General features: G+C 72.9%; 50 protein-coding genes (1 of these 50 running past the window's edge). 23 read left to right on the top strand and 27 right to left on the bottom strand.

Annotated elements, in window-relative coordinates:
• Both POF43_RS26770 and POF43_RS26765 read left to right on the top strand, forming a co-directional pair.
• Positions 1–880, top strand: partial view of a cytochrome P450 gene (locus POF43_RS26770; protein ID WP_271314352.1) — the 3' portion only. 362 nt of this gene lie to the left of the window's left edge; 880 of the gene's 1,242 nt are visible here — the last part of the coding sequence; the start codon falls outside the window, past its left edge; its stop codon occupies positions 878–880.
• Between the two features lie 50 nt (positions 881–930).
• Positions 931–1,125 carry a ferredoxin gene (locus tag POF43_RS26765; RefSeq protein WP_271314353.1) on the top strand — a complete coding sequence of 65 codons (195 nt, stop codon included), beginning with the start codon at positions 931–933 and terminating at the stop codon, positions 1,123–1,125.
• 246 nt (positions 1,126–1,371) lie between these two features.
• Here the strand turns inward: POF43_RS26765 and POF43_RS26760 are convergent, their stop codons facing one another.
• On the bottom strand, positions 1,372–1,833 hold the full coding sequence (locus tag POF43_RS26760) for a MaoC family dehydratase (RefSeq protein WP_271314354.1): 462 nt from the start codon (positions 1,831–1,833) through the stop codon (positions 1,372–1,374).
• A gap of 82 nt (positions 1,834–1,915) precedes the next feature.
• Entirely contained in the window at positions 1,916–2,524 is a 609-nt protein-coding gene (locus POF43_RS26755) for a hypothetical protein (protein WP_271314355.1), read from the bottom strand.
• Positions 2,525–2,865: 341 nt separating this feature from the next.
• Between POF43_RS26755 and POF43_RS26750 the strand changes: the two genes are divergently transcribed.
• The 5 genes from POF43_RS26750 (at position 2,866) to POF43_RS26730 (ending at position 10,048) form a co-directional block, all read left to right on the top strand.
• Entirely contained in the window at positions 2,866–5,706 is a 2,841-nt protein-coding gene (locus POF43_RS26750) for a penicillin acylase family protein (protein ID WP_282704793.1), read from the top strand.
• A gap of 181 nt (positions 5,707–5,887) precedes the next feature.
• Positions 5,888–6,667, top strand: a complete 780-nt coding sequence (locus POF43_RS26745) for an SDR family oxidoreductase (protein ID WP_271314357.1) — start codon at positions 5,888–5,890, stop codon at positions 6,665–6,667.
• The gene (locus tag POF43_RS26740; protein ID WP_271324164.1) at positions 6,664–8,373 is read left to right on the top strand and encodes an AMP-binding protein; all 1,710 of its coding nucleotides are present in this window, start codon (positions 6,664–6,666) and stop codon (positions 8,371–8,373) included. Before POF43_RS26745 ends, POF43_RS26740 begins: the two co-directional genes overlap by 4 nt.
• 57 nt (positions 8,374–8,430) lie before the next feature.
• Positions 8,431–9,033, top strand: coding sequence for a TetR/AcrR family transcriptional regulator (locus POF43_RS26735; protein ID WP_271314359.1), 603 nt, complete (start codon positions 8,431–8,433; stop codon positions 9,031–9,033).
• Positions 9,034–9,061: 28 nt separating this feature from the next.
• Complete coding sequence (locus POF43_RS26730; protein WP_271314360.1) at positions 9,062–10,048, top strand: NADPH:quinone oxidoreductase family protein; 987 nt, start codon at positions 9,062–9,064, stop codon at positions 10,046–10,048.
• A gap of 232 nt (positions 10,049–10,280) precedes the next feature.
• On the opposite strand, the gene POF43_RS26725 is transcribed toward POF43_RS26730, so the two are convergent.
• Together POF43_RS26725 and POF43_RS26720 are read right to left on the bottom strand one after the other, a co-directional pair.
• On the bottom strand, positions 10,281–11,492 hold the full coding sequence (locus POF43_RS26725) for an acyl-CoA dehydrogenase family protein (RefSeq protein WP_271314361.1): 1,212 nt from the start codon (positions 11,490–11,492) through the stop codon (positions 10,281–10,283).
• 12 nt (positions 11,493–11,504) lie between these two features.
• Positions 11,505–12,554, bottom strand: coding sequence for a phosphotransferase family protein (locus POF43_RS26720; RefSeq protein WP_271314362.1), 1,050 nt, complete (start codon positions 12,552–12,554; stop codon positions 11,505–11,507).
• Between the two features lie 372 nt (positions 12,555–12,926).
• Between POF43_RS26720 and POF43_RS26715 the strand changes: the two genes are divergently transcribed.
• Positions 12,927–14,405 carry a multicopper oxidase family protein gene (locus POF43_RS26715; RefSeq protein ID WP_271325067.1) on the top strand — a complete coding sequence of 493 codons (1,479 nt, stop codon included), beginning with the start codon at positions 12,927–12,929 and terminating at the stop codon, positions 14,403–14,405.
• Between the two features lie 212 nt (positions 14,406–14,617).
• Here POF43_RS26715 and POF43_RS26710 read toward each other — a convergent pair whose 3' ends face one another.
• The 3 genes from POF43_RS26710 to POF43_RS26700 all read right to left on the bottom strand — a co-directional run bounded on the left by POF43_RS26710 (position 14,618) and on the right by POF43_RS26700 (position 16,309).
• Entirely contained in the window at positions 14,618–15,109 is a 492-nt protein-coding gene (locus POF43_RS26710; protein WP_271325068.1) for a gluconokinase, read from the bottom strand.
• Between the two features lie 14 nt (positions 15,110–15,123).
• Positions 15,124–15,654: an NUDIX hydrolase gene (locus tag POF43_RS26705; protein WP_271325066.1), complete on the bottom strand. Its 531-nt coding sequence runs from the start codon at positions 15,652–15,654 to the stop codon at positions 15,124–15,126.
• Between the two features lie 217 nt (positions 15,655–15,871).
• Entirely contained in the window at positions 15,872–16,309 is a 438-nt protein-coding gene (locus POF43_RS26700; RefSeq protein WP_271325065.1) for a ribonuclease domain-containing protein, read from the bottom strand.
• A gap of 609 nt (positions 16,310–16,918) precedes the next feature.
• Between POF43_RS26700 and POF43_RS26695 the strand changes: the two genes are divergently transcribed.
• Positions 16,919–18,298 (top strand): FAD-dependent oxidoreductase, encoded by a 1,380-nt coding sequence (locus tag POF43_RS26695; RefSeq protein ID WP_282704792.1) that lies wholly within the window; start codon positions 16,919–16,921, stop codon positions 18,296–18,298.
• 288 nt (positions 18,299–18,586) lie between these two features.
• Here POF43_RS26695 and POF43_RS26690 read toward each other — a convergent pair whose 3' ends face one another.
• The 3 genes from POF43_RS26690 to POF43_RS26680 form a co-directional block, all read right to left on the bottom strand.
• Complete coding sequence (locus POF43_RS26690) at positions 18,587–19,513, bottom strand: hypothetical protein (protein ID WP_271324571.1); 927 nt, start codon at positions 19,511–19,513, stop codon at positions 18,587–18,589.
• Positions 19,514–19,699: 186 nt separating this feature from the next.
• Positions 19,700–20,299, bottom strand: coding sequence for a class I SAM-dependent methyltransferase (locus POF43_RS26685; protein WP_271324573.1), 600 nt, complete (start codon positions 20,297–20,299; stop codon positions 19,700–19,702).
• A 441-nt stretch (positions 20,300–20,740) separates the two neighbouring features.
• Complete coding sequence (locus POF43_RS26680; RefSeq protein WP_271316681.1) at positions 20,741–21,169, bottom strand: PPOX class F420-dependent oxidoreductase; 429 nt, start codon at positions 21,167–21,169, stop codon at positions 20,741–20,743.
• A 316-nt stretch (positions 21,170–21,485) separates the two neighbouring features.
• Here POF43_RS26680 and POF43_RS26675 point away from each other — a divergent pair, with 316 nt between their 5' ends.
• The 5 genes from POF43_RS26675 (at position 21,486) to POF43_RS26655 (ending at position 27,608) form a co-directional block, all read left to right on the top strand.
• Positions 21,486–24,086 (top strand): sensor histidine kinase, encoded by a 2,601-nt coding sequence (locus POF43_RS26675; RefSeq protein ID WP_271324570.1) that lies wholly within the window; start codon positions 21,486–21,488, stop codon positions 24,084–24,086.
• 50 nt (positions 24,087–24,136) lie between these two features.
• Entirely contained in the window at positions 24,137–24,556 is a 420-nt protein-coding gene (locus POF43_RS26670; RefSeq protein WP_282704791.1) for a roadblock/LC7 domain-containing protein, read from the top strand.
• Positions 24,557–24,577: 21 nt separating this feature from the next.
• On the top strand, positions 24,578–25,372 hold the full coding sequence (locus POF43_RS35225; RefSeq protein ID WP_372516131.1) for a DUF742 domain-containing protein: 795 nt from the start codon (positions 24,578–24,580) through the stop codon (positions 25,370–25,372).
• Positions 25,373–25,797: 425 nt separating this feature from the next.
• Positions 25,798–27,180, top strand: coding sequence for a DUF6397 family protein (locus POF43_RS26660; protein WP_282704790.1), 1,383 nt, complete (start codon positions 25,798–25,800; stop codon positions 27,178–27,180).
• Complete coding sequence (locus POF43_RS26655; RefSeq protein WP_271316842.1) at positions 27,177–27,608, top strand: hypothetical protein; 432 nt, start codon at positions 27,177–27,179, stop codon at positions 27,606–27,608. Before POF43_RS26660 ends, POF43_RS26655 begins: the two co-directional genes overlap by 4 nt.
• Before the next feature lie 247 nt (positions 27,609–27,855).
• Here POF43_RS26655 and POF43_RS26650 read toward each other — a convergent pair whose 3' ends face one another.
• From POF43_RS26650 to POF43_RS26640, 3 genes are read right to left on the bottom strand one after another with little or no spacing between them, the layout of a single operon-like run.
• A complete protein-coding gene (locus POF43_RS26650) occupies positions 27,856–28,281 on the bottom strand; it encodes an HIT family protein (protein ID WP_271324841.1) in 426 nt (141 codons plus the stop codon).
• Between the two features lie 37 nt (positions 28,282–28,318).
• The gene (locus tag POF43_RS26645) at positions 28,319–29,206 is read right to left on the bottom strand and encodes an acyl-CoA thioesterase (RefSeq protein ID WP_271324842.1); all 888 of its coding nucleotides are present in this window, start codon (positions 29,204–29,206) and stop codon (positions 28,319–28,321) included.
• Positions 29,207–29,254: 48 nt separating this feature from the next.
• Positions 29,255–31,768, bottom strand: a complete 2,514-nt coding sequence (locus tag POF43_RS26640; RefSeq protein WP_271316839.1) for a DEAD/DEAH box helicase — start codon at positions 31,766–31,768, stop codon at positions 29,255–29,257.
• Positions 31,769–31,903: 135 nt separating this feature from the next.
• Here POF43_RS26640 and POF43_RS26635 point away from each other — a divergent pair, with 135 nt between their 5' ends.
• Entirely contained in the window at positions 31,904–32,698 is a 795-nt protein-coding gene (locus POF43_RS26635) for a metal-dependent hydrolase (protein ID WP_271316838.1), read from the top strand.
• Between the two features lie 544 nt (positions 32,699–33,242).
• Here POF43_RS26635 and POF43_RS26630 read toward each other — a convergent pair.
• On the bottom strand, positions 33,243–33,707 hold the full coding sequence (locus POF43_RS26630) for a MarR family winged helix-turn-helix transcriptional regulator (RefSeq protein WP_271323618.1): 465 nt from the start codon (positions 33,705–33,707) through the stop codon (positions 33,243–33,245).
• A gap of 434 nt (positions 33,708–34,141) precedes the next feature.
• Between POF43_RS26630 and POF43_RS26625 the strand changes: the two genes are divergently transcribed.
• The 3 genes from POF43_RS26625 (at position 34,142) to POF43_RS26615 (ending at position 38,774) form a co-directional block, all read left to right on the top strand.
• Complete coding sequence (locus tag POF43_RS26625; protein ID WP_271314865.1) at positions 34,142–35,971, top strand: ABC transporter ATP-binding protein; 1,830 nt, start codon at positions 34,142–34,144, stop codon at positions 35,969–35,971.
• A 788-nt stretch (positions 35,972–36,759) separates the two neighbouring features.
• Positions 36,760–37,671, top strand: coding sequence for an SAM-dependent methyltransferase (locus POF43_RS26620; RefSeq protein ID WP_271314864.1), 912 nt, complete (start codon positions 36,760–36,762; stop codon positions 37,669–37,671).
• 2 nt (positions 37,672–37,673) lie between these two features.
• Complete coding sequence (locus tag POF43_RS26615) at positions 37,674–38,774, top strand: terpene synthase family protein (protein WP_271314863.1); 1,101 nt, start codon at positions 37,674–37,676, stop codon at positions 38,772–38,774.
• 70 nt (positions 38,775–38,844) lie between these two features.
• Here POF43_RS26615 and POF43_RS26610 read toward each other — a convergent pair whose 3' ends face one another.
• From POF43_RS26610 to POF43_RS26585, 6 genes are all read right to left on the bottom strand, one after another.
• On the bottom strand, positions 38,845–40,278 hold the full coding sequence (locus POF43_RS26610) for a cytochrome P450 (RefSeq protein ID WP_271314862.1): 1,434 nt from the start codon (positions 40,276–40,278) through the stop codon (positions 38,845–38,847).
• Positions 40,275–40,955 carry a GTP-binding protein gene (locus POF43_RS26605; RefSeq protein WP_372516130.1) on the bottom strand — a complete coding sequence of 227 codons (681 nt, stop codon included), beginning with the start codon at positions 40,953–40,955 and terminating at the stop codon, positions 40,275–40,277. Before POF43_RS26605 ends, POF43_RS26610 begins: the two co-directional genes overlap by 4 nt.
• Positions 40,936–41,295: a DUF742 domain-containing protein gene (locus tag POF43_RS26600; RefSeq protein WP_271314860.1), complete on the bottom strand. Its 360-nt coding sequence runs from the start codon at positions 41,293–41,295 to the stop codon at positions 40,936–40,938. The genes POF43_RS26605 and POF43_RS26600 overlap by 20 nt, the downstream gene beginning before the upstream one ends.
• Positions 41,292–41,696 (bottom strand): roadblock/LC7 domain-containing protein, encoded by a 405-nt coding sequence (locus tag POF43_RS26595; RefSeq protein ID WP_303658406.1) that lies wholly within the window; start codon positions 41,694–41,696, stop codon positions 41,292–41,294. Before POF43_RS26595 ends, POF43_RS26600 begins: the two co-directional genes overlap by 4 nt.
• A complete protein-coding gene (locus POF43_RS26590; protein WP_271314868.1) occupies positions 41,696–43,276 on the bottom strand; it encodes an ATP-binding protein in 1,581 nt (526 codons plus the stop codon). Before POF43_RS26590 ends, POF43_RS26595 begins: the two co-directional genes overlap by 1 nt.
• A 363-nt stretch (positions 43,277–43,639) precedes the next feature.
• Positions 43,640–44,422, bottom strand: a complete 783-nt coding sequence (locus tag POF43_RS26585; RefSeq protein WP_271314858.1) for a G1 family glutamic endopeptidase — start codon at positions 44,420–44,422, stop codon at positions 43,640–43,642.
• A gap of 494 nt (positions 44,423–44,916) precedes the next feature.
• Between POF43_RS26585 and POF43_RS26580 the strand changes: the two genes are divergently transcribed.
• Positions 44,917–45,951 (top strand): hypothetical protein, encoded by a 1,035-nt coding sequence (locus tag POF43_RS26580; RefSeq protein WP_282698867.1) that lies wholly within the window; start codon positions 44,917–44,919, stop codon positions 45,949–45,951.
• A gap of 9 nt (positions 45,952–45,960) precedes the next feature.
• On the opposite strand, the gene POF43_RS26575 is transcribed toward POF43_RS26580, so the two are convergent.
• On the bottom strand, positions 45,961–46,875 hold the full coding sequence (locus POF43_RS26575) for a phytoene/squalene synthase family protein (protein ID WP_271314824.1): 915 nt from the start codon (positions 46,873–46,875) through the stop codon (positions 45,961–45,963).
• Positions 46,876–46,944: 69 nt separating this feature from the next.
• Here POF43_RS26575 and POF43_RS26570 point away from each other — a divergent pair, with 69 nt between their 5' ends.
• Complete coding sequence (locus tag POF43_RS26570) at positions 46,945–48,303, top strand: FAD-dependent monooxygenase family protein (RefSeq protein WP_271323589.1); 1,359 nt, start codon at positions 46,945–46,947, stop codon at positions 48,301–48,303.
• 16 nt (positions 48,304–48,319) lie between these two features.
• Here POF43_RS26570 and POF43_RS26565 read toward each other — a convergent pair whose 3' ends face one another.
• The 3 genes from POF43_RS26565 to POF43_RS26555 all read right to left on the bottom strand — a co-directional run bounded on the left by POF43_RS26565 (position 48,320) and on the right by POF43_RS26555 (position 51,050).
• A complete protein-coding gene (locus POF43_RS26565; protein WP_271314822.1) occupies positions 48,320–49,522 on the bottom strand; it encodes an MAB_1171c family putative transporter in 1,203 nt (400 codons plus the stop codon).
• Complete coding sequence (locus POF43_RS26560) at positions 49,515–50,042, bottom strand: hypothetical protein (RefSeq protein ID WP_271314821.1); 528 nt, start codon at positions 50,040–50,042, stop codon at positions 49,515–49,517. The genes POF43_RS26565 and POF43_RS26560 overlap by 8 nt, the downstream gene beginning before the upstream one ends.
• A 213-nt stretch (positions 50,043–50,255) precedes the next feature.
• Positions 50,256–51,050: a helix-turn-helix transcriptional regulator gene (locus POF43_RS26555; RefSeq protein WP_271323588.1), complete on the bottom strand. Its 795-nt coding sequence runs from the start codon at positions 51,048–51,050 to the stop codon at positions 50,256–50,258.
• A gap of 484 nt (positions 51,051–51,534) precedes the next feature.
• Here POF43_RS26555 and POF43_RS26550 point away from each other — a divergent pair, with 484 nt between their 5' ends.
• The 3 genes from POF43_RS26550 (at position 51,535) to POF43_RS26540 (ending at position 54,431) form a co-directional block, all read left to right on the top strand.
• A complete protein-coding gene (locus POF43_RS26550; RefSeq protein WP_271314819.1) occupies positions 51,535–52,485 on the top strand; it encodes a hypothetical protein in 951 nt (316 codons plus the stop codon).
• 49 nt (positions 52,486–52,534) lie between these two features.
• A complete protein-coding gene (locus POF43_RS26545) occupies positions 52,535–54,046 on the top strand; it encodes an APC family permease (protein WP_271314818.1) in 1,512 nt (503 codons plus the stop codon).
• Positions 54,047–54,209: 163 nt separating this feature from the next.
• Positions 54,210–54,431: a dodecin gene (locus POF43_RS26540; protein WP_271314817.1), complete on the top strand. Its 222-nt coding sequence runs from the start codon at positions 54,210–54,212 to the stop codon at positions 54,429–54,431.
• Between the two features lie 13 nt (positions 54,432–54,444).
• Here the strand turns inward: POF43_RS26540 and POF43_RS26535 are convergent, their stop codons facing one another.
• From POF43_RS26535 to POF43_RS26525, 3 genes are all read right to left on the bottom strand, one after another.
• Positions 54,445–55,767: a hypothetical protein gene (locus tag POF43_RS26535; protein ID WP_271323587.1), complete on the bottom strand. Its 1,323-nt coding sequence runs from the start codon at positions 55,765–55,767 to the stop codon at positions 54,445–54,447.
• A 249-nt stretch (positions 55,768–56,016) separates the two neighbouring features.
• On the bottom strand, positions 56,017–56,247 hold the full coding sequence (locus tag POF43_RS26530) for a DUF6296 family protein (RefSeq protein WP_271314815.1): 231 nt from the start codon (positions 56,245–56,247) through the stop codon (positions 56,017–56,019).
• A gap of 186 nt (positions 56,248–56,433) precedes the next feature.
• Complete coding sequence (locus POF43_RS26525; RefSeq protein ID WP_271314814.1) at positions 56,434–57,240, bottom strand: peptidoglycan recognition protein family protein; 807 nt, start codon at positions 57,238–57,240, stop codon at positions 56,434–56,436.
• Positions 57,241–57,671 lie beyond the last annotated feature (431 nt).

Genomic DNA, 57,671 nt, shown 5'->3' with positions numbered 1-57,671 from the left:
GCGGGTCGAGACGATGCGGCCGGCGATCCAGCGGATCGTCGACGACCTGATCGACGGCATGCTGGCCGGCCCCAAGCCGGCCGACCTGGTGCAGGCGTTCGCGCTGCCGGTGCCGTCGATGGTGATCTGCGAACTGCTCGGCGTGCCCTACGAGGACCACGACTTCTTCCAGACCCGCAGCCGGGTGCTGATCAGCCGCAAGAGCGCCACCGACGTGGTGCTCACCGCGCAGCGCGAGGTCATCGACTACCTCGACGAACTGGTGGGCCGCAAGCTGGCCGAGCCGGCCGACGACCTGCTGTCGAAGCTGGCCGCCGAGCAGGTCGCCACCGGTGAGCTGACCCGGCGCGAACTGGCCAACATGGGCTTCCTGCTGCTGGTCGCCGGCCACGAGACCACCGCCAACATGATCGCGCTGGGCACCCTGGCGCTGCTGGAGAACCCCGACCAGCTGGCCATCCTGCGCGAGAGCCGGGACCCGAAGCTGATCGCCGGCGCGGTCGAGGAGCTGCTGCGCTACCTGCACATCGTGCACTCCGCACGCCGCCGGGTCGCGCTGGAGGACATCGAGGTCGGCGGACAGACCATCCGGGCCGGCGAGGCGATCATGCTGCCCGGCGAGATCGCCAACCGTGATGCGGAGGTCTTCACCGACCCCGACCGGCTCGACGTGACCCGGGACGCCCGCCGGCACGTCGCGTTCGGGTTCGGCCCGCACCAGTGCCTGGGCCAGCCGCTGGCCCGGGTCGAACTCCAGGTGGTCTACAGCACGCTGTACCGCCGCATCCCCACCCTGAAGCTCGCCACCGACGTCGACCGGGTGCCGTTCAAGCACGACGGCCTGGTCTACGGGGTCTACGAGCTGCCGGTCAGCTGGTAATACTGGCGCCGGTCAACGGATTTACCGCACCCCACCCCGAGGAGAACACCATGCGAGTCACGGTCGACCAGGACAAGTGCGTCGGATCGGGCCAGTGCGTCCTGGCCGCCGAGCGGGTCTTCGACCAGCGCGACGAGGACGGCATCGTCGTCCTGCTGGACGCCGAGCCCTCCGCCGACCAGCACGACGACGTCCGCCAGGCGGCCCTGGTCTGTCCGGCGCTGGCCATCGAGCTGGCCGAGTGACCGCCTGACCGTCCGGTCACGGGCGCGCGGGGAACGGCCCTGTCGGCCGGGGCCCGCGCGCCCTGCCACGCCGTCGCACCACCGGTCATCGGCGGAACGCGCCGTCGCGGCACTGTCACCGGCGGAACGCGCCGTCGCGGCACCGTCATCGTCGGACGTCGCACCACCGGCACAGGCAGAAATCGCGGCACCGTCATCGAGGAAACGCGCCGTCGCGGCACCGGCGCAGGGGGAGCCGCGGCACCGTCACAGGTAGAAGCGGACCACCGTCTCCGCGACGCAGACCGGCTTCTCGCCGCCCTCGCGTTCCACGGTGATGACCGCCACCAGCTGTACGCCGTCCTTCACGTCGCTGACGTCGGCGAGCCGCGCCGAGGCCCGCAGTCGCGAGCCCACCGGCACGGGTGAGGGGAAACGGACCTTGTTGACGCCGTAGTTGACGCCCATGCTGATGCCCTCGACGCGGAACAGCTGCGGCGTGAAGAAGGGAATGAGCGACAGGGTCAGGTACCCGTGGGCGATGGTGGTGCCGAACGGCCCGGCCGCCGCCTTCTCCGGATCGACATGGATCCACTGGTGGTCGCCGGTCGCCTCGGCGAACTGGTCGATCCTCTTCTGGTCGATCTCGAACCACTCGGTGGGGCCGATCTCCTGGCCCACCGCGTCCCGTAGTTCTCCGACCGACGTGAAGACCCTGGCCTGCGTCATCCTTCAGCCTCCCGCGTGTCCCGCTCCGGCGCCCAGCAGATGTCCAAGCGCTTGCTCAGCATGCTGGGGCGGGCCGGGGGTGTCAACGCGAGGCGAGTTCCCAGTGCGCCGCGGCCTTGGCGGCGACCAGCGCCCGGTCGGAGAGCACCGGCGGCGGAACGAGGATGCCGCAGGCGGTGCAGACCGGCCCGGAGTCGGGGGCGTGGTGAAGGTTGTCGTGCCAGACCAGCCGGGTGCCGGCGCACACCGGGCAGACCTCGCCGGGCGGGGAGTCCAGTGCGGTGATCAGCCGCCGCAGCACGTCGGCCAGCCGGCCGGCCGGTACCGTGCCCGGGTCGTCGCACCAGGCGATACCGCGCCCGCCCCAGGTGCGGCTGTGCCATTCGTCCAGCGGCGAGGGCTGCCGCACGCCGTCGTACTTCTCCCGCTTGCGCCGGGCGGCGAACTGCGTCTCGTAGGCCAGCCAGACCGCGCGCGCCTCCTCCAGTTCCGCCAGCGCCGCCACCAGGCGGTCCTGCTCGGGGTGCCGGTCGTCGGGGGTCATGCCGTAGCGCGCGCACAAGTGGTGCCAGGTCGCCCGGTGCCCGTAGGGCGCGAACCGCTCCAGACACTTGCGCAGCGAGGTGCGCTGCTGGGCGTCGGCCAGTCGCGGATCGCGCACTTGTCTGGCGAGACTGCGGAATCCTGCCATCTCATCCACCTCCGTCGTGAGGGAGCCGCGCATTGGACGTACCGGGACCGGAATCGGCTCCCGGTTGGCTGTGCGCATGCCCGTATCTGCGGCCGGGACTCTTCATCCGGCTCGATTCGCCGTCCGACGGCCACCAGGGACGGGTCCGCGGTGGCCGGATTCCGCTTGTCGCGGCGAGCGGTTCCGGTGCGGTACCGGACCGCGAGGGGCCGTGGTGGCCCACGGTATGGAAGTCCTATGAGCAGATGATGAGAAAAGTCTGAGGATGTGACGGATGTTCATCTACCCGTGAGGTGATACCGGCGGTAACGTCCCTGCCACGCCTCACGGGAGGAGCAGGAATGCGACGACGCATCCTCGGACTCAGAACCGTCGCGATGGCCGGGGTCCTGGTACTGGGAACCTTCGCCACCACCGCGGCCGGACCGGCGCAGGCCGGTGCGAAACCCGCCGACTCCACGGTCACCGACTACTGCCAGGGCCAGTGCGACGACATCCTGCCGCCGGGGGAGAACGGCAACGCCACCCTCGCCGACATCCTGGCCAACAAGGCCCTCGGCACCCATCCGTCGCACAGCGACGACCAGCTCGCCACCTACGACTCGCTCACCGACGGCTCCGGCTCGATCACTGACGCCACCATCGGGAAGTTCTTCAACGACTCCTCCTTCGGCGTCCCGGCCGGCCAGGTGGCCTCCACCGAGAGCCCGCGCTCCGACGTCACCATCACCCGTGACAAGGCCACCGGCGTCCCGCACATCACGGGCACCACCCGCTCCGGCACCGAGTACGGCGCCGGATACGCGGCCGCCGAGGACCGGCTGTGGCTGATGGACGTCTTCCGGCACGTCGGCCGCGGCGAGCTGACGTCGTTCGCCGGCGGGGCCGCCGCCAACCAGGGCCTGGAGCAGCAGTTCTGGCAGGCGGCGCCCTATACCGAGGCCGACCTCCAGCAGCAGGCCGACCGGATCGCCGCCAGCGGTCCGCGCGGCCGGCAGGCGATGTCCGACGCCCAGGACTACGTCGACGGCATCAACGCCTACATCGACAAGGCCAAGCCGGCCCGCACCTTCCCCGGCGAGTACGACCTGACCGGGCACATGAACGCCGTCACCAACGACGGGACCATCGACCACTTCCAGGTCACCGACCTGATCGCGCTGGCGTCGGTGGTCGGCGCGCTGTTCGGCTCCGGCGGTGGTGGCGAGGTGCAGTCCGCGCTGTCCCTCCAGGCCGCGCAGGCCCAGTACGGGACCACCCAGGGCACCAAGGTCTGGGAGTCCTTCCGCGAACGGGACGACCCCGAAGCGGTGCTGACCGTGCACGACGGCCAGTCCTTCCCGTACGCGCAGGCCCCCGCCCACCCGGCCGGCACCGCGATGCCCGACCCCGGTTCGGTGGTCCCCGAACCCGAGGTCATCGACCGCACCGGGTCGGCGGCGGGCGAACTCGCCACCAAGGGCGTGCCCGCCCGCACCCCGGTCAAGGCCCCGGCCGCCCTCAAGCCGCTCCAGGGCGTCTACGACAACGGCGTGCTGCCCGCGGACCTGCTGACCAACCCGCGCAAGGGCATGTCCAACGCGCTGGTCGTCTCCGGCGCCCACACCGCCAGCGGCCACCCGGTCGCCGTCTTCGGCCCGCAGACCGGCTACTTCGCCCCGCAGCTGCTCATGCTGGAGGAGCTCCAGGGGCCGGGCATCAGCGCCCGCGGCGCCGCCTTCGCCGGCCTGAGCATGTACGTCGAACTCGGCCGCGGCCCCGACTACGCCTGGAGCGCCACCTCCGCCGAGCAGGACGTCACCGACACCTACGCCGTCCCGCTGTGCGACCCGGCCGGCGGCACCCCCACCACCGCGGACAACGCCTACCTCTACCACGGCACCTGCACGCCGTTCGAGGAGCTGGACCGCACCGACTCCTGGTCGCCCACCCTCGCCGACTCCACCGCGGCCGGCGGCTACACGCTGCGGGTCTACCGCACCAAGTACGGCCTGGTCACCGACCGGGCCACCGTCGGCGGCAAACCCGTCGCCTACACCTCGTTGCGCACCTCCTACATGCACGAGGCCGACTCCATCGTCGGCTTCCAGATGCTCAACGACCCCACCTACGTGCATGATCCGGCCAGTTTCCAGAGTGCCGTCAGCAACATCAACTACACGTTCAACTGGTTCTACGCCGACTCCCAGCACACCGCGTACTACAACTCGGGCAACAACCCGGTGCGCGCCGCGAACGTGGACGCCTCGCTGCCGGTGCTGGCCGAACCGCAGTACGAGTGGCAGGGCTTCGACCCCGACACCTACACCGCCGACTACACCCCGACCGGCCAGCACCCGCAGTCGGTGGACCAGGACTACTACGTCTCCTGGAACAACAAGCAGGCCAAGGGCTACACCGACGCCAACTTCGGCGACGGCTCGGTGCACCGGGTCAACCTGCTCGACGCCCGGGTCAAGGCCCTGGTCCAGCGCGGAAAGGTGACGCGTTCCGACCTGGTCAAGGCGATGGAGGACGCCGCCACCACCGACCTGCGCGGTGAGGACGTGCTGCCCGACGTGCTCGCGGTGCTGGACAGCGCCCCGATCACCGATCCCCAACTGGCCGCCGACGTGGCCGAGTTGAAGCAGTGGAGCGCCGACGGCACCAAGCGCCGGGAGACCTCGGCCGGATCGCACGCCTACGCCGACCCCGACGCGGTGCGCATCATGGACGCCTGGTGGCCGCTGCTGGTCAAGGCCGAGTTCGAACCCGGCATGGGCGCCGGCCTGTACAGCGCGCTGGGCGAGAACCTCACCGTCGACGAGTCGCCGTCCGCCGCGCACGGCCCCACCGGCGCGCACGCCGGCAGCTCCTTCCAGTACGGCTGGTGGTCCTACGTCGACAAGGACCTGCGCGCGGTCCTGGGCAAGCCGGTCGCCGGCCCCCTGGCGCAGACCTACTGCGGCGCCGGCAGCCTGTCCGCCTGCCGCACCGCGCTGCTGACCAGCCTCCAGCAGGCGGCCGCCGTCCCGGCGACCACCGTCTACCCCGGCGACGACACCGGATGCGCGGCCGGCGACCAGTGGTGCGCAGACAGCATCCTGCAGCGCCCGCTGGGCGGCATCGCGCAGAACCGCATCTCCTGGCAGAACCGCCCGACGTACCAGCAGGTCGTCGAGTTCCCGGCCCACCGGCCCTGACCCCCGGCACGCCCGGCCCGGGCCCCCGCAGCCGCCACGGCGACCGCGGGGGCCCGGGCCGCCGTGCTGAGCGGGCCCCTTCCCCGATCCCGAGCAACCGCTTAGTATGCGAGCCTGGGCCGGGTCGCCCGCACCGCGGACGACCCGCCCGGCACTGATCGAACAGCGAAGGGACGGCAGCGTGGCCGCGCACCAGGGAACACGGGTCTTCGTCAGCGGAGCGGGACGCGGTATCGGCGCCGCACTGGCCCGCGCGTTCGCCGCCGAGGGAGCGAAGGTCGCCGTCAACGACCTCGACGCCACCGCGGCCGGCGCCGTCGCCGAGGAGATCGGCGGCATCGCGCTGCCCGGCGACGCCGCGAGCGAGCAGGGCGTCAAGAACCTGATCGCCGCGGCCCGCGAAGGACTCGGCGGCGGCATCGACATCTACTGCGCCAACGCCGGCGTCCCCACCGGCGGCGGCCCCGAGACCCCCGAGGACGACTGGGCGCACGCCTGGGACGTCAACGTCATGGCCCACGTGCGCGCCAGCCGCGAACTGCTGCCGGAATGGCTCGAACGCGGCTCCGGCCGCTTCATCGCCACCGTCTCCGCCGCCGGCATCCTGTCCATGCTCGGCGCCGCGCCCTACTCCGCCACCAAGCACGCCGCCATGGCCTACGCCGAGTGGCTCGCGTTCACCTACCGGCACCAGGGGGTGAAGGTGCACGCGATCTGCCCGCAGGGGGTGCGCACCGCGATGCTGGAGGTGACCGGCGAGCCCGGACAGCTCGTCCTGGCGCCCACCGCCATCGAGCCGGAGGAGGTCGCCACCGCCGTGCTGGCCGGCATCGCCGAGGACCGCTTCCTGATCCTGCCGCACCCGGAGGTCGCCGACTACTACGCGCTGCGCGCCACCCAGCCGGACCGCTGGCTCGGCGGCATGAACAAGATGCAGCGCCAGCTGGAGGGCCGCGCGTGACCGCCCCCCGCCCCACGTACGCCGACCGCCCCTGGCTCCAGCACCTCAACGCCCACCAGCTCGCCCCCTCCGAGCCGCCGGCCACCATGCTGGACGCCTTCCGCGCCACCGTCGCCCGGGTCCCGGACCGCGCCGCGCTGCACTACTTCGACGCCACCGTCAGCTACCGCGAACTCGACGCGCTCACCGACGGGTTCGCCGCCCGCCTGATACGCGACGGCTTCCGGCCCGGCGACCGGCTCGCCCTCATCACCCAGAACACCCCGCACTTCCCCGTGGCCCTGTACGGCGCCTGGAAGGCCGGCGGCATCGTCGTCCCGGTCAACCCGATGTACAAGCAGCGCGAGCTGGCGCACATCCTCCAGGACGCCGAGGTCGCCGCGCTGGTCTGCCACGAACGCGCCTGGCACGGCTTCGTGCGCGACACCGTCGCCGGATCACCGGTGCGGCACGCCTACACCGGAAGCGAACTCGACCTGCAGACCCGCGACGACCCCCGGGTGCTGCGCGACGTCGTGCGCCACCCCGCCGACGACGCGGCCGACCTGCTCACCGCCGCCCGCTCGCCCGAAGGACCGCCGCCGCCCGACCCCGGGCTCGGCGCCGCCGACACCGCGCTGATCAGCTACACCTCCGGCACCTCCGGCACGCCCAAGGGCGCCCTGAACACCCACGGCAACATCGCGTACAACGCCCACCGCCAGCAGCGCACCCACCAGCTCGCCGACGGTGCGGTCGTCTTCGCGCTGGCGCCGCTGTTCCACATCACCGGCATGGTCTGCGAGCTGTCGGCCGCCTTCGCCGCCGGATCGCCGGTCGCGCTGGCCTACCGCTTCGAGCCCGGCGTGGTCATCGACGCGTTCCGCGAGCACCGCCCCGCCTACACCGTCGGCCCGTCCACCGCCTTCATGGCGCTGATGACGGTGCCCGGCGCGAGTGCGGCGGACTTCGCCTCCTTCGAGGTGATCAGCTCCGGCGGCGCCCCGCTGCCGCCGGCCGTGGTCGAGCAGTTCCACGACCGCTTCGGCCAGTACCTGCGCAACGGCTACGGCCTCACCGAGTGCACCGCGCCCTGCGCCGCCGTGCCGCCCGGGCTGCGCGCGCCGGTCGACCCGGTCTCCGGCACCCTCGCGGTCGGCGTGCCGGGGCCCGACACCATGATCCGCATCCTGGACGACGCCGGCCAGGAGGTCCCGTTCGGCGAACCCGGCGAGATCGCGGTCGGCGGCCCGATGGTCGTGCCCGGCTACTGGCGCCGCCCGGACGCCACCGCCGCCGCGCTGCCCGGCGGTGAGCTGCGCACCGGCGACATCGGCTTCATGGACAGCTCCGGCTGGCTCTACGTGGTGGACCGCAAGAAGGACATGATCAACGCCTCCGGCTTCAAGGTCTGGCCCCGGGAGGTCGAGGACGTCCTCTACACCCACCCGGCCGTCCGCGAGGCCGCCGTCGTCGGCGTGCCCGACGCCTACCGCGGGGAGTCGGTGAAGGCCTACGTCAGCCTCAAGCCCGGCGCCGGCGCCGCCGCGGAGGAGCTGATCGCCTACTGCCGCGAACGCCTCGCCGCCTTCAAGTACCCGCGTGCGGTGGAGATCCTGGCGGAACTGCCGAAGACCACCAGCGGCAAGATCCTGCGCCGCGAACTGCGTGACGCGGCGGTCGCCGCGGCCCCGGCGCCGGACGGCGCGCCGGGCTCACGGGCCTGACCGCGTACCGCTCGGTATGCTGGCGCCGACAGGGGAACACCGGGAAGGGGCACCGCCATGACGACGCAGCACGGCAGTGCCGGCAAGACCGCCGCGGTACCGCAGCGCCTGCTGGCCGAGGCCACCCGGCTCTTCGCCGACCGCGGTTTCGACCGCACCTCCGTCCAGGAGATCGTCGAGGCCGCCGGCGTCACCAAGGGTGCCCTCTACCACTACTTCGGCAGCAAGGACGACCTGCTGCACGAGGTCTACGCCCGGGTGCTGCGCCTGCAGACCGAGCGGCTGGCGGCCATCGCCGCGCTGGAGGAACCGGTGGCCGACCGGGTCCGCAAGGCCGCCGCCGACGTGGTGGTCTCCAGCATCCAGAACCTGGACGACACCAAGATCTTCTTCCGTTCCATCCACCAGCTCAGCCCCGACAAGCAACGGGCGGTCCGGTCCGACCGCCGCCACTACCACGAGATGTTCCGCTCCCTGATCGAGGAGGGGCGCGACACCGGCGTCTTCCGCGCCGAACCGGTGCCCGACCTGGTCGTCGACTTCTTCTTCGGCTCGGTCCACCACCTGGCCGTCTGGTACCGCCCGGACGGCCCGCTGGGCGCCGAGCAGGTCGCGGAGCAGTTCGCCGACCTGCTGCTGCACTCGATACGCACGTCCTGAATCACCCGCAACGTCACGGAGGTCCCCGGTGAAGGCTTGGCGCGTCCACGAGAACGGCGAGCCGCTCGCGGCCATGCGCCTGGACGACGTACCCGACCCGGCGCCCGGGCCCGGCGACCTCCTGGTCCGGGTCCTGGCGGCCGGCGTCAACTTCCCCGACGCGCTGCTGTGCCGCGGCCAGTACCAGATACGCCCGCCGCTGCCGTTCACCCCCGGCGTCGAGCTGTGCGGCGAGGTGCTGCGCACCGGCGAGGGCGTGACGGGCGTCGCGGTCGGTGACCGGATCATCAGCCCGGCCGCGCTGCCGCACGGCGCCTTCGCCGAACTGGCCGTCGTCCCGGCCGCCGGGGTGCTGCCCGCACCGCCCGCGCTGGACGACGCGCAGGCCGCCGTCATGCACATCGGCTACCAGACCGGCTGGTTCGGCCTGCACCGCCGGGCGGCCCTGAAGGCCGGCGAGACCCTGCTGGTGCACGCGGCGGCCGGCGGCGTCGGCACCGCGGCCGTGCAGCTGGGCAAGGCGGCCGGCGCCACCGTCATCGGCGTGGTCGGCGGCGCGGCCAAGGCCGACACCGCCAAGGCGGCCGGCTGCGACGTCGTCGTCGACCGGCACACCGAGGACTTCGTCGCCGTCGTCAAGGAGGCCACCGGAGGCCGCGGTGCCGACGTGGTCTACGACCCGGTCGGCGGCGAGGCGTACACCCGCTCCGCCAAGTGCGTCGCGTTCGAGGGCCGCATCGTCGTCGTCGGCTTCACCAGCGGCACGATCCCCACCCCTGGCCTCAACCACGTCCTGGTGAAGAACTACTCCGTCCTCGGCCTGCACTGGGGGCTGTACAACACCAAGGACCCGGAAGCCGTCCGCGCCTGCCACGACGAGCTGACCCGGATGGCGGCGCAGGGCACGATCGCGCCGCTCGTCACCGAACGCGTCCCGCTCGCCGGCGCGGCCGACGCCGTCCAGCGGGTCGCCGACGGCACGACGACCGGCCGGCTGGCGATCGTCAACTCCTGAGCGGCGCGCGCCCGTTGAGTCGGTAGTACGGCGCGTCCGGTCAGCAGGTCCGTCAGCCCGTTCAGCTCGTTCGTGGGACCGCAGGGGTCGCCGTCGGGCGGCCCCTGCGGCGTTTCCGCGTCCGCCCGCGCCCGGTCCGGCGCCGGCCGCATCCCACGGGGGGCGGGCCGGCGCCGGACGCCGGGTCGTCAGCGGGGGCGTCCGCCGGGGCGTCCGTCCGGTCGTCCGCCGGTCAGACGGTGTACTTCTTCAGCTCCCGCCGGGCCAGCGACCGCTTGTGCACCTCGTCGGGACCGTCGGCCAGCCGCAACGTGCGCACCTGGGCCCACAGTTCGGCCAGCGGGGTGTCCTGGCTGACGCCGGCCGCGCCGTGCGTCTGGATCGCCCGGTCCACGATGCGCTGCACCGCCAGCGGGGTGGCGATCTTGATGGACTGGATCTCGGTGTGGGCGCCGCGGTTGCCGACGGTGTCCATCAGCCAGGCGGTCTTGAGCACCAGCAGCCGCAACTGCTCGATCTCCACCCGGGAGTCGGCGATCCACTCCTGCACCACGCCCTGCGCGGCGATCGGCTTGCCGAACGCGACCCGGGAGGCGGCGCGGCGGCACATCAGCTCGACGGCGCGTTCCGCGATGCCGATGGCCCGCATGCAGTGGTGGATGCGGCCGGGGCCCAGCCGGGCCTGGGCGATGGCGAAACCGCCGCCCTCCTCGCCGACCAGGTTCGCCACCGGGACCCGCACGTCGGTGAAGACCACCTCGGCGTGGCCGCCGTGGTCCCCGTCGTCGTAGCCGAACACCCGCATGCCGCGCCGGACGTCGACGCCGGGGGCGTCGCGCGGGACCAGCACCATGGACTGCTGGCGGTGCCGCTCGGCCGACGGGTCGGTCTTGCCCATCACGATCATGATGCGGCAGTTGGGGTTCATCGCCCCGGAGGTGAACCACTTGCGGCCGTTGACCACGTACTCGTCACCGTCGCGCTCGATGCGGGTCTCGATGTTCGCCGCGTCGGAGGAGGCCACCTCCGGCTCGGTCATGGCGAACGCCGACCGGATCTCGCCGGCCAGCAGCGGCTCCAGCCACGTCTTGCGCTGCTCGTCGCTGCCGAACTCGCTGAGCACCTCCATGTTCCCGGTGTCGGGCGCCGCGCAGTTGAGGGCGGGCGGTGCGAGGTGCGGGCTGTGGCCGGTGATCTCGGCCAGCGGCGCGTACTGGAGGTTGGTCAGCCCGGCGCCGTTCTCCCCGGGCAGGAAGAGGTTCCACAGGCCGCGCTCGCGGGCGGCCGCCTTCAGCTCCTGCACCACCGGCGGCGGCGACCACGGGTCGATGCCCGAGGCGCGCTGCTCGGCGAAGACCGCCTCGGCGGGGTAGACGAACTCGTCCATGAAGGCGAGCAGCCGCCCCCGCAGCTCCTCGGTGCGCGCGTCGAATGAGAAGTCCATGCCGTGCCCTTCCTACCGTCCGGTGCCCAGGGCGCTGAGTCCCTGGTCGATGAAGACCGGCGTCAGCGCGCCGAGCCGGTCGAAGCCCGCGCCCACGGTCTGCCCGAGCGTGAAGCGGTAATGGATGCCTTCCAGGATCACCGCGAGCTTGAAGTACGCGAACGCGGTGTACCAGGCGACCTGCGAGACGTCCCGGCCGGACCGGGTCGCGTACCGCTCGATCAGCTCCGAGGCGTCCGGGTGGCCGGGCGCCTCGCGGGTGTTGGAGACCGGCGAGTCCTTCACCGGCAGCCGGTCGCTGTACATCGCCAGCAGCCCCAGGTCGGTCAGCGGATCGCCCAGCGTCGACATCTCCCAGTCCAGCACCGCCCGTACGGTGTCGTCCGGGCCGACCAGCACGTTGTCCAGCCGGTAGTCGCCGTGCACCACCGTCGGCGCCGGCGACTGCGGCAGCCGGGCCGCCAGCGCCGCCGCCAGCTCGTCGATCCCCGGCAGGTCACGGCTGCGGGAGGCCGCCAACTGCTTTCCCCAGCGCCGCAGCTGCCGCTCCAGGAAGCCGTCGGGGCGGCCGAACTCCGCCAGCCCCACCGCCGCCGGGTCCACCGCGTGCAGGTCCACCAGGGTGTCCACCAACGCCAGCGCCACCCGCCGGGTACGCTCCGGCCCGATCGGGGCCAGCTCCGTCGCCGACCGGTACGGCACGCCGTCCACGTATTCCATGACGTAGAAGGGCGCGCCGGTCACCGCCGTGTCGTCGCACAGCAGGATCGCCTCCGGCACCGGCACGGGCGTGGCGTGCAGCGCGCTGATGACGGTGAACTCGCGGGTCATGTCGTGCGCGGTGGCCAGCACGTGGCCCAGCGGCGGCCGGCGCACCACCCAGCGGTGGACGCCGTCGCCCACCGCGTACGTCAGGTTGGACCGGCCGCCCTCGATGAGCCGCCCGGTCAGCGGGCCCGCCACGAGCCCGGGCCGCTCCCGGTCCAGCAGCGTCCGCAGCCCGCCCAGGTCGAGCCCCGGCGGCCCGTCGTCGCGTCCCGGTGCGTCAACCGACTCGTCCACGAAAGCGCTCCTCACCGTCGATGATCCCTGCCGGGTCCTCCCCGGGCACCCATCATGCCGACCAGTCGGTATGCCGTCCAGGGGGCAGCGGCAGTGAGCTGCGACGCGTGGCCTTACGGGGGCCCGTCGCGCCGCGGTGCCGGGCGACCGGGGGAGCGTTGGTGGGGCGGGGGAGCGTGGCGGGGAGTGCGGCCGGGGCGGTGAGCGGTGCGGCCTCCCGGGCGGCGCCGGGAACCGTCCGGTCGGCCGGTTGGTGCCGGGGGTGAAAGATCCCCGATCGCCGGTGTTCCGCGCGTCCAACACATGCCTTCATCTAGGGGTTTCCCGCGCGATCGGTTGTGCGGACTGCTTCCGTCCGCTCCATCCGGCAGCATGCCGGACATCCAGCTGACCAAGGGGGACATCGTGCTGTCCAGGCGGAATCTGCTGACCACCGGCGCTGCGGCGGTCGGGGCCGGAGCCCTGACCGGAACCTTCACGAGCCCGGCCGCCGAGGCCGCCGCGAAGCCGACGCCGTCCACCGCTGCGGGGTCGATCCCCAAGTTCGCGGTCGCCATGCCGGTGCCCGAGGTGCTGCGGCCGGTCCGCCGCTCGTGGAACACCGACTACTACCGCATGACGATGCGCACGGTCTCCACGGAGATCGTGCCGGGCCACCAGACGGAGGTCCTCACCTACGACGGCTCGTTCCCCGGGCCGACGATCATGGCGGAGTCCGGCCGGCGCGTGGTCGTCGAGCAGACCAACGCCCTCGACACCCCCGTCTCGGTCCACCTGCACGGCGCCTCGGTGCCGACGTCGAGCGACGGCTACCCGATGAACGTCATCGAACCGGGCGGCACCCGGACGTACACGTACCCCAACGTGCAGCCGAACGCCAACCTGTGGATGCACGACCACGCCCACATGGAGGAGGCCGAGCACGTATACCGCGGCATGTCCTCCATGGTGGTGCTCAGCGACGCCGCGGAGCGCAAGCTCGGGCTGCCGTCGGGCGAGTACGACGTGCCGCTGGTGATCCGCGACGTCGACCTCGACGACAACGCCGGCATCGTCTTCACCATGGACGACTCGGTCAACCGCACGACGATCCTGGTCAACGGCAAGCCGTGGCCGTACTTCACCGTCGAGGCCCGCAAGTACCGCTTCCGGGTGCTGAACTCCACCAACCTGCGGTGGCTGGCCCCCTTCCTGGCCGACGCCTCGTCGTACACCATGGTCGGCTCGGACGGCGGTCTGCTCGAAGCGCCCTACTCCACCCCGGCCGTGGTGCTGTCGCCGGGTGAGCGCGCCGACATCGTGATCGACTTCTCCACCTACGCCCCCGGCACCTCCGTCGTGCTCCAGAACCTCGCGGGCACCGGCGACCCGGCGGAGATCATGCGCTTCGACGTCGTCGCGGCCAAGACTGAGGACCACAGCCGGGTGCCGGCCGCGCTGCGTACGCTGCCCGCGCTGCCCACCCCGACCGTGCAGCGCAGCGTCGTCCTCACCATGGACGAGGACGGCCGCCCGAACCCGATGGGCTACATCAACGGCAAGACCTTCGACATGAACCGCATCGACACCACCGTGCGGTTCGGCGACACCGAGGTCTGGACCGTCAGCAACGGCAACGTCACCACTCCGCACAACTTCCACATGCACCTGGTGCAGTACCGCGTCCTGGAGCGCAACGGCAAGCCGGTCGATCCGTCCGAGGCCGGCCTCAAGGACGTGGTGGCCCTGCTGCCGGGCGAGGAGGTCAAGATCCAGATGACCTTCGACAGCTACCGGGGCCTCTACCTCTACCACTGCCACCTGATGGACCACTCGGCCATGGGCATGATGGCCCAGATGGAGATCGTCTAGCCGGGCCGGTCCGGCGTTCCCGGTGGTCGCGGACGATCACGCACCGTCCGCCCGCGGCGGAACGCCGGACTCCCGGTCCGATGAACGCCCGGCCGCGAGGATCATCGCGGCCGGGCGTTCACGGTGGCCGGGCGGATCATGGTGGCCGGGTGGCCGGGTGGCCGGGTGGCCGGGCGGATCAGCCGATCATCTGATCGGCCCGACGCGTCGGGCTACGGGGACGCGGCCGGCGGCTGGTCCGGCAGGGCCGCCAGCGCCCGGGCCGCGACGTCCCGCGGTGTACCGCCGACGTCCACCACGGCACCCGCCTCACCGGGCGTGAGCGCCTCCAGCGTCTCCAGCTGGGACCGCAGCAGCGCGGCCGGCATGAAGTGGCCGCCGCGGTCGCCCAGCCGGGCGGCGAGCGTCTGCGGGGTGCCGTGCAGATGCAGGAAGAACACCTCCGGCGCCGCCAGCCGCAACCGGTCGCGGTACCGCAGGCGCAACGCCGAGCAACTCACCACGCCGCCGTCACGGTGCGCCGCCAGCCACCCGGCCACCGCGTCCAGCCACGGCGCCCGGTCGGTGTCGTCCAGCGGCACGCCGGCCCGCATCCTGGCCACGTTGGCCGCCGGGTGGAAGTCGTCGCCCTCGGCGAACGGCACCCCCAGCCGCCGCGCCAGCACGGCGCCCACCGTCGACTTCCCCGAGCCGGCGACGCCCATCACCACCACGACGGTCACCCGCGGTCCCCCGCGCGGTGCTCCCGCAGCCGGTGGAACGCGGCCAGCCCGTCCGGCACCCAGTCCCACTCCGGCAGCCGCGCCTCCAGCTCCGCGTCGGTGAGGAAGGCGTGCCAGGCGACCTCCTCCACCTGCGGGTCCACCGGCGACGCGCACGTCACCTCGTACACCCGGCTCCACCAGCGGTGCTCCGGCGTCTCGTAGAGGAACGTCAGCACAGGGACCGGCTGCGGCAGCCCGCTGACCCCGAGTTCCTCCTCCGCCTCCCGCAGCGCGGCGGTGTCGTAGTCCTCGCCGGCGCCCACCACGCCGCCGACGAACATGTCGTACATCGACGGGAAGACCAGCTTGCCGGGCGTTCGCCGGTGCACGAAGATCCGCCCCCGCGGATCGCGCGCCTGGATGAACACGCACCGGTGCGTGAGCCGTTCGCGGTACACCCGACCCCGCGGCGCCTGCCCGACCACCCGGTCGTCGTCGTCCACGATGTCCAGGATTTCGTCAGCGGAGAGTCCTTCGTCACCCATACGCCTCATCCAAGCAGAAGCCGTACGAACCGACTACGAAGGAGCTACCAAGGAGCTACCAGGAGCTGCGAAGGCGGTCCGGCGGTGGGGCGGTGGCCGTTCGGCGGCGGACAGGGGAAAACCCGGGCGGTCCGGCCGGGAGGTCCCGTGGGGGAAGGATCTCCATGCCGGACCGCCCGGGTCCGCCGAGGTGTCGCAGTGGGCGTCAGCAGGGGTGTCAGCAGGAGGTGTCGATGGTGCTGAACGAGTCGTAGTGGTCGGAGGTGTAGTAGTCCGTGCCGTCCTCGGCGGTGATGATGCGGCGGGTGCCGCGGTTGCTCGCGCCCGGGGTCACCACGGTGTAGGAGTGGTAGTACCCGGTGGACTCGGCGGGCAGCAGGCCCTCGTTGTTGTCGAAGACCTCACCGTCCTCGGAGTACGGGAACGGGCCGTCGGAGGCGATGAGGTTCAGGGTGTCGTCCGCCTGGCTGGGCAGGGCCGTCTGGCAGACGTCACCGATGTCGTGGGGGACGGCGGCGGTGACGACGGTGGCCGCGTGCGTGGTGGGGGTCGCCGCGTGGGCGGCACCGGCCAGGAGGGTGGGGCCGATGACGAGCGTTCCGGCGAGGATGACGGCGGAACCACGGGAGCGCAACGCGCGTAGAGGCATTCGCATGGCAGACAGTCTGACCAGCGTCCCCGGCGGACAGAAGTGCCCCCGGCCATGGTTCACGTGACGTTTACCGTGCCACCCCGATCGGTGGTGGCAGTGTGCGGATCGGTCAATCAGCCGTAATTGCGGGCGATCTGACGCCGCGTCGTCACCCTCGGTGAGCAGGCCCCGGCGACGCTTCACGGCGCCGGGCGGGGAGCGGCGCCGAGGTCATCGTGACGTGTACCGCGTGATGGCGCGCTGTCTGTTGGGGGCCGTCGGCTCCGCCGGGGCGATCGTGACGTGTACGGCGTGATGGGGCGCTGCGCGCTCATGGGTCGGAGCTGCGCGGGCCTGTCCGCGTGGTACCGGGGCGGTCGGCGCTGCCGGGTCATCGCGACGTGTACCGCGCGATCCGGCGCTACGCGCTCACCGGTCGGCGGTGTACGGGCTTGCCCGTGCGTCACCGGGGCGGTCGGCGCCGTCGGCTCCGCCGGGGTCATCGCGGGGTGGTCGCCGCCTTCACCGCCGGGGGTGCCGGGCCGTCCCCCGGACGCCTGGGCCGGCCGGGAGTACGCCGGGCCCCGAACCGGGTACACGTGCAGTCCGGTCCGGTACGACGAGAGGCAGCGCATGGCGGCGACACGCATGGTGGTCATCGGCGGTGACGCGGCGGGTATGACGGCCGCCTCACAGGCCCGGCGGCGCAAGGGGCCCGACGAGCTGTCGATCGTGGCGTTCGAACGCGGCCGGTACACGTCGTACTCCGCGTGCGGCATCCCCTACTGGACCGGCGGGGAGGTCGACGGCCCCGACGCGCTGGTGGCCCGCACCCCGGCCGAGCACCGCGAACGCGGCATCGACCTGCGGCTGGGCACCGAGGCCGTCGAGATCGACCTCGACCGCCGCCGGGTGCGTACCCGCGCCGTCGGCGACGGCACGTACGAGTGGACCGGCTTCGACCACCTCGTCGTCGCCACCGGCGCGGTGCCCAGGCGGCCCGCGGCCGAGGACGTCCCCGGCATCGACACGGACGGCGTGTACGGCGTCCAGACCCTCGACGACGGTGAGGCGGTGCTGGACGGCCTCGGCCGCGACGGCGTGCGGCGCGCGGTGGTGGTCGGCGCCGGCTACATCGGCGTCGAGATGGCCGAGGCGATGCTGCGGCGCGGCCTGGACGTCACCGTGGTCGACCGGGCCGACCAGCCGATGGGCACCCTGGACCCCGACATGGGCGCCCTGGTCCGGGAGGCCATGGAGGGCATGGGCATCGCCGTCGAGTTCGGCGCGGCGGTCCGCGAGATCCGCGCCGGCGACGACGGCCGGGTCCGCGCCGTCGTCACCGACCGCGCCGAACACCCCGCCGACATCGTGATCCTCGGCCTCGGCGTCGCGCCGGACACCCGGCTGGCCCGCGAGGCCGGCCTGCCGCTCGGCGAACACGGCGGCCTGCTCACCGACTTCTCCCAGCGGGTACGCGGCCACGACGGGATCTGGGCGGGCGGGGACTGCGCCGAGGTGTTCAACCTGGTCTCCGGCGACACCGAGCACGTACCGCTCGGCACCCACGCCAACAAGCACGGCCTGGTCATCGGCACCAACATCGGCGGCGGGTACGCCACCTTCCCCGGCGTCGTCGGCACCGCGGTCAGCAAGGTCTGCGAACTGGAGATCGGCCGCACCGGCCTGACCGAATCGCGGGCCACCGCCGCCGGACTGCGGTACGCCACCGCCACCATCGAGTCCACCGGCCGGGCCGGCTACTACCCCGGCGCCGCCCTCATGACCGTCAAGATGATCGCCGAACTCGGCAGCGGCCGACTGCTCGGCGTCCAGATCGTCGGCCGCGAGGGCGCCGGCAAACGCGTGGACGTCGCCGCGGTCGCCCTTACCGCCGGTATGACCGTCGAACGCATGACCTCCCTCGACCTCGGCTACGCCCCGCCGTTCTCCCCGGTCTGGGACCCGGTCCTGGTCGCGGCCCGGAAGACGGCGGGGAAACTGCGCGAGTAGGAGGGCCGGTCGGGGGACGCCGGTCCGGGATGCCGGTTTTGGGGCTGGGGTTGGGCTGCTGGCGGCGGGGCTGGCGGCCGGCGGATGGGGCTGGCGGCCGACGGGGCGTGGGCTGCGGGTTGACCGTTGCCCCGCTGACCGTTGCCCCGCTGACCGCTGACCGCTGACGTCTGCCTGCCGGAACGCCGTACGCGGAGCCGGTGGCCGGCGGCAGGTCGGCGGCAGGTCGGCCGGGGAGTGGGGGAGCGGGCAGCGAAACGTTCCGGCGACCGGCTCGCCTCGCCCTCCCTACGCGTCGGTGCGGACCGCCAGCTGGTCCAACGCGGCCAGCAGGCGCGGGAGTTCGGCGCCGCGGCCGACCGGGACGACCTCGCCGGGCGCGTCGTCGAGCAGGAAGAAGGCGATGTCGTCGGTGCGGGCCACCATGCTCCAGCCCGGACCGTCGGCCCGCAGCGAGCGCGCGTCGCCCTCGGCGAACGACGACCGCACCCGGCCCGGCGGCGGCGGACTGCCGACGTAACCGCGTGCCTCCGCCAGCGCCCGCCGCACCCCCGGATGACGGTGGCCCTCAATGCCGCCCCCGGCCCCGCCCGCATCCGCGCCCGCGCCGGTGGAGGGGCGGGCGGTGAAGTCCTGCGCGTCGTCGATCTCGGCCCGCCAGGTCCGCCAGCGCAGCGCGATCTCGTCGGCGCCCAGGCGGCGCTGGGCCGGGCCCCACACGGACGTGTCCGGCGGGGTGAGCGCGGGGCCCTCGTCCGCGCCGGCCGGATCGTGCGGCGCCGGCAGCCCGGGAGCGGCCACCGCCAGCTCCAGCGGCCAGCCGGGCAGCGAGGCGACGATGGTGCGTTCGCCGGGGGACAGGTCGTACTCCATGCCGCAGTCCCACGTCGCCACGGCCACCGCCACCAGCGCGGTGTCCGACGTGACGACCGTCCACCGGGCGCCGAGCCCGTCCTGGCCGAGCACCAGCCCGTAACCGTCGGCACGCGGCACGAGCCGCAGCGCCGCGCAGGCCGCCGGGTAGTCGTCGCCGAGCACGCTCGGGAACCGTCCGGGCGTCAGCAGGGTGGCGGTCAGCACGTACAGCGCGTCCTCGTCCGCCGCGGCGGTGCCGCCCGCGGGGCCGCCGGCCGCGTCGCCGGGCGCGGTGCCGGCCTGTCGCCGTACCGCGTCCTCCTCGGCCGCGTCCTGCGGCATGCCCTCCGCCACGGACACCGGGTCCTCCCTTTCTCGCCCGTCTCGCCCGCCCCGCCAGGGGGCGCGTCCGCGCACCCTAACCACGAGGTGACGACGGCGTCGATACCCCGGAGGTGAGGACTTCGCGGGCACCGGTGCCCGCGGCGGCGTCGTCACCGGCGCCGGCGGCGGCACCGCGGCGGACGCGTACGGCGTGCCCGGCGGTCAGTCCGTCGTGCGGACCGCGATCGCCAGGTAGCGCGCCGCGGTGTCCTCGTACGACGTCAGTTCCCAGCCGTTCGCGGCCAGCAGCGGACGCAGGTGGGGCTCGGCGCGGATGTCGTCGGGGCTGAGGGAGTGACCGCGGCGGGCGGCGAGCGCGGCGCGGCCGATGGGGTGGAACAGCGCGAGCCGGCCGCCCGCCCGGGTGACCCGGGCGAACTCCCGCAGCCCGGCCGCCGGATCGGCCAGGTGGTGCACCAGCCCCGCCGCGAACAGCGCGTCCTGCGTGGCGGAGGCCAGCGGCAGCCGGGCCGCGTCCGCCTCGACCAGCAGGGCGCACACGTTCCGGCCGGCCTCCGCCGCCGTCCGCAGCATCTGCGGCGTCAGATCCGTGCCGATCACCGTGCCGTCCGGCCCAACCGCGGCACGCAGCGCGGGCAGCGCCCGGCCCGTACCGCACCCGACGTCCACCGCCGACTCCCCTGCGCGCAGGTCGAGTTGGGCCACCCCGGCCTCGTAGGCCGGGGTGTCGTCGGGGAACTTGGTGTCCCAGGTCGCCGCCCGTGCCCCGAAGAACGCCCGCACGGCCGCGTGGCCGCGCACCGGATCGACGGCCGGCGGATCGGTCTCACGCGGACTGCTGCTCACGGGAAGGCTCCTTGAACGTTCGGGACGGGTGTCCGGGGAAGCGGACCGACCACCTGCGGGAGCCGGGTCCACCGCCGGATCGAGCGCACCACCTGCCCGATGGCGGAACGGCGGATCACCTGCCTGGCGGATCACCTGTCCGGAGGATCAGCGGTCCGGCGGACCACCTGTCCGACGGGACGATCGATCGGATGACGTTCCCATGATCCGGTATCCCGGGGAACCGTTCAGTCCGACGATGCGACTGCCCGACTGCCCGACTGCCCGACTGCCCGACTGCCCGTCACCGGTCGACCGGTCGGACCGTCAGTTCATCACCTGCCGACCCATCAGCCCGTCCGCCGATCCACCGGTCCGCCGTCAATTGGTCAGTGCGGGCCGCAGTCAGACCATCCGTCAGTCGGTCAATCCCTCCATCGCCACCACGTGTTCGATCCGCAGCCGGACCAGCAGTTCGCCCGGGGTGCCGTTGCGGGCGCCGAACTGCTCCGCGCGGTCGTCGCCGACGTAGCGGGCCGCGATCCGGGTGGCCCACTCGCGCAGCTGGGCCGGGTCCTCGTGGAGCTGGACGGTGCCGCGCAGCAGCGCGAAGGCGAACGGCGGGGCCTCGTCGTCGACGCATACCGCCGCGCGGCCGTCCCGGGCCAGATTGCGGCCCTTGACCGAGTCGGCGCCGGTGTTGAACACCAGGTCGTCGCCGTCCAGCAGGAACCACACCGGTGCCACGTGCGGGGCGCCGGACGCCGTGACGGTCGACAGCTTCCCGGTCCGGGTCCCGGCGGTCACGAACTCGCGCCAGCGCGCGTCAGTCATTGCCTGTGCCATGCCTCCATGGTGCGCGCCTGTGAGATCTCCCGCCAACGTGGCAGCGCGCTGTGACATGTCACAGATCATGGGAACCGGACGGTCGGCTGGTACCAGACTGTGCGAACTCCGCTTCAGGATTTTCGGATGACGACCGATTCCGACCGGATGAGCCGGTCACGTTGTCTGAAAATCAGCGGGACGCGCCGCGAGGACGTTCCGGGGAAACGGATCGCACACCGGCCACGTCCCCTACACCCGTGGGCGCGGGCGACGCCGCGGCGCCGCAGCCGCCGTGCGCGCAGCCCGCCGCCGGCGAACGAGGATCCTCCGACCTATGCGTCTGCGCCCCAGAACCATTCGAACGCAGCTCATCACCCTGCTGCTCGTCCCCATGGTCTCGCTCCTCGCGCTGTGGACGTACGGGTCGTACACCACCCTGCGCGGCGCTCTCGGACTGACCCGGGTCAACATCACCGACCACTACTACGGCGTGCCCGCCGAGGCCCTCACCGAGGCGCTCCAGAACGAACGCCTCGCCGCCGTCGAGTACGACGTCACCAACGGCCGCAGCGGCGGCCCGGAGCTGCGGGCCGCGGAGAAGACCACCGACGCCAGCGCCGGCGAACTGCGCCAGCACCTCCAGGCCCGTGCCGCCGGCTCCACGCTGAACGCCGACCAGAACGCCCGGGTCGGCGACATCCTCTCGGCCCTCCAGACCATCCCCGGGCTGCGGGCCAGCGTGCTGGCCGGCGACATCAACTGGTTCGACATCCTCAACGCCTACTCCCTGGTCATCGACCCCGACTTCCGCCTCCAGAGCGCCCTGACCGAGCAGCAGAGCGGCGAGGTGGCCCGCAAGGGCGCGGTCGTCGTCGAGCTCGACCGGGCCCGCGAACTGCTCTCCCAGGAGGACGCCCTCGTCCTCGGCGGCCATCTGGGTGACGGCATGTCGGACCCGCAGTACAACGAGCTGATCGGCGACATCGACGGCCGCGAGCTGATCGACAACGTCTACGCGCCCGAACTGCCGCCCTCCGACGCCCGCAAGCTCCAGGACTTCGAGAACGGCAACGTCGGCTGGTCGCTGCTGTCGCAGGAGACCTCCGCCCGCGCCGCGTCCGCGCTGACCGTCCAGGAGGCCATTCCGGCCGACCAGTGGCGGCAGAACGTCGAGGTGGCGCTGCGCCAGCTGGCCGCGATCGACCAGGACGCCGCCCTCCAGGTCGACGAGGCCGCCCACACCTCCGGCATGTCGGTGCTGAACAAGGCCGCGGTGGCGCTGCTGATCGGCCTGCTGGCGGTCGTCATCTCGCTGATCGTCTCGGTACGCATCGGCCGCCGGATCGCGCTGCGGCTGACCGCCCTGCGCGACAACGCCGAGTACCTGTCCGGCCACCGGCTGCCGGAGATCATGCGCCGCCTGCGCGAGGGCGACAGCATCGACGACGCCGAGACCGCCAGCTGGCCGCGTACCGCCTCCGACGACCTGTTCGGCGTGCCGGGCGGCGCGGACCTCGGCGCCGACTTCGGCGAGGAGTTCGGCGACGACGAGATCGGCCAGGTCGGCCGGGCCTTCGGCGTGGCCCAGCGCACCGCCGTGCAGGCCGCCGTCGAGCAGGCCCGCCTGCGCCGCGGCGTCGCCGCCGTCTTCACCACCCTCGCCCGGCGCAGCCAGGTCATCCTGCACCGCCAGCTCGCCCTGCTCGACACCATGGAACGCCGCGCCCGCGACCCCGGCGAACTCGCCGACCTCTTCCGCCTCGACCACATGACCAACCGCATGCGCCGCCAGGCGGAGGGCCTGCTCATCCTCTCCGGCCTCACCCCGGGCCGCGCCTGGCGCCGCCCGGTGCGCATGGGTGAGGTGGTCCGCGCCGCCGTCGGCGAGGTCGAGGGCTACGAACGCATCGCGGTGCGCCGGATGCCCGGCGTCGCGCTGGTCGGCGGGGCCGTCGCCGACGTACTGCACCTGCTGGCCGAACTGATGGAGAACGCCACCAACTTCTCGCCGCCGGACAGCGAGGTCGTGGTCCGCGGCGAGGAGGTGGCCGCCGGGTTCGCCGTCGAGATCGAGGACCGCGGCCTCGGGATGAACCCGGACCGCCTCGCCGAGGCCAACCGGGCCATCCGGGACTCCGCCGACCGCGCGTACGTCTCCGACGGCGGCACCGCGGTGATCGACCTGCCGGAGACCGACCGGCTCGGCCTGTACACCGTCGGCCGCCTGTCCGCGCGGCACGGCGTCCGCGTCACCCTGGGCCGTACCTCCCGCGGCGGCACGGTCGCCGTCGTCTTCATCCCCGCCGTGCTGCTGGCCGTCCCCGAGGAGGGCGAACGCTGCGAGGAGCCCCCGGACACCGCCATCGCCGCGGTACCGGCGGGCAGGGGCCAGCACCGGGCGGTCCGGGCGGTGACCGACGGCACGGGGACCTCGGCCGCGGGGGGCTCCGTCGCGGGGTCCGGCACGGGCGGCGCCCGCCGCGCTGCGTCCGACGGTGGAACGGGCGGCGACGGCACCGGTGACGGCGGCGACGTCAACCCGCTTCCCCGCCGGCCCCGCCCCAGTGAGACGGCGGACCGCACCACCTCGGCCGGGCTGCCGCGCCGGGTACCCAGCAGTTCGCGCGCGTCACGGCTGCGTGAGGAGTCCGTCGCGCACGAACGACCCGCTGGGGGGAGTCAGGACCGCTCTGACCGGGAACGATCACCGGAAGAGGCCCGTTCTGTCATTGCGGCGTACGCGCGCGGACTGGCCCGTGGACGCTCGGACTCCGCCGAAACGCGGGACCGGGAGCCCGGCCGTCCCGCGGCGGACGGCGCGTCGGAAGATGCTGTGGATAAGAAGGAACAGGGCGAAACAGCGACACAGAATGCGATAGAGAAGGCCGTAGCACGAGAGAACGCTAGACAGGAAGACGGGGGTCCAACGTCATGAGTGGCGCCGCGATGTCAGGGAGTACCGGGAAAGTCTGGGGCACGAGTGGCATGGCGGGCGAGATCAGGCGCCAGACGCCGCCGCAATACGAGATGGGTGGTCTCGGCTGGCTGCTGGACGACATGGTGGACCGGATAGCCCAGGTCAAGCATGCTCTGATCCTCTCCAGCGACGGCCTGGTCTCCGGCACCAGCCGCGATCTCGAAGGCGGTGACGCCGAGCACCTGGCGGCCGTCTCCTCCGGTTTCCACAGCCTGGCCAGGGGTGCCGGCCGGCACTTCGGGGCGGGGGAGGTCCGGCAGACGATGGTCGAGTTCGACGACGGATTCCTCTTCGTCACCGCGGCCGGCGAGGGCAGCTGTCTGTCCATCCTCACCGGCGAGGGCACCGACGTCGCCCAGATCGCCTACGAGATGACACTTCTGGTCCACCGGGTCGGCGAGCACCTCGGCGTCGCCCCCCCGCCATGACGACGGCGCTCCCACTGGGGCGTGACCCACGTGCCGGATGAATCGGGCGCGTTGTGGTACGACGACGACGCGGGCCCGATGGTCCGCCCGTACACCGTCACCCGGGGGCGCACCCTGCCCACGGGCCGTACCACCCAGATGGACGTCATCGCCCTCGTCTCCTACGTCGACGACTCCGACACCACCGCTTCCCGGGCCGCCGACGGCGCGTCTGCCGCCGCCACACCGGCCGCCGGCCTTGCGCCGGCCGGCCGGCCCGCGGAGGCGGTGGCCGGGCTGCCGTTGGCCGGTCCGGACGCCGCCGGCTCCGGCGGGGCCGGGGGCGTTGCTTCCGGTGCGGTGGCCGGTGGTGCCTCCGGCGGATTAGCGGGCGGCTCCGCCGGCGCGCTGGTGGACGCCGCCTCCGGTGGGGTGGCGGGCGGTGCCTCGGGCGGAGTGGCGGGTGGCGCCGCGGGTGCGCTGGTGGACGCCGCCTCGGGCGGGTCGGCAGGCGCTGCCTCCGGTGCGGTGGCGGGTGGCGCTCCCGACCGGATGGCCGGCGGCTCCGACCCCACGCGGTCCCCCCGAGGGGAGGGCCGGGCACGGGCCGACACGCTGGGGGAGGAGCACCTCGCGCTGCTGGAGCACTGCCGGGCCGGGCCGCTCTCGGTCGCGGACCTGGCAGCGGAGGCCGACCTCCCGCTCGGGGTGGTACGGGTTCTGCTCGCCGACCTCATCGATCTCGGACGGGTCCGGATGACCCGTCCGGTCCCGCCCGCGGAACTGCCCGACATCGGCCTCCTCAACCACCTCATCGACGGTCTGAGGTCCCTCTGAACCCGGGCGGCCCGCCCGGCCGCCCGGAAGTTATCCACAGCCTCCCCACGGGAGGACTTTTCCCCTCTACAGTCGTGACTGTCAGTGATCGACCGACTGGGAAGAGTCATCTCATGAACCACCGCACCGGCCCGCGCACGATCCGCCGGACCACCCGGACCACGACAGCGCCGCCCGCGGCCCAACCCGCCCCTCGCCCCCGGACCTGTGAGCACCAGCCCGCCGCCACCCGGCACGGCGATCCCCCGCCGCGCCCGACACCGCCCACCCGTCCCCCCAACCCGTCCGTCACCAGCGGTAGCGGTGCCCCGCCGTCCGGCGCCACCCGCGCCGGCTCGGGGCACCTCCGGCGCCCTGCCCGCCCCGCTCCGCCGCCCCCGCTCCGGCCGCCGGCTCCGGCGACGGCGACCCGGCCGGCGACCGCCGTGCCCCGGCCCGGCGCGCGGGTCGCACCGGGCGGGCCGCCGACGGCCGCCCCGCTGGCCGGTCTGCTTCCGCTGTCCGAGGCCCGTGCCGAACTCGGCCTGGAGTGCGAGGAGTTCGACCTCGCGGTGCGGACCGGGGAGGTCTGGACGGTGGCCGTCCCCGGCGGCCCCGACGCCTCGCCGCCCCGCGTCATGGCACTGCGCGCCGCGCTGGCACGGCTGACGGCGGAGACCGGCTACCCCACCACCTTGCGGCAACGTCTGCGCCTGGTCGGAGCGGTGACCGGTGCCGAGGCCCTGAGCATCACCCGCGACCGGTTCGTCCGGCTGGCCAGAGCCGGCTGCTTCCGCCCCGCCCGCTGGTACGTCAACCGCTACCGCGCCGTGGTCTGGCTCTACCCGGTCGACGAGGTCACCGCCTTCGCCGACGAACACCCCGGCTGGCTGACCGGGGTGCTGCCCGAAGAAGTACGGACCGCCCTCGCGGACGGCCTCGACCTGCGGGCCTGCGGCTGGCGGCTCCGCACGGCCGGCCTGCTGGCCGCCCGTGCCCCGGACGCCTGGCACGAGGCCGCGGTCTGGCTGGCCCTGCTCGGCCCGGAACAGGCCGAAGACCTGCTGCCCGGCGCCCCGATGGGCCGCCGACTGGCCGACGCCTGCCCCGCGCTGCTGCCGTTCCGCACCGGTGCGTGGACCGACGGCGCCGTCCCGGCCGTCCACCTCACCGCCGACGACCCGGCCGAGATCGCCCACGCCCGCCTCTGCCTGGCCTCAGCCCTGGCCCGCACCCGCCACCTTCCCCCACCTCCGGCGGCCGGGGCCGACACACCGCCGGGCACGCCACGGGTGGCGGCGGCTACGCCACGGGCGGCCATTGCACCGTTGACGCCAGCCACGGCACCGGCGGCGTCCGTGTCACTGACGCCAGCCATGCCACCGCCGACCTCGGCCACGCCCCCGCCGGCCTCCGCACCGCAAGCCACGCCTCCGCCCTCAATCACGCCCCCGTCAGCCCCCGCACCGCAAGCCACGCCCCCGCCCCCGTCAGCCACCGCACCGCTGACGCCAGCCACGCCCCCGCCCTCAACCCCGTCACCCTCAGCGACCGCACCGGTGTCACCGGTCGGCGCGCCGTCGGCGAGCTCACCGTCAGCGACCGCCCCGGTGCCGCCGGCCACCGTCCCGCACGTCGCCGCGCCGCCCGGTCCGGCTTGTAGCGGAACGGTGACACGGCCTGAGCAACGGCGCCGGTGGTGGCGGAGTCTCTCCCAGCGTACGTACCGGCCGCAGAACGGTCCGGGGTCCGCGGGGACGTCCTGTGGGGGCATCCGCCGACTGCTGCGGCGGACCGCACGTCCGGACCGGCCGAGGGGGAGACGATGACCAGCCGTGATCGCCGAGGACAGCGCGTCGCCGTCGTGGCGGCCGGTGTCGTGGCGGCGCTGGCCGTCGCCCTGGGGGTGCTGTGCCTCGGTATCGCGCCCGCCTACGCGAAGTCCGACATCTACTTCGCCGCCGGCCCGCACAACGCCCGCCTCGGCCGGCCGGTACACCTGTCGGGCAGCGCCGTCGACGACAACGCGACGTTCAACAAGTTCTGCATACAGCGGCGCTACGGCCACGGCGGCTGGAACACCGTCCGCTGCGCCCACGGCTCCTACAACGGCGGCGGCGGGCTCAACGTCTGGCTGCGGCCGGAGCGGCGGGGGCTGGTGCTGTTCCGCGGCGTGCTCCTCGAAGGGCGGTCCGCGGCGGACAAGCACCCCAGGATCCACCTGGTCTCCCGCGTCTTCGCCCTCGCGGTGCTCTGACGGCCACCGGGCGGTGCGGCACCCCGCGGCGCTGCCCGCCCGGCCGCCGCACCGTCGCGGCTGCCCCGAAGCGCTGCCGCCTCACCGTCGCTGCCCGCCTCACCGTCGTGGCCGTCCCGCCGTTGCGGTCCGTCCCGCTGTTGCGGTCGTCCCGCCACCCTGGCTGCCCCGAAGCGGCTGCCATCCCGTCGCCTCGCCGCCCGTCGCCTCGCCGCCCACGCCGTCCCGGCCGCCCCCGCCGTGCCCGTCAGGTCCCCGGTTCGCGGGCGAGCGCCGCGCGGAGGCGGTCGGCGGTGGCGGCGGCGTGGGTGTCGTCGCTGTAGTGGGTGCGGGGCCAGAAGAAGCCGCGCAGACCGTCCTTGGGGTTGCGGGGGACGACGTGGACGTGGAGGTGCGGCACCGACTGGCTGACGCGGTTGTTCATCGCGACGAAGGAGCCGGCCGCGGCCATGCCGTATTCGACGGCGCCGGTGATCCGCCGTACCCGGGCGAAGAACGGGCCGACGACGTCGGGCGGCAGGTCGGTCAGCGTCTCGGCGTGCGACCGGGGCACCACGAGGACGTGGCCGGGGAAGAGCGGGCGCCGGTCGAGGAAGGCCACCGCGGTGCCGTCCTCGAAGACCCGGTGGGCCGTCGTCTCCCCGGAGACGACCTGACAGAAGACGCAGTCCATGCCGACAGTCAACTACAGCGGACGCCGGCCGGCCGCGTCACCGTGGAGCGTCGTGCGGGCGGAACAGTCCCTCCTGCATGACCGAGACCAGCAGGGCGCCGTCGCTGTCGTAGATCTGGCCGCGGGCCAGGCCCCGCGCGCCGGTCGCGATCGGCGACTCCTGCTGGTAGAGGAACCATTCGTCGGCCCGGAAAGGACGGTGGAACCACATGGCGTGGTCCAGCGACGCCACGTCGAAGCCGCGCGGACCCCACAGCGGTTCGACCGGCAGCCGGACCGCGTCCAGCAGCATCATGTCGCTGGCGTAGGTCAGGGCGCAGGTGTGCACCAGCGGATCGTCGCCGAGCGGTCCGACGGCCCGCATCCACACGGCGCTGCGCGGTTCGGCGTCCGACAGGGCCTCGGTCGTCCAGCGCAGGCGTTCCACGTAGCGGATGTCGAACGCCTGGCGGCGGGTCATCCGGGCCAGGGCGTCCGGCAGCTCGCCCAGGTGTTCGCGCAGTTCGTCGGCGAGGCCGGGCAGCTCCTCCGGGCCGGGGACGGCCGGCATCGGCAGTTGCTGCTCGAACCCGGGCTCAGGACGGTGGAAGGAGGCGGTCAGATGGAAGATGGTGCGGCCCTGCTGGACCGCGACGACCCGCCGGGTGGTGAACGACCGCCCGTCGCGCACCCGCTCGACCTGGTAGACGATCGGCACGCCGGGCCGGCCCGGGCGCAGGAAGTAGGCGTGCAGTGAGTGCACCGGGCGCCCGCCGTCGGTGGTGCGGCCGGCCGCGACGAGCGCTTGTCCGGCGACCTGGCCGCCGAAGACCCGCTGGAGGTGTTCGTCCGGGCTGCGGCCGCGGAAGATGTTCTCCTCGATCCGCTCCAGGTCGAGCAGGGCGACGAGCCGGTCGGCCGGGTTGGGGTCGGCGGTGTCCGTCATGGGTGCTCCCTCGGGTGGCGCTCGTGCGGCGTGCGGCGGGACCGGCTGTCAGAGGTGACCGACGGCGGTGACCCGCACGACCGCGCGGCCCTCCTCGTCGGAGGCGGCGAGGTCGACCTCGGCGGAGATGCCCCAGTCGTGGTCGTCGGCCGGGTCGGCGAAGACCTGCCGGACCTTCCACAGCCCGTGCTCCGGTTCCTCCTCGATCTGCAGCAGCTTCGGGCCGCGCGCGTCCGGGCCGGTGCCCAGGTCGTCGTACTCGTCCCAGTAGTCGTCCATGGCGTCGGCCCAGGCGTCGGCGTCCCAGCCGGAGGAGGAGTCGAGTTCGGCCAGCTCGCCGAACTTCTCCAGCGCCGCCAGCTCGACCCGGCGGAACATCGCGTTGCGCACCAGCACCCGGAAGGCGCGGGCGTTGCTGGTGACCGGCTTGACGTGGTCGGCGCGTTCGGCGGCCTGGCCGGCGGTCTCCTCCTGCGGGTTGGCCAGCTCCTCCCACTCGTCGAGCAGGCTGGAGTCCACCTGGCGCACGAGTTCGCCCAGCCAGGCGATCAGGTCCTGCAGGTCCTCCGACTTCAGGTCCTCCGGGACGGTGTGGTCCAGCGTCTTGTAGGCGCCGGCCAGGTAGCGCAGCACGATGCCCTCGGCGCGGGCGAGTTCGTAGTGGCTGGTGAACTCGCTGAACGTCATGGCCCGTTCGTACATGTCGCGGACCACGGACTTCGGCGACAGCGGGTGGTCGCCGACCCACGGGTGGCTGGTGCGGTACAGGCCGAAGGCGTGGAAGAGCAGCTCCTCGAGCGGCTTGGGATAGGTGACGTCCTGGAGCCGCTCCATCCGGTCCTCGTACTCGACGCCGTCCGCCTTCATCTGCTGGACGGCCTCGCCGCGGGCCTTGTTCTGCTGGGCGGCGAGGATCTGCCGGGGGTCGTCGAGGGTGGACTCCACGACCGACAGCATGTCGAGCGCGTAGGACGGCGAGTCCGGGTCGAGCAGGTCGAAGGAGGCCAGCGCGAAGGTCGACAGCGGCTGGTTGAGGGCGAAGTCGGACTGGAGGTCGACGGTCAGCCGGACGATGCGGCCCTCGGCGTCGGGCTCGGGCAGCCGCTCCACGATGCCGCCGTCCAGCAGGGAGCGGTAGATGGCGATGGCCCGGCGGATGTGCCGCAGCTGCGCCGGGCGCGTCTCGTGGTTGTCCTCCAGCAGGTGGCGCATCGCGTCGAAGGCGTTGCCCGGCCGGGCGATGACCGACAGCAGCATGGCGTGCGTGACCCGGAACCGGGAGGTCAGCGGCTCGGGGTCGGCGCCGATCAGCTTCTCGTAGGTCAGGTCCGACCAGTTGACGAAGCCCTCCGGCGCCTTCTTGCGCACCACCTTGCGGCGCTTCTTCGGGTCGTCGCCGGCCTTGGCGAGCGCCTTCTCGTTCTCGATGACGTGCTCCGGCGCCTGCGCGACCACCAGGCCCGCGGTGTCGAAGCCGGCCCGGCCCGCGCGGCCGGCGATCTGGTGGAACTCCCGGGCCCGCAGCACCCGCACCCGGGTGCCGTCGTACTTCGCCAGCGCGGTGAACAGCACCGTGCGGATGGGCACGTTGACGCCGACGCCGAGGGTGTCGGTGCCGCAGATGACCTTCAGCAGGCCCGCCTGCGCCAGCCGCTCCACCAGGCGGCGGTACTTCGGCAGCATGCCGGCGTGGTGCACGCCGATGCCGTGCCGCACCAGGCGGGAGAGGTTGCGGCCGAACTTGGTGGTGAACCGGAAGTTGCCGATCAGGGCGGCGATCGCGTCCTTCTCCGCCCGGGTGCTCATGTTGATGCTCATCAGCGCCTGCGCCCGCTCCACGGCCGCCGCCTGGGTGAAGTGCACGATGTAGACCGGCGCCTGATGGGTCTCCAGCAGTTCGGTCAGCGTCTCGGTCATCTGGGTGGTGACGTACTCGTAGCTCAGCGGGACCGGGCGGGTCGAGGAGCGCACCACGGTCGTCGGCCGGCCGGTGCGGCGGGTCAGGTCCGCCTCGAACCGCGTGACGTCGCCCAGCGTGGCCGACATCAGCAGGAACTGCGCCTGCGGCAGCTCCAGCAGCGGGATCTGCCACGCCCAGCCGCGGTCCGGCTCGGCGTAGAAGTGGAACTCGTCCATGACGACCTGGCCGACGTCGGCGTTGCGCCCGTCGCGCAGCGCGATGGAGGCCAGCACCTCGGCGGTGCAGCAGATGATCGGCGCGTCCGGGTTGACCGAGGCGTCGCCGGTGAGCATGCCGACGTTCTCGGTGCCGAACAGTTTGCACAGGTCGAAGAACTTCTCCGACACCAGCGCCTTGATCGGCGCGGTGTAGAAGGTGACCTGGTCGGCCGCCAGCGCGGCGAAGTGCGCGCCCGCCGCCACCAGGCTCTTTCCGGAGCCGGTGGGGGTGGACAGGATCACGTTCGCCCCGGAGACCACCTCGATCAGTGCCTCCTCCTGCGCGGGGTAGAGGGTGATGCCGCTTTCCGTCGCCCACGAGGAGAACGCTTCGTAGAGGGCGTCGGGATCGGCGGTCGGCGGCAGCTGATCGATAAGGGTCACCCCACCATCTTGCCTGTCCGAGCCCTCCGGTACGGAACCGGGCGTTCGGCGGAAGATCACCCACCGCTAGGCTGTGCCGACGCTGGACGAGCAACTCCCGTCCCAGGACGGGCAGAAGGGGGCGGGGCGAGCACCATGATGGGACCGGCGCACTCACTGTCAGGAGCGGCCGCCTGGCTGGGAGCCGGGGCGGTGGCGGTGGCACTGCACCACCCCATGCCCTGGCCGACGCTGGTCGTGGGATGCCTGATCGCGGCCGGTGCCGCGCTCGCCCCCGACCTGGACCACAAGCCGGCCACGATCTCCCGCGCCTTCGGGCCGATCTCGCACCTGGTGTGCGATCTGGTGGAGAAGTTCGCCACGGTGGTCTACAACGGCACCCGGATGAAGGGCGACCCGCACCGCAACGGCGGCCACCGCACCTTGACCCACACCTGGCCGTGGGCGCTGATGTGCGGGGCGGGCAGTTCGGCCATCGCGGTGTTCGGCGGCAAGTGGGGCGTGCTGGCCGTGCTGTTCATCCACATGGTGCTGGCCATCGACGGGCTGCTGTGGCGCCAGGTCAAGGGCGCCCACCACCTGCTGGTCTGGCTGCTCGGCGCGGTCAGCGCCTGGACGCTGGTCGGCGTGCTGGACGACCCGGGCAACGGGAAGGCCTGGCTGTTCACCCAGCCGGGCCAGCACTACCTGTGGATCGGCATCCCGGTGGTGCTCGGCGCCCTGGTGCACTGCCTGGGCGACGCCATCACGGTCTCCGGCTGCCCGGTGCTGTGGCCCATACCGATAGGCCGCAAGCGCTGGTACCCGATCGGCCCGCCGCAGTTCATGCGGTTCCGCGCGGGCAGCTGGGTCGAGCTGAAGGTCCTCATGCCGGTTTTCATGATCATCGGCGGCGTATGCTGCGTCGACGCGCTCGGCCTCATCGGCTGACCGACGACCCGACCGTCCGACGGCCACCGGCGCCGTCCCTCACCACTTCACCGGGGTGGGTGCCATCAGGCGCCCGCCCCTGCTGACGTCCCCGGGCCGTCGCCGCGTCGTTGACGTCTGCGGGCTGCCGTTCACGCCCGTCGGCTGTCGCTCACGTCGCTGACGTTCACCGGCCGCCGCTGACGTTCACGGGTATCGCTGACGTTTACCGGCCGCCGCTGACGTTCACCCGATCTCGCACGCCCCCGCAAAAGCGCCCTCCGGTACGCGCAACCGCCCTCCCCGGTACACGTGTGGCCCCCCTGCACACGCGGGCGGCATCCCCCTGCACGCGCCCCGCCTGCCCCCGCACGAACGCCCTCCGGGGCATTGAGCGCTCCCCGAGGCACGAACGCTCCCCGAGGCACGAACGCCCTCCGAGGCGCGCACGCCTCCGACCGCGTACGCCGGCCCCTGAACGCTCCAGCGCCGCAGGCTCCCGCCTCACCCGCCCCCGCGCCGCAGGCCCTCGCCTCACCGGCCCCGCGCATGCCCCCGCACCGGCTCACCCCTGCTCCGTCGGCCCCTCCAGCGCGCGCAGGAGTGCTCCGAGCTGGGCGCGCTGGGCGGGGCCGAGGGGGGCCAGCAGTTCCTCCGCGGCGCAGCGGCGGGCCTCGCGGACCGCCTGGAGTGCCGCCTGGCCGGCGTCGGTCAGCTCGACCCGGACCACCCGGCGGCTGGCGGGGTCCGGCAGCCGCCGGGCCAGGCCGCCGTCCTCCAGGGAGTCGACCAGCGTGGTCACCGCGCGGGGCACCACGCCGAGCTGCTGCGCGAGGTCCACCATGCGCGGCGGCTCCTCGCTGCGTACCACCACGCTCATCACCCGGGACATGGCCGGAGTGATCCCGAGCGGGTCCAGGTTGTGCCGGTGTGCGCGGTGCATCCGCCGGGTCAGCCTCAGCAGTTGATCGGCGAGGTCCGCGCTGGTCTCGACCGCGTCGGTGCGCGCCGCGGCGCCGTCCGTACCCATGGCGGTGAGACTAGCAGGAGATAAGTCATTGTGAGTATAGGTAACAATGACCTATGCTCGGTTTCGCCCGGCGAGCGGACCCCGCGAGCCCCGTTCCGTGACGTACACCGTCTTCGTGACGTACACCGTGATGTCGTGCCGTACTTCGCGACGTACACCGCGGTGCCGCGACGTACACCGTCCTCGTGACGTACGCCGCGATACCGCGACGTACACCCGCGGCATCGTGACGTACACCGACGTCCACCGGCGACGCCGCCACGTACGCCCGCGACATCGTGACGTACGCCCGCGACGCCGCGACGTACGCCGACGCCGCCGTGACGTACGCCGTCGCCGCGAAGCGGACCGCGGTGAACGCCTGCCGGGTGCCGTGACCACCCGTGCCGGCGGCATCCGGCCGCCCGGGCGGTGCGGCTCGCCGGAGGGAGCGCATGAAACCGCCCGAGATCAACTGGACCCCGCCGACCAAGGACTCCGACAACCCCGCCGACGTGCCGCGGATCATGCGGCTGTTCACGCCGTACCGCGGCCGGCTCGCGCTGGTGCTGTTCCTGGTCGCGGCGTCCTCGGTGGTCTCGATCGCCTCGCCGTTCCTGCTGCGGGCCGTCCTGGACACCGCCATCCCGCAGCGCCGCACCGGACTGCTGAGCCTGCTGGCGCTCGGCATGATCGCCACCGCGGTCCTCAACAGCGTCTTCAGCGTCTTCCAGACCCTGATCTCCACCACCGTCGGCCAGCGCGTCATGCACGACCTGCGCACCGCGGTGTACGAGCAGTTGCAGCGCATGTCGCTGTCGTTCTTCACCCGCACCCGCACCGGCGAGGTGCAGTCGCGGATCGCCAACGACATCGGCGGCATGGCGGCCACCGTCACCACCACCGCGACCTCGATCGTCTCCAACCTCACCAGCGTGGTCGCCTCCGTCGTGGCGATGCTCGCCCTCGACTGGCGGCTGACCGTCGTGTCGCTGGTGCTGCTGCCGGCCTTCGTGTGGATCAGCCGCCGGGTCGGCCGTGAACGCAAGCGGATCACCACCCAGCGCCAGAAGCAGATGGCGGTGATGTCCGCGATCGTGACCGAGTCGCTGTCGGTCAGCGGCATCCTGCTCGGCCGCACCATGGGCCGTGCCGACTCGCTGACCCGCGGTTTCGCGCAGGAGTCCGAGACGCTGGTGGACCTGGAGGTCCGCTCCAACATGGCCGGGCGCTGGCGGATGTCGGTCATCGGCATCGTCATGGCCGCGATGCCCGCCCTCATCTACTGGGCGGCCGGCCTGACCCTGCGCTCCGGCGGGCCGGCGATCTCCATCGGCACCCTGGTCGCGTTCGTCTCGCTCCAGCAGGGCCTGTTCCGGCCCACGGTCAGCCTGTTGCAGACCGGGGTGCAGGTGCAGACCTCGATCGCGCTGTTCCAGCGGATCTTCGAGTACCTCGACCTGCCGGTGGACATCACCGAGCCCGCCGAGCCGGTCCGGCTGGAGCGGGTGCGCGGCGAGGTGCGGTTCGACAACGTCGACTTCCGCTACGAGGCCGACTCCGGCACCGCGACCCTCAGCGGCATCGACCTGACCGTGCCGGCCGGCGGCAGCCTCGCCGTGGTCGGCGCGACCGGCTCCGGCAAGAGCACCCTCAGCTACCTGGTGCCGCGGCTGTACGACGTCGACGCCGGCCGGGTCACGCTCGACGGCACCGACGTGCGCGACCTGTCCTTCGAGACGCTGTCCGGCGCGATCGGCCTGGTCTCGCAGGAGACGTACCTCTTCCACGCCAGCGTCGCCGACAACCTCCGGTTCGCCAAGCCGGAGGCCACCGACGACGAACTCGTCGCCGCCGCCCGCGCCGCGCAGATCCACGACCACATCGCCGGCCTGCCGGACGGCTACGACACCGTGGTCGGCGAACGCGGGTACCGCTTCTCCGGCGGCGAGAAGCAGCGCCTCGCCCTGGCCCGCACCATCCTGCGCGATCCGCCGGTGCTCATCCTCGACGAGGCCACCAGCGCGCTGGACACCCGTACCGAACGCGCCGTACAGCAGGCCGTCGACGCGCTGGCCGCCGGGCGGACCACCATCACCATCGCCCACCGGCTGTCGACCGTCCGCGACGCCGAGCAGATCGTCGTCCTGGACGCCGGCCGGATCGCCGAGCACGGCACCCACGACGAGCTCCTGGCCCGTGACGGCCGGTATGCCGCCCTCATCCGCCGGGACATGGAGCAGGCCGAGCAGGCGGCCGACGCCGACGGCGCACCGGTCGGGTAGGGGCCGTCCGGGCCGCCGGCCGGCGGCCCGCCGGCCCGTCCCGGCGGCGCGACCGGCCGGCGGTTCGCGCCACCGGTTTCGGCCACGCTCGCGAGGGAGGGCATGGCCGGTTTCCGGCCCGGTCGGCGGTCGCCGTTGGCTTCGAACGGACGAACGATCACGCGTGCCCCAAGCGCCCCACCCGCCACTCGGTTCCCTTCCGTCCCGGGCGGCACCGGCCGCGTGAGCTGCCTCGCGGCGGCGGGGGCGGCGGGCCGGCGCTCTGCGAGGCGACCGGGAATTCCGCGTCGCGTGGTCCGGATTCCGACGTCCGGCCCGCGGGTGAACATGGCGCGTTCTGGTGATGGTGCGTCACTTCCAAGGTTGTCCCAACGGCCCCCACCTGGTTCATTGTTGGCTTTTCGTCAGTCGTCATCGGCTACGATCGCCTCGGATCACCCTCTTCCACTTACGGACCGGACTCGATCGGGACGGGAAAGTTGAATGTTCATTGGGTGTGACGGGGGGAATCTGGGGCGAGTGCACCGCCGTCCAGGGGTGGTTGTGGCTCTCGTGCCCCAGTGGGACGTAATTCCTGATCGGCGGTGGAGCCTCGGCCGCCGATCGCCTCCGCGGAACCGGGACCTCGCGCATGACTACAGCTCAGCCGCCGCCCGCCGACCGGCATCGCGCCGGACGGTCGGACGGACACGTGGCGCCGACCGGCTGAGCCGCGCGCGATTCCGGATATTCATCGCCAAGCATGGGCACCGTGACGACTTCTTCCGGCTTGCCCGAAATCTGGAGAAATGATGGAGAGTAAACTCATCGCCCCGCCGTACGCCAACGGCAAAGTTTTCGACGAGGAGCAGGTCCCGCTCTACTACAGCCGCAAAACGGCCGACATCCTCCACAAATACGGACCGGGGCCGCGAGTTCACTTCCACATGGGTCTTTTCGACCCTCATCACACGCCCAACACCACGGTGTCACAGCGTGTCCTGAAACGACGCATCGTCGCATCGCAGGAAGCGATCCTCGACCACTCGGCCCGCACCTGGGGGGTGCACGCCGCCCCGCCGAGGCGACTGCTCGACATCGGCTGCGGCGTCGGCGGCGGCTCGCTGTACTGGGCGCAGGAGCACGGCGCCGAGGTCACGGGCCTGACCGTCGCGGCCGAACACATCCCCGTCATCAAGGACTTCGCGCGGCAGGCCGGCGTGGGCGACCGCGTCACCCCGCTGGTCGGCGACATCCACCAGTGGAACGAGCGGCGCCTGTACGACGCGGCGTACGCGAACGAGAGCTCCGGGTACATGGACCGCGAGCGGCTGTTCGAGGTCGTCGCGAACGCGCTGAAACCGGGCGGCTGGTTCGGTATACAGGAGCACTTCATCTGCCGTCCCGAGTGGACGGACTTCATAGACGACTACTACAAGACCCGGCTGGGCACGCTGCCGGAGTACATCCGCGCCGCCGCGGCGGCCGGCCTGGAACTGGAGCAGGACGAGGACGTCACCGACCGGGTCGCCGAGTTCTGGATCCAGTCGATGGCCTGGAACACCGCCGAGCTGGACCGGGTCGAGGCGTCCGGAGTGCCACCGGTGTGGACCCGCGAACGGCTGACGGAGTCGACCGTGACGCACGGCAAGCTCTTCCGGATCTGGCGCGACCACGCCGTGGAGACCCGGCTGCTGCTGTTCCGCCTCGCTGGCAGCTGACGGTGACCTTCGAGCACGGCCACCCCTCCCGCATCGGCTGGCAACTGCCCCCGTTCTACTGCCCGTTCAACCAGCGGCTGATCCACGCCAAGGCGGCCGAGCTGGAGCGGCGGGCGGTGGAGTGGGTCGACGCCTTCGGCATCTACCCGGACGCCGTCGAGCGCTCCTGGGGGCTGGCCACCCACAGCGCGGACTTCTCCAGCCGGATCATCCCCTACGGCGACGTGGAGCCATTGCTGCTGTTCATCGAGTGGAACTACTGGGCGAACGCGGTCGACGACTGGCAGGACTCCGACTCCACCCCGTCCAACACCGCCTCCATCATCGACCACAGCGTCCGGCTGGCCCGCAGCATCGAGGTGCCCGGCGCCTCGATGCTGCCCAAGGGGCCGATGACGGCGGCACTGGACGACCTGGTGACCCGGACCCGGGCCATCCTGACGCCCTTCCAGCTGCGCAGGTTCAGCGAGGGCGCCCGGGACTGGCTGCTGGGCGCCAGCTGGCAGACCGCCTACGCGGAACGCGGGATGATGCCCAGCCTCAACGACTTCGCCGCGATGGGCGCCCTGGCCAACGGCACCCGGTTCTCGCTCACCTGGTCCGACGTGGCCAACCACATCCACCTGGCACCCGATCTGCTGTACTGGCAGCCCGTCCAGGCGCTCACCGAGGCCGCCGGCTTCATCGTGAGCGCCGACAACGACCTGTTCTCGTACAACAAGGACGACCTGCAGGAGCCCTGGGAGCAGAACCTGATCAACGTCCTCGCCTACCAGCACCGCTGCTCGCCGTGGGAGGCACTGCCCCGAGCGGTCGCGCTGCGGGACCGGGTGATGACGCTGTTCGTGCGGCTGCGCGCCCAACTGCTGCGGTACGCCGACGAGCAGCTCGGGCGCTATCTCGACTCGCTCAACCACTACGTCGCGGGCAGTATCGAGTGGCAGAACCTGGCCCCGCGCTACGCCAGCCCGCGCAACCGCAACTACTACCCGGTCGAGGGGGCCTCGTTCGGCATCACCTGGCGCGAGAGCCCCAGCGATCCGAGTACCGAGGCGCCGCCCATCCCCGCGCTGTCCTGGTGGTGGGACTGCCTGGAGGCGTGACCGGCCGGTGTGACGAGCGACGGCGCGGCGAGAACCTCTCGCCGCGCCGTCGCACGTTCCCGGCCGCCGGTCAGTGGCCGCCGCCGCCGAACCAGCGCACCCACCAGGGGCGCTGACGCTGCTGCGGCGGGGCCTGCGGCTCCGGCGCGAGGGCCTCCGGGCCGGGCGGCACCGGCAGCGGGACCGGTACCTCGGCGGGCATCTCCGGCGCGGCGGGCCGCGCGGTGGTGACGCGCTGCGCGGTGAACGTCACCGGCAGCGCGACCAGGTGCTGGAACATCAGCGAGCCGCGCCACTGCAACTCGTGCTCCTCGACGGCCAGTTCGAGGTCGGGCAGCCGGGCCAGCAGCGCGTCGATGCCGGCACCGGCGATGGCCCGGCCGATGTCCTGGCCCGGGCACTCGTGCACGCCGCCGCTGAACGCCAGGTGCGAGCGGTTGCCGTGCACCGGCGCCGTCGGGTCGGGGCGGATCGCCGGGTCGACGTTGCCCGCGGCCAGCCCCAGCAGCAGCATGTCGCCGGCCTGGATGCGCTGGTCGCCCAGCGTGGTGTCACCGGTCGCCCAGCGGCCCAGCACCGTGTTGATCGGCGGCCGGTCCCACAGCACCTGCTCCAGCGCGTCCGGCACCGTCATCTGGCCGCCGGACAGGTGCGCCCGGAAGCGGTGGTCGGTGAGGACCATCTGCACGGTGTTGGCGATCAGGTTGGCGGTGGTCTCCACCGCCGCTATCAGCACCACCCGCACGTGCGCCAGCACCTCGTCGTCGGCCAGCCCGGAGGCGTGCTCCAGCAGCCACGACGTCAGGTCCGCCTGCGGGACGGCCTTCCTGGCCTCCACCAGCTTCTCCAGCGTGGCGGTGACCTCCTGGTCGCTCTTGAGCGCCGTCTCGGTGCCCCGCAGCATGTCGCGGGCCGCCCGTACCAGCTGTCCCGAGTGCTCCTCGGGGCAGCCGATCAGCTGGGTCATCACCTGCATCGGCAGCTGGGCGGCGAAGTCCTCGACCAGGTCGGCGTGGCCGTTCGCCGCGAAGTTGTCGACCAGCTGGTTGGCGAACCGGGTCACGTAACGGCGGATGCCGCGCCGGTCGAAGCGGTGCAGCGAGTCCATGACCGCGCTGCGCAACCGGTCGTGCTCCAGTCCGTCGGTGAAGTTGCACACCGGTACCCAGCTGACCATCGGGCCCAGCGGGCTGTCGGCGGGCACCCGGCCCTCGCGCATGTCGCGCCAGGTGCGCGGGTCGCGGGCGAACCGGGAGGGGTTGCGCGCGACCTCCAGGTTCTCGGCGTGGCCGAGCACCAGCCACGCCTGGAGGTCGCCCTGCACCAGCACCGGGGCCACCGGGCCGTGTTCGGAGCGCAGCTTCTCGTACAGGGCCTTCGGCTTGTCGCCCTCCGGGCCGTACAGCCGGCGCAGTCCCTCCGGGCCGAGCCCGTGTGCGGGGCAACCGGGTGGCGGTGCGAGGGAGGAGTCGGCACGGGATGGGCCCGCGGGGGGATTGGTCACGATGGCTCCGGGGTTACGGCGAGCGAGTGCAGGTAACGCATCAGGGACAGCAGCACGTCACGGCTGGAGGACCGCTTGCGGGCGTCGCAGGCGACGATCGGGACGTAGTCCGGCAGGTCGAGGGCGGTCCGCAGTTCCTCGGTGGGGTAGTCGGGCGCCCCCATGAAGGAGTTGATGGCGACCACGAAGGGCACGCCGCGCTCCTCCAGTCGCCCGATGACGTCGAAGCTGACTTCCAGCCGACGGGTGTCGACCAGTACCACGGCGCCCAGCGCGCCCTGGAACAGGCCGTTCCACAGGAACCAGAAGCGCTGCTGGCCCGGGGTGCCGAACAGGTACAGCACCAGCTCGTCATTGATGCTGATGCGGCCGAAGTCCATGGCCACCGTGGTCGAGGTCTTGCGTTCCACCCCGACGACGTCGTCGACCCCGACGCCGGCCTGGGTCATCGTCTCCTCGGTGGTCAGCGGGCGGATCTCGCTGACCGAGCCGACCAGGGTGGTCTTGCCCACCCCGAAGCCGCCGACGATGACGATCTTCACCGCCGCGGTGGCGGACGCGGGCAGCGCGTCCTCGGTACGCGGGCCGACGACGGTTCTCGTGGCGGGTCCGCCCATGGCGACAGTGCCGGGGCCGGCGGTCCCGGGGCTGAGACTGTCAGAGCTTTTGAAGTCCATGCATCACCGCCTCTATGAGCGAAGGTTCGGGGAGCTGGGCGCGGGCGACCAGCGCGCGCGCCTCCACTCGCGATTCGGCCAGCAGGTCGGTCACCAGGACGGTGACCACGCTGACCGGAAGGTGCAGATAAGCGGATATCTCGGCCACCGACAGCGGGGCCTGGCACATCCGCACGATGGTGGCGTGCTCGGGCTGCATGCCCGCCGTGGGGACCGACTGGGAGACGATCAGTGTGACGAGGCCGATACTGCCTCCCTGCGAATCGCCGCTGCGGCCGCCGGTGATGACGTACAGCCGCTCGGGGTCGGCGTCGTCCCAGACCTTGTCCGATCCGCTCATGTGGCCTGCCCGTCGTGGCGCGGCGGGCTGCTCAGGTGGCCGCCTATCCGAGCCACCAGGTCGCGCATCCGCTGGCCCATCAGACCGGCGTCCACGCCTTCGTCGGCCAGCACCGCGAGGTAGGCGCCGGCACCGGCCGCCATCAGGTAGAAGAAGCCGCCGTTGAGTTCGATCACGACGAGCCGCATCGTGCCGTTGCTGTGCGGGAACTCGGCGGCCACCGCGGCCGCCAGGCTCTGCAGGCCGGCGCAGGCCGCCGACAGCCGGTCAGCGGCGTCGGTGTCCGCGCCGTACTGAGCCATCCGCAGGCCGTCCGACGAGAGCACTACCACCTGACGGGTCTGCGGAACACTGTCCGCCAGGTCCTTCAGCATCCAGTCCATGTTGGCTCGCAACTGCATCACGGCGTTTCACCCTTATCCAAGGACTCGTCACTTTTCTCACGGGCCGATGAAGTGGCCGCCGGCTCACCGGACACGCCGCTGGTGAAAGCGGCAAGCCAGATGCCGGGCTCCACGGTCTCGCCGGTCGCCGCGGGAGCGCTCCCGGCGGCGGCCGGGGCGGCTGCGGCCCGGGGGTCGCGGGGGTCCGCGGGCCTGGTCGGTGCACCCGGTGCGCGGCGGCGGCGCTGGGGCAGTCCGTTGGCGGTGCGTTCGGTCACCACCGGCTGGTCGTCGTCCATCACGGAGGCCGACGACGAGGGGGCGGACATCGGCGGCGACTGGCGCGGACCGGTACCCGGGGCGTTGGTCGTACGGGGCAGCGTGGTGCGCGGCGGCGCCTTCTCCGCACGGGTGCCGCCCACCGCGCCGATGCCGTGGGCACGGCCGGTCGCGGTGGCCGTGGTCAAGTGTTCCTGCGGAACGATCAGCACCGCACGTACACCACCGTAGGCCGAGGGGCGGAGGGAGACCTGGAATCCGTAGGCCTGCGACAGCCGGCCGACGACGGCCAGGCCGAGGCGCGGGGTCTCGCCGAGGTCGTTGAGGTCGATGCCGGCCTGGGCCTGCTCCAGCATCCGTTCGGCGCGCATCCGCGCCTCCTCGCTGAGGCTGACGCCGCCGTCCTCGATCTCGACGGCGATGCCGGACTGCACCTCGACCGCGGTCAGGTGGACCCGGGTCTGCGGGGGGGAGTAGCGGGTGGCGTTGTCGAGGAGCTCGGCCAGCGCGTGGATGAGCGGCTCGACGGTGGGGCCGATGACCGCGATCTCGGAGACCGAGTGCAGTTCGACGCGTTGGTAGTCCAGGATGCGCGACATGGCGCCGCGCAGCACGCTGAACAGCGGGACGGCCCGGCTCCACTGCCTGCCCGGGCGGGCGCCACCGAGGACCGCGATGCTGTCGGCGAGACGGCCGACCAGCGCGGTGCCGTGGTCCAGGCGCAGCAGGTCGCCGAAGACCTCGGGGGTGTGGCCGTGCCGGTCCTCCATCTCCCGCAGGTCCTGCGCCTGCTGGTGGATGATGGCCTGGACGCGGCGGGCGATGTTGACGAACGCGCGCTGTGCGGCGTCGCGCAGGTCCTCCTCCGCCGACACCGCCTCCAGCACCGAACGCAGCACCTTGCGGTGCGCGGCCTGGAAATCGGGGTTGCGGCCGGCCTCGCTGGTGGCCATCGAGGTCAGCACGTCCTCGGGGAACTCACCCTTTTGCAGTCGGGCGACCGCGTCGGGCAGCAGGACCTCGGCGAGACGCACGGTCTCCGCCTCCTGCTGGCTCAGACGCCGCTTGAGCGCGACGTCCTGTTCCGCGTAGAGCACGCGCAGTTCGGTGAGCGAACGGCCGCGGCGCACGGCCGCGGCACTGACCAGGGCGACGGCGACCGTCGCTACGAGACCACTCCAGGCGATCGGCGCACGCGTGGCGCCGGACACCACCGCGCAGACAACGGCCGTGCATACGGCGGTCGCCACTGCGGGCAGTGTCCACAGCAAGCCCGAGGCAGGCCGTGAGACTCCGGACGACGATCCAGCACGAACCATCAGCATCCTCAAACCGTCGGCAGACTGGGGGAAATCGACTCAGGGGATTCCGGCTTCAGCGGCAGGTCGGCATACATGTCCTACTTGAGGTAATTGCGACAACACGCTGAGCCGCAAGTAGCATAGCCGCCTTCCAGTTACCCCTGACGCATAATCATTCCGCACTTGGCAATGGGCTGACGCCGGATCGTTTTTTCGTTACGGAGCGTTACCGGAACGAGTCGGCGCCCGGCGCCGGTGTCCGGCAACGCCGTCGCCCCGCCCGGCGGTTGCCGGGCGGGTCGACGGTGAGCGGCCGTCAGGTGAGGGCGACGGCTACCCGGGCATGGCGGTCACGGCCGCCTGCCACCGGTGCGGGACCGGTCAGTTGTAGCCCTTCCAGGTCACCGAGAAGTTGCCGCCGGAGATGGCGCTCGGCTGGGCGATGACGTTGCCCGTGGAGCTGCCGACCATGGTGATCTCGTCGGCCGAGCTGGTCAGGGCCGAGCCGTTGGCCTTCGCGCCGGTGAAGTTCACGGTGCCGAAGTTCGACAGGTTGGCGACCGAGCCGCCGACCGAGGTGGCCTCCGCGATGACCTCGGCCGAGGTGTTCTGGAAGCCGGAGGAGCCCTTGTGGGTGGTGGTCTTGGTCCAGTTCTGGGTGGAGTCGGTCAGCGTCATGGTGAAGTTGCTGCTGCCGTTGTAGGTCACCGACGCGCTGAGCTTGTCGCCGCCCTTGACGGTGACGCCGGAGTACGCGCTCTCCGAGGCGGGCAGGACCTCCCACCAGGCGCCGTAGACGGCCTTGCCGCTGATGCAGTCGGCCTCGGTGCCGGTCTGCTCCAGGGCGGAGTTGCTGAATCCGTCCAGGCCCACCCAGTACGAGGAGTAGCTGGTCTTCGAGGTGCAGGTGATGGTCGGCTGGGTCCACGAGGACGACACCGAGGTGTAGGTGCCGGTGTCGGCGCCGTAGCCGGACCAGTTGGTGGACTCGTCGGCGTTCTTGGTACCATGCGACATACCGAGGACTCTGTGGCCCTCGTTGCCCGTGATGGAGTGGTTGACCTGGTTCACCGTGACCGGGGCAGCGTTCGCCGGGATCGCCAGCGCCAGCGAGGCGACACCGGCGGCGGCAGCGAGGAGACGAGCAGAACCCTTGGGGGTCATGGGGGAACTCCCTTTACATCGGGGGGTGTTCAGGGCGGTGCGCCGATACGGTGACCGGCGTGGAAAATCCTGCGTGACGTTGCATGAACATGGCAAGGCATGCAAGCTCCTTCAGACTTGAGCGAATTGGCGCGACCGCACGTGAGCGTGAGGACACGGACCCGCCACGGCTCGTCGGTGGCGGCACGGCGGACGCCGGCCGCGTCGTCCCAGTTCACGGCGGCACTTCACGGCAGCGTCGCCGTTCCGCACCAGGGCGACCCGGGGGCGTGATCCAGCGCTCCGCGCGACGGCCGGTGGTCCGGACCGAACCGGTCCGGTGATCGGCCGGGAATCGTCAACAACGTGTCAAAAACGGTAAAACACCTGGCCAACGATGGCCTGATCATGCTCCCCGGGCAGCATTGTGGGTGCCCGGTGCAGAGATGAGCGGGTTCGTGAGAGGGAACTGGCGTCCGGCGCGACCGGAGGCCGGGAAAGGGCAGGCCGTCCTCATGAAGTCCAGACCGGTCCCCACCGCCGAACACCAGACGTCCACCGCGCCGGACGCGCACACCGCCGCCTCGGCCCCCGGCGCCGCACTGCCGGCCGTGCCGGGCCCCGCCGGCTCCCCGGTCCCCGCGCACCTGGCCAGACTCCTGCGCACCGGACCCTTCCCCGACGCGCTGCGGGCCGCGATCAGCGCCCGCGGCCTGAGCCTGGACCGCATACAGGACCGCTTGCGACGCCGTGGAAGTACCGTTTCCTCAGCGACGCTCAGCTCCTGGCAGTCCGGCCGGAACAGACCCGAGCGGCCCAGCTCGCTGGCCGCACTCACCGCCCTCGAGGACGTCCTGCGGCTGCCGCAGGGCGCGCTCGCCGCCCTGCTGGGCCCCCCGCGCCCGCGCGGCCGCTGGCTGCCCGCCCCCTCCACCCGCCCCGGCCTCGCCGAGGTCTGGCCCAGCTGGAACGACGTCGCCGACGCCCTGGACCGGGTGGACACCCGCTGGGACGCCAGCCTGACCCGGCTCAGCTGCCACACCCGCCTCGACCTCGACCACACCGGGCGGGAACGCTCCAAGTGGAGCCGCCAGTTGCTGCGTGCCGACTGCGACGGACCGGACCGCTGGATCACCGTCTACCGCCTCGGCCGGCCCGGCCCGCCGCCGGTGGTGCGCGCCGCCGGCACCTGCCGCACCGGCCGGGTCGTGGAGGTGCCGGACAGCGGCCTGGTCGTCGCGGAAGTGCTGTTCGAGCAGCCGCTGTCGCGCGGGGACACGATCCTGGTGGAGTACACCCTGGACCACGTCGCCCCGCAGCCGTGCACCACGCACATCGAGTCCACGCTGCACGTACCGGTGCGCGAGTACGTGCTGGAAGTCAACTTCGACCCGGCCAGACTGCCCGCCTCCTGCCACTCCTACCGCACCGCGGACCTGGAGTCGCGACCGCAGGAACGGCTGCTGCGCGTCGACTCGGCCGGCTCCGCCCACGCCGTCGCCCTCACCGCCGGCCCCTGCCGCTTCGGCATCCGCTGGTCGTGGGAGTGACCCGGTACCTCACCGGCGGAACGAGTGCCGGGCCCTGACCCACTCGCGCGTCAGCAGCGCCACCGCCTCCGGGCGCGGCGGGTGGGCCGGGCCCCGCAGCAGCGCGCCGCCGCGCAGGGCCGCCGCCCGCAGCGTCAGCAGGTCCAGCCCTATCAGCGCCCGCACCAGGTGGCGGCCGTCCGGCGCGGCCAGCTCCACCAGCACCCGCGCCCGGGCCAGCTGCTCGCGGGCCAGCGCCAACTGCTCCGACAGCAGCCGCCGCACCCCCGCCGAGACCTCCCCGGCCTCCAGCTCGTCGCGGTCCACCCCGAACCGCCGCAGGGCCTGCGCCGACAGCATCAGCCGGCCGTCCGCCAGGTCCTCGGCCAGGTCGTTGACGAAGTCCAGCCGCTGCGCGCCGTCTATGTACGTCCGGCAGCCCAGCTCGAACTCCCGCGACCCGCCGTCCGGTTCCAGCAACCCGGCCACCAGCATGAACGACGGCAGTGAGTAGGCGGCGAGGTAACCCTGGTAATCCGCCTCGGTGTCGAAGCCGGTGAACTCCAGGTCGGTCGTGGCGGTCGCCAGGTGGGTCTCCACCCGCTCGCGCAGCGCCGGGCGCCGGGTCACGGAGTGCGACAGCGCCCGTATCAGCGGATCATCGCTGGAGCCGTCCGACAGCCCGGCGCGCACCGCGGCCTCCCACTGCCGGTAGCGCCGCGCCCGGTCGTCCTTCGGGCCGCGGTCGAGCAGACCGTCCGTGTGGTGCATGTACCCGATCGCCACCACCACGTCCGGCAGCAGCGCCGGCGGCAGCAGCAGCCGGGCGGCCAGGTAGAGCTCGCGGCGGAACCGTGTCACCAGCTCCCGTTGCGCCGTGTAGTCGCCGCGCAGCGTCACATCGCTGATGCCCGCCGCGTCCAGTGCCTTGTGCCAGCCGCCCAACGCTGCCTCCGCCTCGCCGTACTCCCGCCCCGCCGACGGTAGTTGAGGATCCCACCGTAGGCTGTCGGGGTGCGCAGAGCCGTCGTGCTGGGGGGAAGCGTCGCCGGACTGCTGGCGGCGCGGGTGCTGAGCGACCACGCGCGCAGCGTGGTGATCATCGAGCCGGACCCCCTCGACACCGCCCCCGGCCCGGCCGGCGGCCCGGTCCCGGCACGCCCCGGCGTCCCGCAGGGCGTCCATCTGCACGTGCTGCTCTCGCAGGGCCGCGCCCAGCTGGAACGCTGGTTTCCCGGCCTGACCGCCGAACTGCTGGCCGGCGGCGCCTCGCTCGCCCCACCCGTGCAGTACCTCGACGGCCGCCGCAAGGTCGCGGTGGCCGGCTCCGAACTGCTCGGCGCCACCCGCCCCTACCTCGAATCGGTGCTGCGGCGGCGGGTGCTGGCCATCGGGCACGTCACCGTGGTGCGCGGCCGGGCCGACGGCCTGCGCTTCGGCCCGGTCGGCACCGGCCGGCAGCGCGGCGTCACCGGCGCCCACTACCGCCCGGACGGCGCGAGCGCCCGCGACTGCCTCGGCGCCGACCTCGTGGTGGACGCCACCGGCCGCTCCACCCGGCTCGGCGTCTGGCTGGAACAGGGCGGCTGGCCCGCCCCGGCCCTGCACCGCATGCGCATCGACCTCGGCTACGCCACCGGGGTCTTCGCGGGCGGCGACGAACTGCCCGGTGTCACCGCGCTGACCGCGATGGCCCGGCCCGCGCCGGCCGGCCTGCCGCAGCCGGACACCGCCGCGCTGGGCCGGGTGGAGGGCGACCGCTGGATGATGGTGCTGGCCGGCTACGCGCACCGGCGCCCCGGCGCCGACGTGGCGGACTTCCGCGCCCGCTGCCGCGCGGTGGACGCCGCCCCGGTACGGCAGGTGGCCGACCGCGAACTGCTCGGCCCGCTGCGGCTGCACCGCATCCCCGACAGCCGGCGCCGCGACTTCCTCGGCGCCGGCCGCTTCCCGGCCGGGCTGGTCGCCGCCGGGGACGCGGTCGCCGCCTTCAACCCGGTCTACGGCCAGGGCATGACGTCCGCCGCGCTGCACGCCTCCTGCCTCGCCGCCCACCTGCGCTCCGGCGCGCCCCTGGACCGCCCGGCCCGCGGCTACTTCGAGCGCATCCGTGTGGTGGTCGACGCCGCCTGGGGGCTGTCCACCCTCGGCGACCTCGCCCAGCCGCACGTCGACGGCCCCTACCCCCGCGGCTACCGGGCCGCCGCCTGGTACGGCGACCTGGTCAACCGGCTGGCCACCACCGACCCGGAGGTCGGCCGCCGGTTCCTCCAGGTCGTCACCATGGAACGGCACCCCCGCCTGCTCACCCGCCCCGGCACCCTCGCCCAGGTGGCCCGCGCCGCCTGGAGCGCCCGCACCGCGCGCGGTTGACCGCCCGGCCGGCCTCTCAGCCGCGGTGCGCGGCCGCCGGCCGGCGCAGCACCGCCAGCACCACGGGATGGTCCAGGGCCCGGGCGACCCGCACCAGGTGGGTGCGCTCGCCCGCCGGCTCCACGTCGTCGGGCCGCGGCAGCGAACGGAACGCCGGCGGCTCGCCGTCACCGCGGCGGCGCACCGCGTCCAGCAGCATCGCCGCCGACGCCAGCGCCCGGACCTCCTCCGGCCGGCCCCCGGGACCGGCCGCCGCCTCGACGGCGTACGCCAGGGCGGGGTCCATCCAGGGTGACAGGGCGCGTTCGGCGTCGCAGATGTCGGCCAGCCGCCGGATCAGCAGCCAGGCGCCCGCGCTCAGCAGCGACCAGCGCTCCACCAGCCGGCTCGGCGGCGCCAGCGCCACCGTGCGGCCGGCGCCCTCCACGGCGGTCTCCCACAGCACCCGCAGCCGCCGGTAGTCGCTGCGGTCGCGCCACCACACCTGCACCGCGTGCCCGCTGAACCCCCAGTTGAGGATGAACGCGCCCACCGTGCCCGACAGCGCCCCCAGGTCCGTCAGCCGGTCCAGGCCGTGCCACCCCCAGGCGGCCGCCGCCAGCGAGGGGCCGGCGAACACCACGTAGCCGAAGATGAACAGCGACGCCAGCGAGATGGTCCGCAGCCCGCCGCGCAGTCGCGGGTTGTCGGTGCGCGAACCGCGCCGGCACTCCCAGGCCGCCGACAGCATCGAGTACGACAGGCCGGCCAGGAACACCAGGAGGAAGACCACCACCTCCGGCCGGCCGGCGAACGTCACGTTGAACGTCAGCGGATGGTCCGGCCCGGTCAGCCCGGCCCGTAGGAAGGTGGCCGTCATGGCGGCCAGGATCACCGCGTAGCAGACCGCCAGCGCGGTCACCCGCCTTCGCGGTGTCCCGCCGCCGCGCACCTCGGCGGCCCAGATGATCGCCAGCAGGTGCGCGTGCGCGCTGAACAGGATGATGAACGAGTACGCCACCAGCGACGCCAGACCGGTGCGCCCGGCCAGCGCGTCGATCACCCGGTAGACGGCCGGCGTCGCGCTGACGAAGGCGCCGATGCCCGCGACGTGGCAGGAGATGATCACCACCAGCGACCCGCTGAACCCGCGGCGCAGCGCCGAGGCCTTCACCGCCGCGCTGGCGCAGCCGATGAGCACCACCACGAGGTAGACGATGTCGGAGGCCCGCTCAGACACCGGGCCTGCGGCTCTCCAGCGCGGAGGTGTAGGACCCGGTGGCCGCGGCGCCCGGCGTCAGGTCGAGCATCTGCATCAGCTCGGTGCCGCCCACCTCCGCCAGCCGCTCCACGTCGTCCGGGCTGGCGCCGGCCTCCAGGCAGCGGCCGAACAGCACCATGTCGACCATGTCCTGGCCGATGCCCGGCATCAGCGCCCGCGCGGTGCGCTGGTCGATGGGGGCGCCGTGCTGCGGGGCGTCGTCGTGCAGCAGGTGGAACAACTCGTGGCAGGTGATGACCAGTTGCAGGAAGCGCGGCGCGGAGGCGTCCACCACGATGACGTCCCGGTCCGGGCGCACCGCGCAGAAGCCGCTCACCCGCGGTGCCAGCCGCTGCCGGGCCACCTCGATCGGCTTGCCGCCGCGCGCCGCGGAGACCGCCGCGATCAGGTCGTGCAGGGTCAGCGGGCGCCCCTGCGGCAGCGACAGCCTGCGGCGGATGAGCCTGCGGGCGCGGCGCCGGTCGCTGCTGATGCCCATCTGCCCTTCTCCTCACGGGACTTGACCGTTTCGGCCGGAAGTGGACCGGCCGAGCAAGATGCTAGTGCGCGGCACCGACAGTGGACACCGGGCGCCGCCCGGGGCCGGCTGCCGCGAGCGGCCCCCGCCGTAACAGCGTCCCGCGGGCCGGGGTCCGCGGGGTCGCCGGCGCGGGACCGGGCAGGCCGGTGGCCCGCGGGGAAGTGAACACCATCAGTTGGGCCAGCGCATGTCCAGCACGCGTCCCACCACCTGCTGGACCCGTTCGTCCCGCAGGGCGATGAGCGTGCGCAGGGAGTCCTCGATCTCCCGGACGGCCGGGGAGTCGTCGTCGGCGGTCAGGTAGACCTCGGCGACCCGGAAGTGGCCGGCGACCAGGGCGATGGGGCCGTTGACGAAGTAGGAGACGGACACGTCGAAGAACTTGGCCAGTTCGGTGGCCACCGGCAGCCCCGGCTCGTTCACCCCGGCCCGCAGGTTGCCGATGTACTGGCCGGACTTGCCGACCGCCGCGCCCACCTCGCGGTTGGAGTACGGCCGGCCGGTCACCGGTGAGATGCGCAGGCACAACTGGTCGAGGCGGGCGGCGAAGGTATCCCCGGCGGTCGGCGCGCCGGCGCACATCCGCCGGACGTCCTCCACCGGCACGCCGCTGGCCCGCGCGACCTCCTCGTGGGTCCACGGGCCGCGGCCGGCCGGGTAGATGTCGGAGAACAGCAGGGTCAGCCGGCGCGCGGTGCGGCGCCAGGCCCGGTGTTCGGCGCCGTCGCTCGTCAGGTAGTTCTCCGGGACCCTGAAGTGCCGGGCGAGCGCGGCCAGTTGATCGTCGTCGGCGGTCGCGGTGCCCGCGCACAGCCGGTTGACCAGGCAGGCCGGCACACCGGTGGCCTCCGCGGTCTCCCGCGCGGTCCACGGGCCGCGCCCGGCGGGGTGGACGCCGTCGAACAGCGTGCGCAGCCGGAGGGCCGGACCCCCGGCGCACGGCTCACCGCCGCTGCTGACGCTCATTCGGCCATCGCTCACTTCCGGACGCAGGGCGCGGTGAACGCGGGTGATCACCGTCGCCCCAACTCTTCCAGCGCCGCTCACGGCCGGGCAAGGGCCCTGGCCGGTTTCCGGCCCCGCCGAACTCCGGTAACTGAAAGTATACTTGACAACACGTCGATGCCTGCCGGAGGATCAGCCGCAACGGCGGCGGAGCTCCTGGCCCGTTCCAGGCCCCGGTCGTCGTTCACGGGGGTAGTCGCAGCTCAGGGCGTGGGCCCTGGTCCCGCCTTGAACTGCGGCTCGGTCTCTTCGCCCGCTCCCCACCGGGTCTACGTATCTCCCCCCTCGTGTGGAGGGTCAACCGGTCTGTCTTCGGCCACCCTTGACGCGCCCCGCCGCCTAACGCTTGGCTGTGCGTGATCGCATGAGTGTGCATCAGTGAACGGAGCCTCCCCAGCGCGGAGGGCCTCCGGAGGGGACGTGCGGCCATGGAACGAGCCCGGCGATGACGCCTCCGCGGCTCGGGCTCTCCCGCCACAAGGACGGCCCGGCGCCCGACCCCGCCCTCGACGACGCCGAACTCGCCGCCGCTCGCGACTCGTTGCTGCGCGGCCGCTGGAGCGACGTGCGCACCCTGCTGTCGCGCACCGGTGAGGACTGGGACCGCCGCGGCCACCGCGTCGTCGTCCTCGCCGAGCACCCCGCCTGCGCCACCTGGGCGCAGGAGTGGCGCCTGGCCGAGCCGGACAGCGCCGACGCCGTCACACTGCTCGGCGTCGCCACCGTCTTCCTCGCGGTCCGCGGCCGGGCCACCCCGTCCGCCGCCCGGGAGATCTGCCAGGCCGCCGCCCGGATGGCGCCGAAGGACCCCACCCCGTGGCTCGGCACGCTGATCATGGCCCGTCGCACCGGCACCGACGACGAACGGGCCCGCGCCTTCGACCAGGTCCGCGCCCGGCACCGCGACCACCACCACGCCCACCACCTGATGGTCGCCTGCCTGGCCGAGCACCAGAGCGGCGACGCCGACGACCCGCTGCACGAGGTCTACGACTTCGCCTCCTGGGCCGCCGAACAGGCGCCCGCCGACTCCCCGCTGGCCGTCCTGCCGGTCATCGCGCACACCGAGCGCTACCGGGTGCTGGCCGGCGCCGGACTGCTGCCGTCCGACCCGGCCGCCTGCGGCCACTGGAGCACCCGGCGGGCCCGGCAGGTGATGAAGGCCGCGTTCGACTGGTGGCTGGAATGGGACGGCGAGGACGTCCGCCACCCCCGCCACAAGATCGACCTGAACTACCTCGCGCACGCCAAGTACCTCGAAGGGCGGCTGCCGGAGGCCGCCGCCCTGATCAGCCGGATCGGCGGCCACGTCACGCACGCCCCCTGGTCCTACCCGGACCGCGATCCGAAGAAGGCGTTCCGCGCCGCCCGGGACGCCGCGCTCGGCGCCCACTGAGCCCGCGCCGCCCCGCAACCGCCCGTATCCGAAAGGGAAGTCCAGCGCCATGGCCACCGGCACCAGCGAGATACCCACCTACCTCGGACAGGACAGGAGACTGCGGGCCGACCGGATCGGCCTGCCGGGCCTGCTGCTGTCGGTCCTGGCCGCCACCGCGCCGCTGATGGTGGTGGCCGGCGTCATGCCGACCACCTTCGGCGAGATGGGCATCGTCGGCCAGCCGCTGCTGTTCGTGGTGCTCGGCGTCGTCCTGGCCCTGTTCAGCGTCGGCTACGCGGAGATGAGCCGGCACGTGCACAACGCCGGCGCCTTCTACTCCTACATCGCCCGCGGCCTCGGCGGCACGGCCGGCGCCGGCGCCGCGCTGGTCGCGCTGGTCGCCTACAGCGCCATGCAGGTCGGCATCTACGGCATCTTCGGTTTCGAGGTCTCCGGGCTGCTCGCCCAGCACCTGCACCTGGCGGTGCACTGGTGGGTGATCGCCATGGCCGCCGTCGTGGTCGTCGCGCTGCTCGGCTGGCTCAAGATCGACCTCAACGCCAAGGTCCTCGGCGTCCTGCTGCTCGTCGAGGTCGCCATGGTGCTGATCTGCGACGTCGCCCAGATCGCCAAGCCCGCCCCCGGCGGCGTCTCCTTCCACGCCTTCGACCCCGCCACCTTGACCGGCGCCGGCCTCGGCACCGCGCTGTGTTTCTGCGTCGCCGCCTTCGTCGGCTTCGAACAGGCCCCGGTCTACGCCGAGGAGACCAACCGCCCCAACGTGCTGGTCGCCCGGGTGATGTACCTGGCCGTCGGCTTCGTCGCGCTGTTCTTCGTCGTCGGCGCCTGGGCCCTGACGGTGGCCGCCGGCCCCTCGCACATCGTGGCCCTGGCCGGCAAGCAGGGCCCCAACCTGCTGTTCACCCTGGTCCAGGCCCGGCTCGGCACCACCTTCGTCGACGTGCTCAACTGCTTCTACGTCACCGGCATGTTCGCCGCGATGCTCAGCTTCCACAACGTGGTCGCCCGCTACGCCTTCGCCATGGGCCGCGAGGGCCTGCTGCCCGCCGCCCTCGGCCGCACCGCGCGCGGCACCGGCGCCCCGGCCACCGGCTCGCTGCTGCAGAGCGTCGTCTCGCTCCTGGTCGTCGGCGCCTTCGCCGTCACCGACCACCACCCCGACTCCGACCCCACCGTGCCGGTGCTGCACCTGTTCACCTGGGGCGGCAACGTCGGCGCGCTCGGCGTCATCCTGCTGATGGCCACCGCCAGCGCCGCCGTCATCGCGTTCTTCGTGCGGCGCGGCGCGGTCCGCTTCCAGGCCTGGCGCCTGGTGGCCGCCGCGGTGTCCGGGATCGCGCTGCTGGTCATCGCGTTCTTCACCGTCAAGGACTTCGCCGTCCTGCTGGGCGCCGACCCGCACTCCCCGATGCGCTGGGTGCTGCCCGGCATCGTCGGCGCCGCCGCACTGGCCGGCGTCGTCCTCGGCCTGGTCCTCAAGCAGGCCCGCCCCAGCGTCCACAGCCGCATCGGCCTGGGCAACGAGGCGTTCCAGCTCGACAAGGCCGCCTCCCGCTGACCGCGCCCGGGACGCCGTCGGCGTCGCGGCTGTGGACCGCCCGGGTAGCGGAACGCCCCGGCAGGCATAGGACGCCTGCCGGGGTGATACGTCTGCCGACACGATGATCCGACCGCTGTCCCGGCGAGCGGTCCGGCGGCGGATGGACCCCAGGAGTGGAGCCATGAGCAATCGCACCTACCGCGTCACCGAGATCGTCGGCACCTCGCCCGAGAGCCTGGATGCCGCGATCCGGCACGGCGTGCAGCGCGCGTCGCTGACGCTGCGCAACCTCGACTGGTTCGAGGTGACCGAGATCCGCGGCCAGATCGCCGACGACGGCAGCGTCGAGCACTACCAGGTGGGCCTGAAGGTCGGCTTCCGCCTGGAGGACGTCGCCGCCTGACACCGGCCGCCGGTCACCAGCACAGGACGACGCAGGTCTGCGGCGGCTGGTGACTGGGCGACGGCTGCGCGGGCTGGGTCGGCGGCGGCGTCGCGGGCTGCGTGGGCGGCGGGGCCTGGGTCGGTGTGCTGACCGGCCGGGTCGGCACGGTGCTGGGACGCGGGGCCGCGGTGTGCTTCGGCTTCGCCGTGGCCGACGCGCTGCTGCTGGCGGACGGCTTCGCCGACGCCGACGATCCGGCGCCGCCGGCCCCGGCGCTCTGCTCGGTGGACGCCGGATCGGCCCCCGTGGAGGTGCTCGGCGCGTCCGTCTGCCCGGAGGCCGACAGGGCGTCGGCCTGCGCCGAGCCCTCGCGGTCCTGCGCAGGCCCGGCCGTCGACGGGTCGCCGGACAGCGTGGTGATCAGCCCGCCCGCCAGCATCAGTCCGGTCGCGGTGCACACCACGATCTTCAGCGTCCGCCGCTTGGACCGCCCGCGCCGGCCCCGGCCCCGCCCGCGCCCGTCCCCGTGGCCCAGCGGCACCGCCGGCGCCATGCCGTCCGGGTCGTCGTCCGGCCCGTCCACCGCGCCCTCGGGGTCCTCGGTTTCCTCGGCGTACGGCTCGTCGTACGTGGCGTCGAACGCCGCGGTGGGCGGATCGCCGTAAGGATCGTCATACGGATCGCTGTACGGGTCGGCGCCGGCACCGGGCGCCGGTGTGCCCTCGGCGGTGGGGCCGGGCACCGCTGCGGGGTCCGGTCCGGGCGCGGTCGGCAGGACCGCGGTCTCCTGCGGGCCGCCCGCGCCGGGAACGCCGGTCCGCGCGGCGGGATGCTGTGCGCCGGGCGGGCCGTACCGCGGTCCGCCCGGCACGCCGGCCTGCGGCAGGACGGTCGTCGCGTCGAGCGGCGCGCCCTGCGGGGCCATGGCCTGCGGCCCTAACGGCTGCCCCGGCTGCTGTTGCCCGTACCCCGGCCCCTGCGGGTGCCCGCCGTACGCGGCCCCGGGCGCCTGCTGCCCCTGCTGCGGCGGGAACTGCCCGTAGCCCTGCGGAGGTTGGGGCTGTTGCTGTTGCTGTTGCTGTTGCTGTTGCTGTTGCTGTTGCTGTTGCTGTTGCTGTTGTGGCTGCGGCTGGTGCCAGACGACCATCGGGTCCTGCGGGTAACCCGGCTGCTGCTGGCCCGCCGGGTAGGGGGCGTAGCCGCCCTGGCCGCCCTGCTGCGGGTACGGGACGTGCTGCGGCTGGCCGGCCTGCTGCTCGAACTGCTGCTGGTAGGGGAACTGGGCGACCGTCCCGCAGGTGGCGCAGGTCGCCGCGCCGGCGAGGTGGCTCAAGCAGAACGGGCACTGGTCCATGTCCGGCCGCGCTCCCTCCCGTTGGGTCCCCGCCGGAGCGGCCGGGCGTCCGATCAATCTATCGGCGGCCCCCGGCGGGATGGGGGCAAGTCTGTGTCCCCTGCGTGAAAGCAGGACCGGGGAGGTGTGGATGTTGTGGCGGGCGCGCCCGGCGGCCGACGGGGACGTTCGCTGAGGTGGGAGGGGTCGCGGCGGCGATTCCGGCCGGCTCGGGGACGGCCGGACCGCGGGCCCGGCGACCCGCCGGGGTCATCCCAGCGGCCGGGCCCGGGAGGGCCGGATCGTGGTCTGGCGACCGCCGGTCTGGATCATCCGCACCTCGCCCTCGTCGCTGATCTCGGCCCGCACGATCCCGCTCTCGTCGGTGTAGACCTCGCTGCCGCCCGGTCCCGACGACCCGGTTCTGTGCACCACGACCCGGTCCGGATCGTCCTGCCCGGGGTGCGGAAAGGTCAGTTCGTACTCCTTGGGGCGTGACATGGCACCCTCCGGTGATGACTGCGGCCTGGCCTGTCCGCGTTGTCGCGCGGCCTGTTCGCGTGTGTAGCACCTATTTTCGCACGGTAAGCGATGACCTGAACCCGTCCGGCGCCCACCGGACACCCCGCTGTGGCCGGCCTCCCCGCCGGCCTTCGACCCGGTCTCCACCGGGCTGCGGCCCGCCGCTCACACCGCCGCGCGCATCGTCCACCCCGGCACGCCCGGCGCCGCGCGACCCTGGAGACGGCGGGCCCTCAGCCGTACGTCGGGCAGCTGGGCGTACAGCGCTTCGCCGGGGCAGGTGGTCTGGTAGCCGTCGCGATGGCCGGAGACGGTGTGGAAGACGGCGCGCGCGCCGCGCCGGTACCGGGCGCCGTCGTTGCTGGAGACCAGCACGGTCCGCGCCCGGGCGTCGACCCCGTACATGCCGAGCTTCCACGCCGCGATCCGGGCGATCGACTCCAGCATCGCGTCCGGCGCCGGCATGGCGGGGCCGAAGCTGCCGATGGCCGCTATGCCGACCGTGCCGACGTTGAAGCCGAGGGTGTGGGCGCCTATGACGGCGTTGTCGATGCCTCCGGCGCGGCCCTCGTAGATCGTGCCCATCCGGTCGACCAGGAAGTTGTAGCCGATGTCGTCCCACGCGTTGCCCTCGATGTGGTCGTCGTAGAACGACTGGATCATCCGCGGCACGTCCTCGCGCGAGTAGTCGTTGCCGCTGTCGGTGTGGTGCACGAAGACCGCCTTGATGTCCGGCGCGCACGGGTGTGGCCGGCCGTGCGTGCGCACCGCGTCCGTGTGCCACGCCGTCCGCGGGACGATGTCCGGATGCGGCGCCGCCCAGTGGTCGACGACCCGGCGGGCGCCCAGGTGCCGCACCGCGCGCGGCTGCGGCTGCCGGACGGCGACAGTGGCGGCCAGTGCCACGCCGATGGCGCCTGCGGCGGCCGTCCTGCCCATACCGCGCAACATCGTGCGCCGGTCGATGGTCATGGGCGAGAGCGTAGGCCGGGTGGGGGTACGCCGCATCTCATACGGTGACTCTCCGTGATGCACAGCCCATTGCTTTCGGAAAGCGAAAGGCCCGCCCGGTGCGACGGGGGATGCGCACCGGACGGGCCCAATAGCTGTTCTTTCCAGCCCGCGCAAAGGTATGCGTCGGGGTCCGAAATTTTTCCGGATTTCCGGCCCGCGACCACTGCGGACCTCAACTGCGGTCTTTTGCAACGGCGTTGAATCGCCCACCGCGCCGAATATCATCATGCTTTCCGGCAAGAGGGGAAAAACGGCTGTCGCACCCCAGGAAATACCGGCTCACCGGAATGCTCACCCCGGCACGATTCCCACGCCGCACCCCCGCGAGCGGACCCGCGGCGCCGATTCGCACACGGAGGGTAGGGGGTTGCCGGGGGAGGGGGCTGTGG

Origin of the sequence: Streptantibioticus silvisoli (genome assembly GCF_027947535.2) — a bacterium.
Taxonomy (GTDB): Bacteria; Actinomycetota; Actinomycetes; order Streptomycetales; family Streptomycetaceae; genus Streptantibioticus_C; species Streptantibioticus_C silvisoli.
Note: the sequence above shows the minus strand (reverse complement) of the source record. Positions and strands in the feature narration are given on the sequence as shown.

Coding starts and splice junctions, on each gene's coding strand:
- POF43_RS26755 (WP_271314355.1), bottom strand. CDS start 2,524: ATGGCAGGATTCCGCAGTCTCGCCAGACAAGTGCGCGATCCGCGACTG.
- POF43_RS26620 (WP_271314864.1), top strand. CDS start 36,760: ATGATGGAGAGTAAACTCATCGCCCCGCCGTACGCCAACGGCAAAGTT.
- POF43_RS26675 (WP_271324570.1), top strand. CDS start 21,486: ATGCGTCTGCGCCCCAGAACCATTCGAACGCAGCTCATCACCCTGCTG.
- POF43_RS26710 (WP_271325068.1), bottom strand. CDS start 15,109: ATGGGCGTCGCCGGCTCGGGGAAGTCGACGGTGGGCGCCGTGCTGGCG.
- POF43_RS26585 (WP_271314858.1), bottom strand. CDS start 44,422: ATGACCCCCAAGGGTTCTGCTCGTCTCCTCGCTGCCGCCGCCGGTGTC.
- POF43_RS26555 (WP_271323588.1), bottom strand. CDS start 51,050: ATGAGCGTCAGCAGCGGCGGTGAGCCGTGCGCCGGGGGTCCGGCCCTC.
- POF43_RS26535 (WP_271323587.1), bottom strand. CDS start 55,767: ATGGACCAGTGCCCGTTCTGCTTGAGCCACCTCGCCGGCGCGGCGACC.
- POF43_RS26550 (WP_271314819.1), top strand. CDS start 51,535: ATGACGCCTCCGCGGCTCGGGCTCTCCCGCCACAAGGACGGCCCGGCG.
- POF43_RS26605 (WP_372516130.1), bottom strand. CDS start 40,955: ATGGACTTCAAAAGCTCTGACAGTCTCAGCCCCGGGACCGCCGGCCCC.
- POF43_RS26580 (WP_282698867.1), top strand. CDS start 44,917: ATGAAGTCCAGACCGGTCCCCACCGCCGAACACCAGACGTCCACCGCG.
- POF43_RS26595 (WP_303658406.1), bottom strand. CDS start 41,696: ATGCAGTTGCGAGCCAACATGGACTGGATGCTGAAGGACCTGGCGGAC.
- POF43_RS26695 (WP_282704792.1), top strand. CDS start 16,919: ATGGCGGCGACACGCATGGTGGTCATCGGCGGTGACGCGGCGGGTATG.
- POF43_RS26560 (WP_271314821.1), bottom strand. CDS start 50,042: ATGGGCATCAGCAGCGACCGGCGCCGCGCCCGCAGGCTCATCCGCCGC.
- POF43_RS26525 (WP_271314814.1), bottom strand. CDS start 57,240: ATGACCATCGACCGGCGCACGATGTTGCGCGGTATGGGCAGGACGGCC.
- POF43_RS26750 (WP_282704793.1), top strand. CDS start 2,866: ATGCGACGACGCATCCTCGGACTCAGAACCGTCGCGATGGCCGGGGTC.
- POF43_RS26700 (WP_271325065.1), bottom strand. CDS start 16,309: ATGCGAATGCCTCTACGCGCGTTGCGCTCCCGTGGTTCCGCCGTCATC.
- POF43_RS26650 (WP_271324841.1), bottom strand. CDS start 28,281: ATGGACTGCGTCTTCTGTCAGGTCGTCTCCGGGGAGACGACGGCCCAC.
- POF43_RS26715 (WP_271325067.1), top strand. CDS start 12,927: ATGCCGGACATCCAGCTGACCAAGGGGGACATCGTGCTGTCCAGGCGG.
- POF43_RS26545 (WP_271314818.1), top strand. CDS start 52,535: ATGGCCACCGGCACCAGCGAGATACCCACCTACCTCGGACAGGACAGG.
- POF43_RS26530 (WP_271314815.1), bottom strand. CDS start 56,247: ATGTCACGCCCCAAGGAGTACGAACTGACCTTTCCGCACCCCGGGCAG.
- POF43_RS26680 (WP_271316681.1), bottom strand. CDS start 21,169: ATGGCACAGGCAATGACTGACGCGCGCTGGCGCGAGTTCGTGACCGCC.
- POF43_RS26670 (WP_282704791.1), top strand. CDS start 24,137: ATGGCGGGCGAGATCAGGCGCCAGACGCCGCCGCAATACGAGATGGGT.
- POF43_RS26540 (WP_271314817.1), top strand. CDS start 54,210: ATGAGCAATCGCACCTACCGCGTCACCGAGATCGTCGGCACCTCGCCC.
- POF43_RS26630 (WP_271323618.1), bottom strand. CDS start 33,707: ATGGGTACGGACGGCGCCGCGGCGCGCACCGACGCGGTCGAGACCAGC.
- POF43_RS26590 (WP_271314868.1), bottom strand. CDS start 43,276: ATGGTTCGTGCTGGATCGTCGTCCGGAGTCTCACGGCCTGCCTCGGGC.
- POF43_RS26600 (WP_271314860.1), bottom strand. CDS start 41,295: ATGAGCGGATCGGACAAGGTCTGGGACGACGCCGACCCCGAGCGGCTG.
- POF43_RS26725 (WP_271314361.1), bottom strand. CDS start 11,492: ATGGACTTCTCATTCGACGCGCGCACCGAGGAGCTGCGGGGGCGGCTG.
- POF43_RS26735 (WP_271314359.1), top strand. CDS start 8,431: ATGACGACGCAGCACGGCAGTGCCGGCAAGACCGCCGCGGTACCGCAG.
- POF43_RS26645 (WP_271324842.1), bottom strand. CDS start 29,206: ATGACGGACACCGCCGACCCCAACCCGGCCGACCGGCTCGTCGCCCTG.
- POF43_RS26635 (WP_271316838.1), top strand. CDS start 31,904: ATGATGGGACCGGCGCACTCACTGTCAGGAGCGGCCGCCTGGCTGGGA.
- POF43_RS26765 (WP_271314353.1), top strand. CDS start 931: ATGCGAGTCACGGTCGACCAGGACAAGTGCGTCGGATCGGGCCAGTGC.
- POF43_RS26625 (WP_271314865.1), top strand. CDS start 34,142: ATGAAACCGCCCGAGATCAACTGGACCCCGCCGACCAAGGACTCCGAC.
- POF43_RS26655 (WP_271316842.1), top strand. CDS start 27,177: ATGACCAGCCGTGATCGCCGAGGACAGCGCGTCGCCGTCGTGGCGGCC.
- POF43_RS26705 (WP_271325066.1), bottom strand. CDS start 15,654: ATGGGTGACGAAGGACTCTCCGCTGACGAAATCCTGGACATCGTGGAC.
- POF43_RS26760 (WP_271314354.1), bottom strand. CDS start 1,833: ATGACGCAGGCCAGGGTCTTCACGTCGGTCGGAGAACTACGGGACGCG.